Consider the following 55,857-nt stretch of genomic DNA (forward strand, 5'->3'; position numbering starts at 1 on the left):
AGCGGACCGGCCGACCGTGCCTCTCACAGCAGTGCACCCTTCCCCTCCGCACTCGCGGCACGGCACGCCGCCGAGTGCGCCATCACCGCACTCACGGCCGGGAGATGTGACCTGTGAGCAGCCTCATCTGACCTGGGCACTCATCACGCTGATGACCCGCAGGTCACTCGACGGGGCCCCGCACCAACTGGTCGAAGGATCCCTGACTCCATCCCGGCACTGGCCCCTCGGGCGCCTGCCCGGCCTCCACGCTGAGCTTCACCCTAGATGTGGTGTCTCTTGTGTCCTGAACACGAAAGGATGGAATTGACGGTACGGCCGGACGCATTCGACCCCCACCTGGACGTCGAGTTCCAGGCCGAGCCCGGCCGGTGTGCAGGCCGCCCACAGCACCCTGATCGAGCTGACCAAGGCGGTGGCGCTGCGTCGGTTCGACGACGTGGAACCCCGGCTGGCCCCCGCGCTCGCCCAGGCCGCGAAGAACCTCGCGGACAGCCGACTTGCCGAGCCCCAGCTATCTCCGGCAATGCTGGCGCGCGAGCTCAACGTCTCCCTACGCACCCTGCATCGGGCATTCGCCGAAACGGGAGAGTCGGTGACTGCCTACATCCGCGACCGCCGGCTGGAAGAGGCCCGGCTCGCTCTCACCGCGCGGTCCGGCCGTTTGAGCGTCTCCGAACTGGCCGCTCACTGGCAGTTCGCGGACAGCAGCCACTTCATCCGAGCCTTCAAGAAGCGCTACGGCCAGACGCCCACCGAGTACGCCCGCTCGACTCAGCCTTCTACGAAGCTCAGCCACGGGGCCTTCGCCCCGGCCGCATGAATTCATGATGAAGGCTGAGACTGGTGACGGAGCGGTGCACGAGCTGCTCGACCTGCGCCCGGGCGGCTTCCCGTGGATACGCGTGGGCGGCAGGCCGCTGACCGGCTGGACGGTGCTGGACATCGACGCCTCCTTCGTGCCGGTCCACTCCGACAAGGAGGGGGCCGAACCGCACCGCAAGGGCTACGACGTGCACCCGCTGCTGAGGTTCTGGACAACACCGACGAGCACCTGGTGTGCCGGCTCCGCCCGGGCTCGGCCGACGCGAACACCGCGAGCGACCACTTCGACGTCAGCACGGAGGCGATCCGGCAGCTGCCCACCCGCCGCAGGCGCAGGATCCTCTGCCGCGCCGACGGCGCCTGCTCCACAAAGGAGTGGCTCGCCTGGATCACCAGCGGCGGCGGCAGCAAGGCCAACACCTGGGAGTACTCGGTCGGCTGGACTCGCGACGAGGACTTCTGGAGGGCGCTGGCCAAGGTCCCCGAGGCGGCGTGGACACCGGCCCTGGATGCGAAGGGCAAGCCCCGCGCGGACGCCGCCCTGGGCGAGATCACCGACCTGCTCGACCTGACCGGCTGGCCGCCGGGCCTGCGGGTGATCGTGCGCCGCGAGCCCGTCCACCCCAAGTAAGCACGGGAGTTGAAGCCCTTCGAGATCAAACGGGGGTACCGCTACCAGGCGATCGCTACCAACACGGTCGGCCGCCAGTTGCAGTGGCTGGACGCCCGGCACCGCGTTCACGCCCACGTCGAGTCCGGCATCAGAAGATCGAAAGCGCTCACCCTCACCCGGCTGCCCTCGTTCAAGTTCGCCTTCAACCAGACATGGTGCACCCTGCTCGCCCTGGCGATGGACCTGCACGCCTGGCTTCGGCTCCTCGCCCTGGACGGCAAGCACGCGAGGGCCGAACCCACTACCATCCGAGACGAACTCCTCGATGTCCCCGCGAAGTTGACCGAACACGCCCGACGCCGCGAACTCAAACTCGACTCCGACTGGCCGGCCAGCCACCGGGTCGTCACCGCCTGGGACCGCGTCCGGGGGTGCCGGTGCAGGGCGACCTCGATCGGTCTCTTCTTCCCGGTCACCTTCACCACGAGGTGCGCTACGACAGCCGGTGCGCAGCCAGGAAGTCGCCCGCTGCTCGGATGGCCGCGTCCGCTTCGGGGAGCAGGCCGCGGAAGTTCTGGAAGACGTGCTGCATGCGGGTGCTGACGTGGAGTTCGACGGGCACGTGAGCGGTTGCTGCCCGGCTCGCCAGCCGCAGCGCGTCGGTCAGGAGGAGTTCGCTGCTGCCTGCCTGGATGTGCAGGGGCGCCAGTCCGCTCAGGTCGGCGTTGAGGGTGTCGACTGCCGTCGGTAGGGCGTTGGGTGAGCCGAGATAGTCGCGGCTGCGGATCCGGAGGCTCTCGGCGGTAAGAACGAGGTCCTGGTTTTCGTTCGGCGGCCGGTCGTTGGAGGTGTGGTCGAGCCAGGGCGACAGGACGACGGCTGCGGCGGGCTGGGGCAGGTGCTGCTCCTTGAGTGCCAGCAGGGTGCTGAGCACGAGACCTCCTCCCGCCGACTCGCCGACCATGCAGATGGTGGCGTAGCGGCGATCGCCACGCAGAGTGCGATAGACCTGAATGACGTCGTTGAGCGCGGCCGGGTAGGGGTGCTCGGGAGCGAGGCGGTAGTCGACGGATACGACGGTGGCCTGGGCGGGGCGGGCGATGGCGCAGACCAGGGCGGCGGAGTCGCTTGCTGAGCCGAAGGTGTAGGCGCCTCCGTGCAGGTAGAGCAGCACTGTGTCGCCGGAGGCGTTGGCCGGTGTGTGGGTGACTACTGGCACGCCCCCGATCGTGGTCTTGTCGGTGCTGACCTCTTGGGGCGCGGGCAGGCCCTGCATCATTTGCCGGTAGATCTCGCGCTGTTCCGGTATGACGCCCCCGAGGTCGAGGGGGGACTGGCGCAGCATGTCCTCGACGAACTGCCGTGGAGAGGCGACGCCGTTTGTTTCATTGCTCATGGTGGGTGACTGTGCCTGCGGGGCCGGGTTGCCGACAACGTTTCTTGCGGAGACCGCAACTACTTGCTTCGGAGCACGTAGGCGGGTTGCCGAAACAGCATGCGAGGTGGCTCCTGGACCACGGACAGGGCGAGACTGGCCTGTCATCGACGAGAGCCTGGGAAGCAGTTGCGGTGGACGACCGCCTGGTTGCCTTGCTGCAGGGAGTCGGTCCGCGGCTGCGTGCGGTGCGCCGGTTGAGTCGGTTGACGCCGGCGCAGGTCGCCGAGCGCACGGGGTTGTCGGTGAGCACGCTGTCGCGGTTGGCGTCCGGCAAGCGCCGACCGTCTCTCGAGGTGTTGATTCCCTTGTCCGCAGCGTACCGGCTTCCCCTGGACGATCTTGTCGGTGCGCCGCCGGTCGGAGATCCCCGCATTCATCTCCGGCCGTTTCGCCGGGACGGCGCCGTCTATGTGCCGCTGACGCGCAACACGGGTGATGTGCTGGCGTTCAAGCTGGTGTTGCCCGGCCGGGGGCGGGCTGCGGGAGGTCGAGCAGCGCAGCCATCGGGGGTATGAGCGGCTGTTCGTGCTGCGAGGGCGCGCGCTGTTGAAGCTTGACGATGAGGTCGCAGCCCTTGGCTCCGGTGAGGCCGTCGAGTTCGATACGCGTATGCCTCATAGCCTTGTGAGCGGCACGGGCGAAGTTGTCGAGGTGCTGGGCTTGTTCAGCCGGACGGTGGGTCGCTCCGTACCGGGGCGTCTTGAGCATGCGAGCAGGCCCTGGTGGCGCCGCCCGGTGCGACGCCACCAGGGCCTGCTGTTGAGTCAGGATGCGCGGTGCAGGGCCAGGACGTTGTCGGTGACGGTGGCCTGCTGTCCTTCGGGTCCGGTGGGGGTGCGTTGGGGGGCGTGGCAGCGCTCGGCCGTCCAGGAATCGTCCAGTTTCAGTGAAGCCCGTACCTCGTCCGGGCGGGGCAAGTGCACGTCCTTGCCGGCTTGCCAGGACCAGGGGGCGATGGAGGCGTGTTCCACGATGATCAGCAGTCCGCCGGGGGCGACGGCCGCCGCCGCGCGGGCGCAGTACCTTTCCGTGGTCGATGTCGAGGGGTGTGCGGAAGTCGTCCAGGCGGGCGTAGTGGTTCTCCCAGAAGGCTGCGGAGTCACTGCCGATACTCATTGAGGGGCTTTCTTTCGGCGGTGGGTGGGGCATGGTCAGCCGACGTGGACAGGGGTGTCGTGGGGACATCGCTGGCGCTGTGCTTCTTGATCAGCAGGATGACCGCGGCGAGCGCGAGAGTGAACGCGACAGTGCTGGCGATGAACGCCACGCGGTAGCCGTGCACGTAGCCGTCCAGGCGGACTGCCCGGGTGACGGGCCCGGCGTGATCGGTGAGGAAGCCGGTGAGGGCGGAGACGTAGAGGGTGTTGAGCAGTGCGGGACCGATGGCGCCGCCGACCTGCTGGGTGGTACTGATCACGGCGCTGGCCACCCCTGTATCGGAGGTGTTGATGCCCGCCAGTGCGATGTTTGGCAGGGCGACGAAGAAGACACCCAGACCAAGGCCGGTAAGGATCATCGCGGGCAGGACGACGGGCAGGTAGCCGCCGGTGGCCTTGACCATCACCAGCCACAGCGTGCCGATGAGAGCGACTGTGATGCCAGACGCCATCAGCCGCTTGGGGCCGATCTTGGGCACCAGGGGAGCGCCGAACGTGGCGGCGGCGATGATGCCGGCGCTGAAGGGGAGGAAGGCCAGTCCGGCGTGGAGCGGCTGGTAGCCGAGGTTGACCTGCAAGTAGTAGGTCAAGAACAGCATGAGCCCGAACATGCCGGCTCCGATGAGCAGGGAGGCAAGGAACGCGCCGCCGCGGTCGCGGTCCAGCACGACGCGCAGGGGTAGCAGCGGGTGGCTGGTACGGGTTTCTACGGCGACGAACGAGATGAGCAGGATCAGTCCAGCGGCCAGCAGGATCCAGGTCAGTGCGCTGGACCATCCCTCTTCGGCGGCGTGGGTGAAGCCCCAGACCAGAGCGACCAGACCGGTGGTGACCAGGACGGCCCCGGGGATGTCGTAGCGGCGTTCGCCTTCTGCGCGGCTTTCCCGGACGGTCGGGATCGCGGCCAGGGCGGCGGCCAGGGCGATGGGGGCGTTGACGAACAGGCACCAGCGCCAGTTGGTGTACTCGGTCAGCACCCCGCCGGCGATCAGGCCGACAGCGCCGCCCGCACCCTGCAGCGCTCCGTAGACGCCGAACGCCTTGGCCCGCTCGCGGCCGTCTGTGAAGGTGACCGCGATCAACGACAGGGCGGCCGGTGCGAGGAGTGCGGCGAAGGCGCCCTGGAGTGCGCGGCCCGCGAACAGCGTCGCGCCGTTGGGCGCGACACCGGCCACCATGGAGGCGACGGCGAAGCCGACCAAGCCGGTCATGAAGGTGCGCTTGCGGCCCACGAAGTCGACAACGCGCCCGCCCAGCAACAGCAGACCGCCGAACGCCAGTGCGTAGGCAGTGACCGCCCACTGCCGGTTTGCGTCGCTGATGTCCAGGTCGGCCTGGGCTTTCGGGAGGGCGATGTTGATGATGGAGGCATCGAGCACCACCATCAGGGTCGCCACCGAGATCACGGTCAGCGCCAGCCAGCGCCGCGGGTCGAGCGCAGGGCTTCGGCCCGTCGTATCGGTCGATGCGGTCATCACTGTCCAATCAAGGCCCTGAACTGGGCTGGGGTTGTTGTAGTCAGGGGCCGCTCTGCGTGCGGGCCCGCGTTCATGACGATGCACGCGATCCTGCTGCAGTTGCAAAGCTGGATGCTGTTTTGGCAACCTGGATTCATGGACGAGCAGAGGCGACACGATGTGCTGTCAGCAGTGGGACCCCGGCTGCGGGAGCTGCGCCGCCGCAGATCCCTGACTCTGGCCGACCTGGCGGAACAGACCGGGGTCAACGAGAGCACGCTCTCGCGCCTGGAGAGCGGGTCGCGTAAGCCGACCCTGGAACTGCTGCTCCCGCTTGCCGAGCTCTACGATGTCCCCTTGGACCAGCTCGTCGGCGCACCGCGCAACGGCGACCCGCGCATCCACCTGCGCCCGGTGAACCGCAACGGCATGACGTACATCCCGCTGAGCCATCCCGGCGGCGTCCAGGCGCACAAGCTGCTGATCCCGCCGAAATCGGGACGCGAGCCGGAGCTGCGCACCCATGAGGGCTTCGAGTGGTTGTATGTGCTGGCCGGGCGGCTACGCCTGATCCTGGGCGATCAGACCTCGGTCCTCAAGGCCGGAGAAGCCGCCGAGTTCGACACGCATGTGCCGCACTGGCTCGGCCCGGACGACGACCAGACCGTGGAACTGCTCGTGCTGTTCGGGCACCAGGGAGAGCGGGCCCACCTCAAGGCCCGCACCACCTGACCCCTCCCGGCGGTAGCACGATCTGCTGGCGGGCGCTTCAGGCTTCCGGACCCGCGTCGAGACCGTGCACGCGCGCGCCGAGGACCCGGCGGGAGACTTCCGCCTCCATCGCCCCGCTGAACGGCCCGGCATCGACCGTCCGGGCGGCGGCGGCCACCTTCGCATCCGTCATCAGCAGGTCCATGTGCATCGCGGCCGCCGCCGTAACACCCGCTGCCGCAGCCGCTGGCACACCGGCGAACACATCCGCGACATTGCCCGCGGCCCACACCCCTTCGACGCCGGTGAACCCCGAGGGATCGACCCGGACCTGCTCACCCGTACCCGAGAGATGCTCGAGGACGCTCAGCCCCAGCCCATCGAGGAAGGCGGCACGCGCCACGAACCGGGGCGCGACCACCAGGTTGCGCACTGGGACAAGATTGCCGGGGGCGAGCCGGACGCCTGCCAGCCGGTCTTCGTCGTCGATGTGCAGGCCCGTCACCTCGCCGTCCGCCACGGCCACTCCGAGGCCGGCCAGCTGCTCCCACTGCTCATCGCTCAGCTCGGTGCCGGTGTGGCGAAAGAGAGTGACATCATGGGACATCTGGCGGAACAACAGAGCCTGGTGGAAGCTGCCCAGCACGCCGATAGCGGTGTCGCGCACCTCCCAGCCGTGGCAGTAGACGCAGTGCAGGACATCGTGTCCCCACCGCTCGGCCAGGCCGGGCACGTCGGGCAGTTCGTCGGTCAGGCCGGTGGTCACCAGCACACGCCGCGCCCGCACCTGTTCACCGTCGTCCGTGACCACGCTGAAGCCGTCACCGTCCCGGCGGGCATCAGCAACCCGCGCGTCCGCAACGCGGACGCCATAGGCCAAGACCTCCTCCCGCCCCAGGCGCAGCAACTCCAACGGTGAGATGCCCTCGCGGCCCAGGATGCCGTGCGCGCCGACACGGACGGCGGGGGCGTTACGCGGCTCGCCTGCGTCGATCACGAGTACCGAGCGGCGCACCCGGCCAAGGCTCAGCGCCGCGGACAGCCCCGCAGGGCCACCGCCGATGATCACGACATCCCAGGGCTGCATATTCGACTGCGCCAGATTCGTTGTATTCATGGCCCTAATGTGCGCCAGTAGTCTGATCGACGGCAAAGCGTCATGCCGTTTCGGCAAGGGACCGGCCGGTATGCTCCGTCCCGAACCGATCGGCACGTCGCAGCAGGCGGCCCTCGTGTCGGCCCTGCCTGAGCCGAGGCCGCCAACACGTACGTGCGCCCCCATGATTCAGTGCGTGTTTCTCATCCCATGGTTCGTAACGGGCCTGCTGGGAGGCTCGTCCGGGTGCCCTGGCGGTGCCGGTTGGGTTGAGAACCGTCACACCGCGCCCAGCAGGTGAACGCCAGACCGGTGACGGCCCGCACCGGGGGTTATCCCCCGTTCTGATCTTGGGGTGCGCCGGATCGCGTCCCCGTTGGGGCGAAACTAGCGTTCGGCCATGACCTCGACTCTACGAAGGCACCTCGCCATGGCAATCGGTGTCGCTACGCTGCTCGCCGCAGAGGCGGGCACGGCTGTCGCCCAGTCTGCCGGCCCGTCCGCCGTGGAGCAGTTACGCCAGGATGCCGCAAGAATCCACGCCCTCGGTGTCAGCGGTGTGCAGGCTCGCGTCATTGGGCCTGACGGTCGGCAGTCGGTTGCCACCAGCGGCACCGTCGACCTGACCACCGGCCGCCCGGTCTCTTCCGGCGGTTACTTCCGCATGGCCAGCACGTCCAAGACGCTGGTCGCCACCGTGGTCCTCCAACTGGAGGCCGAGGGCCGGCTGTCCCTGGACGACACCGTCGACCAATGGCTGCCCGGAGTGGTGCAAGGCAACGGCAATGACGGCAGCAAGATCTCCATCCGCCACCTGCTCCAGCACACCAGCGGCATCCGCGACGACCTGCCCGGATACACCACGCGGAAGGAGTACTACCAGCAGCGCCACAACGTCTACGAACCCAAGCAGCTGGTCGGCCTCGCCATGGCTCACAAGCCGGAGGACTTCGAGCCCGGCGAGGGCTGGGCGTACTCCAACACCGGCTATGTCCTGCTCGACATGATCATCCAGAAGGCCACCGGTCGACCCGCCCACCGAGAGATCGAAGACCGCATCCTGCGCCCGCTCGGCCTCGACCAGACCCGGTGGATGGGCACCTCGTCCACCCTGCCCCGGCCCCACGCCCAGGCCTACCAACTCTTCGGCCCCGGTTCCCGGGTGGACGTCACCGACCAGATACCGGTGGACTACGAAAACCTTTCGTGGGTCACGACCACGCGGGACGAGAACCGCTTCCTCCGCGCGCTGCTCGACGGCCGCCTGCTACCGGCACAGCAACTGGCCAAGATGAAGCAGACCGTCGAGGTGAGCGCAAAGGTCCAAGAGCTGTGGCCCGACGGCCGATATGGACTCGGCCTGGTCGAACGCCCCCTGAACTGCGGAGGAACCTACTGGAGCCACGAGGGAGGGGACGGCGGCTACATCACCCTCAACGGCGCCACCGACGACGGCAGGCGAAGCGCCGTGGTCTCCATGTCCGAAGCCCGCGGCGACACCCTGGAACACATAATGGAACAGGAGAACGCGGCCAGCGCCCTGATCGACCACGCACTGTGTGCCGGGGGCCCCAGAACCCGGTGAGCGGACGCGTCGTCGCGGTGAGCTCGGCGCGACGTTCGCTGGTGCCGCAGATGGACGTTGCGCACCACCTCGCCCCAGGCCCCTCTTGGGCTCGCCTCGGCGATACCCCTAGGGACGTAGGCGGTCAGACCCCGGCAGACGCCGGTTTCCTCGGCCAGCTGGGGGTGGCGCCTTTGCGCGCCAGGCGCCTGGTCATGAGGGTGATGGCAGCCCAGGTGATCAAAGTTTCGGAGTGCTGGACGAGCCGTTCAAGCGGGCCCTGTCCTGTCACAGCCCCAAGTGCCGTGCCCCGGCCCGCGGTTGGTGGTGGACACCATGACCGACGAGAGCGAGAAGGTCGGAAGCGTCAGCCAGTCCCGTTACGAGCAGATCGTGGCCGAGCTGCGGGATGTGGTCGAGCAGCAGACGCGCGGGCAGTTCACGATCGGTGACCGGGCTCTGGAGATTGAGCCGATGCGGCAGCGGGGTGGTCCGGTCGGGGAGACGGAGTGGACGGTCGAGGAGTCGCTGGCCCGTCTGGCCGACGACATCGGGCTGAGCGTCGCCACGGTGAAGACCACGAGGTGGGTGGCGTCCCGCTGGCCGAAGGAACACCGGCAGCCCAAGATCGCGTCCTACACCGTCCACCGGTCGCTGGCGAACATCGAGGACGACGCGGAGCGGTTCGCGGCGGTTCTGGTGCTGCCGGAGGGGAAGCCCCGGTGGACGACGGACGACGCGAACCGGCGGGTGGGGCAGCAGGTCGAAACGCCGGTGACGCCGCAGGAGAAGGCCACCGCGATCCACTCGCTGGCCCAGGACGAGGAGGTCGCCGCGGCGGTGACCACCGACTTCCTCAAGCGTCCGCAGGTGGCGGCCAAAGTGTCGGCGGAGGACAAGGTCCGGGTGGTGGAGGAGTTCACCCGCGACGAGACGGTCGCAACAACCGCCGCGACCACCCTGTTGCGCCGTCCGGACGTCGCGTTTGCGTGGTTCGCCACCACGCCCCGCAGCAGCAGATGCGGCTGCGGACCGGCCATCGCTTATCTTTCGACTGCTCGCGCGGACGGCTCCAAAGCCCCATCCGGCCAGTCGCATGGTCGGGGCCTGGGGCCCGACCGTGGCCCCGACCACGAGGTCGTTCTTGGACTGTGACCGTGGTCGGGGTCTCGTGGTCGGGGGTTGGGTCGGGGAATGAAGGTCCGGTGGCCGCGATGCTCACCTTCGACGACGAGGACGAGGTGATCCGCCGGGCCAACGACACCTCGTGGGGGCTCGTCGGCTGGGTCTTCGCCGAGTGCCTGGGCCGCGCCCTGCGGGTCAGCGAGCACCTGGAGGTCGGCATGGTCGGATTCGACGAGTTCCTGGAGTATCCGTACCTCGCCGTGCCCGTGCGGTGAGGGCGGTGTCCCTGCCCGGCACTCGCCCCGGCGCGCCTCAGCGCATGTGGCGTGCGGTGATCTCCGCCGCGGTGTCGGTCACGAGCTTTCCCAGCTCGGGCAGCCGACCGGGCTCGAAGCGGGAGTCGGGCAGGGACACGGCAACGGCGGCCAGCGGTACGCCGTCCCCGTCCAGCACGGGTGCCGCGATGGCGCAGACACCTTGAAGGTACTGGTTGTGGTTGACGGCGTAACCACGCTCTGCGACGCGGCGGAGCTCCGCCTGCAGCTGCACGGGGTCGGTGATAGTCGTCTCGCCGTACCCCTCGAGCGTGCCCGCGGCGACCTCGTCGACCTCGGCCTTCGGCAGGTGGGCGAGGACGGCGTGCCCGGCGGCGGTGGCGTGTAGCGGTGAGGTGTTACCGATGGCGTGGAAGGTGCGTACGGCGTGGTCGCAGTCGACGCGGTCGACGACGACCATGCCCTGGAGGGCGTCCGGCACCGACAGATGGATGGTCTCGTTCAGAGCGTCCCGCAGGCGGATCATGGGCTCGCGTGCGGCGGCGAACAGGCTGGAGCCCTGGAGGGCGGCGGGCCGTACGGCCAAGACACGGGCGCCGATCTCCCAGCGCGTGGTGTCCTTGCGGTTCGCCCGCAGCCAGCCCGCCTCGGCCAGCGTGACGAGGGTGCGTTGCACGGTGGACTTCGGGAGCCCGAAGATCTTCGTCAACTCCCCGACCGTCACGGGCTGATGCTGGGCGACCGCCTCCAGGACCCGCAGCGACCTGGTGACGCTCTTCATCTCCATCCGGTGCCCCTCAGTTCAGTGATTGCGTTCTCACCTCTTGACTCCCCCTCGGAGCCACAGGCATCATCGTGCCGTATTCTAGCACGATGCTCCACAATATGGCATGACTCCGGGATCTCGAGACCCCCGGCGATCGGGCCGACCCCTGGAGAAGCCACGGGGGTTCGAGACCCCGCGGCGATGGACAGCGGTAGTGTCCTGACCACGCCTACCGTGCCGCGTGGTGCAGCCGCCCTGCGCCCGCCCCTCCCCCGGCCGGGTGCAGGGCGGTGGCTGCGCCGGAGCATGGAGCGAGGGCCGGCTCGCACACATCGGCGTGCGAGCCGGCCCTCGTCGGCAGGGGGCTGGATACCCCCTTCGTGATCAGACGCCCAGGCGCCGCTGCGTGATCTCTGCGGCTGTGTCGGCGACGAGCCGGCCCCATTTGGGTATGCGTTCGGCCTGGTACCGGGCCTCGGGCATGGAGATGGCCACGGCGGCCAGCGGTGTGCCGTCCTCGTCGAGGACGGGCGCGGCGACGGCGCAGACGCCCGGCCGGTACTGGTTGCGATTGACCGCGTATCCGTCGGCGCGGACCCGGTCCAGCTCGGCGCGCAGCTCGTCGGAGTCGACGGTGGTTGTGTCGCTGAAACGCTCCAGTCCCCCCGCGATGAGTTCCTCCACGTCCCGCCTCGGCATATGAGCGAGGACGGCGCGCCCGACGGCGGTGGCGTGCAGGGGTGAGGTGTCACCGATGGCGTGGAAGGTGCGTACGGCGTGGTCGCAGTCGACGCGGTCGACGACGACCATGCACTGGAGGGCGTCCGGCACCGACAGATGGATGGTCTCGTTCACCGCGTCCCGTAGGCGGATCATGGGCTCGCGTGCGGCGGCGAACAGGCTGGAGCCCTGGAGGGCGGCGGGCCGTACGGCCAAGACGCGGGCGCCGATCTCCCAGCGCGTGGTGTCCTTGCGGTTCGCGCGCAGCCAGCCCGCCTCGGCCAGCGTGACGAGGGTGCGTTGCACGGTGGACTTCGGGAGCCCGAACATCTTCGTCAACTCCCCGACCGTCACGGGCTGATGCTGGGCGACCGCCTCCAGGACGCGCAGCGACCTGATGACGCTCTTCATTTCCATCCCGGTTTCCCCCTTCGGGACACCCTCTTGACTCCCCTGCGAGGCACTGCCATTCTCTGTGCCAGATTATAGCACGATGTTCCTCATTGTGGCATGACTCGAGGGTCGCGAAGAAGTGGGCCGGACGGCGAGACGTGACGGTTGCGAGCCGCAGGGTCTCCGAAGAGTTTGGCCCCCGCCCAAGCCGTCTCGGATCGAAGGGTCTCACCCAGGGGCCCAGCATGCGCCCCGGCGATACGAAAGGAAAGCCCTGTGTCGGCTGCCGGGAAGCGCGTCGCATCGTCGGCGCGGGAACATGGGCAGCCAGGCCGCCTGGCGGCCCGCCGCATCTGCTGTCGTCGGCTATGACCGGTTCGCACTGAGCACCCCGCAAGGCCACATGGCCTGTGCTATCCGGAGTTCGCCGTCGCTGTCCGCTGGAATCCGGCCACGGTCACACCACCCGACACCCTCCTCACCTCCGGCACGGGCATACGCGACGGGGCGGACACCCGCCACCAGGCGTCCCGTCCCGGCCCCTCACTCCTGTTCCCCGGCCGCTCCCCTTCTCACGGCGGCACACCCGCGACCAGCGTGCCGTGAGGGCATGCGACCTCGACTCATTCGCGAAGGAGACGGTCCACCGTGGACGCCGTCGACGAGAAGATCATCGCCGAGCTGACCCGCAACGCCCGCATCTCGCACTCCGAGTTGGCCGGCAAGGTGCTGCTGTCCCGCAACGCGGTACGCCAGCGCATCGAACGGCTGGAGCGCCAGGGCCACATCGCCGGCTACACCATCGTCCGCGCCGGCGACGACACCGGCAATGTCGTCTCGGCGCTCGTACTCGTCTACCGCCAGGACCGCATGCGCGGCGGCGACGTCCTGGCCGCGCTCAAACGCGTCCCCGAGGTCGTCATCTGCGAGATCCTCAGCGGCGACTTCGACATCGTGGTGCGCTTGGAGGCGGCCTCGCTGGAACGCATACGGGGAATCTGGGAAGACATCGCCAAGATGCCCGGCGTACGAGACACGGTCACCGCGCTCACCCTGTCCAGCGTCGCCAACCGCCCGCGAGCAAGGCCGAGTTCAACGGCACCGGCATGAGTCGCGCCATCGCCTCCTCTCTGTCCAGCAGCCCGCCCCTGGACCACGGGGTCCACCAACGTCCGCCCCGGCGCGAAGGCCTGTTCCGCGATCCGGGCGGCGGCCGCGCAGCCGATGTGCGAAGCCAGGTTCAGTCATCCCACCAGCAGGTGTCCGATCAGCGACTCGAAGGCGCTGAGCTGGAGTTGCCCGTGCTCCTCGGCCACCGTGATCAACCCGTGGCCGTGGCCGTGGCCGGCGCCTGCACCGGGGGCGGGACGGACGGCCATCGGAATGCCCGTCGACCTGGAAGTTCTCCGGAGCCCCGGTGGTGCGGATCGGCCAGTAGGTATCGGCCGGCACAGTGAGTTCGCCCAGGGGGTCGCGCTCGGTACGAAATACGGTCATTGGACCACTTCACTGATGTGGTTGACGCAGACGACCTTGGGCTGGGTCATCTCCTCGAAGGCCAAGCGCACGCCCTCGCGGCCCATGCTCCCCTAGGCTGGTCTGGGACAACGAGGTCATCGACGGCCGCGGCCGCCCGACATCCGAGTTCGCCGTGATCGGCCACCAGGTCACCGTGCTGACCGACAGCGAGCAGGTCGTCGTGCTCACCTCCGGCGACGAGATCGTCGCCCAGCATGCCCGCTGCTGGCCCGGCCCCAGACCCTGACCGATCTCGAGCACGCCGAAGCCAGGCAGGCGATGCGCCAGGAAGTGCGCAGGGTTGGGCTTGAGTTCCGTAGGTGATGAGGCGATCTGTTCCCCTTGTCGCGACGGCGCTCCTGCTCCTCATGCTCGCAGTCTGGATCAGAATGCCGGCGCAGCTTGCTCCTGCCGCGGTCCCTGACTGCGTGCCTTGAGCAGCGCCTCCCGTAGGCGGTTGTGGGTCATGGCCAGGCAGGCGTGCATCGCGCCGCGTGCTACCGAGAGTCCCAGAACCTGGGAGACGGTCGTGATCCGGGGGACGGCCGACAAGGTTTGTTCGAGTCGCTTGCGTACCTCGGGGAGCACCTCGTCCACCAAGGGGTACAACCGGCCGACGAAGTAGACGGATTCGGGATCGAGTGTCACGGCGACGATGCTCACAGCGGTCGTGACCGCCGTCGTGAACGCCTTGAGTATCTCCGCACGGGCCCGATGGTCCTGAGGTGCCATCCACAGGTCCTCGACGCGTTCGATGTCCAGTCCGTGTTCACGAGCGAGCTTCACAAGCCCTGCAGTGCTCAGCAGCCCGTTGAGTGTGCGGTCGTTGATGCCCGAGGAGAGGGAACCGATATCGCCGAACGCAGGAGTACGTCCCCGAGCCAGTTCCCGGTCCCTGCAGGTGGCGAAATTCAAGGTGCTGCTGACGCTGAGCAGGGCAGCGTCATGGATGCTCGGGTCGTCCGTGAGCACCTGGAGCAAGGACGCGTTCGCGTCACTGTCGAAGGACACTGGAGCACCGACGAGCTGTTCGACGGTTCGGTGGAGGTCTCCGCCGGAGAAGATTTTCATCGGATCAGCGGGCCGAAAGACCTCGGCGCCGTCGCGGACATGGGCGGGCAGTGCCGCGACGACCTGGCGCAGTGGCCCTCGTGCGGAGGCGCTGGTCTGCGCGATCAGATCGACCAGCCACTGGCCGGCAGCGGGGACGTCGTGGTGCTCGGCCGTCGGAACGATCACGTGTCCGATCTCACGGCCGCGTAGGTCGGTCACCAGCACGCCGGTGGTCACGGCGCCGAAGCCGACCCCCACGACGTGTCCAGCCGACTCGGGCACATCGAGGTACGTCGACGGACGGCCCCGCCCGACGACGGCGTCGACGCCCCCGTCCACGACGAACCCGTCAGAGCGCAGTTCCTCGACGGCCCGCGACACTGTCGCCTTGCTCAACCCCGTGAGCTCAATGAGCTTGTTCCGGGTCAACGGCGCATGGGAGAGAACCACGTCAAGGACACGTGCCTTGTTGTAGTCGCGGGGTGTGGGATTGATGCTGCTCACCTCATGACCTTAGCGAGACCATACGCAGCCCGAACCAGTGGTCTCTACCGGACTCGCCGACTGTCCGTGGGCGTCGGCGAAGACGCTGATCCTTTACTCGCCTGCGCTTCTGTTGAAATCCGCCTGCTCCTCTCAGGGGAGAACCTCGTGGCCGTCTTCTGCTGGAGGCGGGTTCGCAGCGCTCGGCTCTGTGTTCTCCATCCTGTGTCGGCCTGGGTCAGCAGCCGAGGAGTTTCGGCAGGCCCGACAGGTCGGGCAGCTCGTCGTAGGGCTGGTAGTCGGCGCTGCCGGGGCGGCCGTAGCGGTTGATCCACACCCGGCGCTTCAGGCCGAGGTCGCGGGTGGGGATGTGGTCGTACTCCCAGCCCTGCGCGGTGTGGATGACCTGCGAGGGCTCGACGCCCATGGTCTTGAAGGCGTGCTCGAAGGTCTGACGGTCCGGCTTGTAGGCGCCGGCCTGCTGGGCGGTGATGACGTAGTCGAAGTCGACGCCGATGTTCTCCACGTTCCGCGCGATCAGGTTGTCGTCGCTGTTGGAGATGATGGCGATCTCGTACCTGGTCTTCAGGGCGCGCAGCGCGTCCGGGACCTCCGGGAAGGGGCCGAAGGTGGGAACGGCCTCCACGAGGGCGTCGCCGTCGGACTCGCGGTACTCCAGGCCGTGCAGGCGCATGGCGTTGCGCAGGCTGGAGTGCAGGATCTCGTGGTAGGGGCGGTAGGCCTCCAGGACGGCCTGGAAGCGCATGACGCGGAAGTCGTCGAGGAACTCGTCGACGTCCAGGTTGTCCAGGTTCAGCCGGTCCTCGAGGACCTTGAGGGTCGTGGGGCCGAGCTCGAAGTTGATCAAGGTTGCATAGGCGTCGAAGGTGACGATCTCTCGCATGGTGTTCAGCCTCGATTCAGAGTGATGGTGAGAAGGGCGGGGTTCAGGCAATGCGGTCGCCCGGGTGACGATCTCGTCGAGTGCGGCCAAGTCGGCCGTGTCGGAAGCCGACGAGTGTCGCCTCAGTGGCGCCACTCAAGGCGTGTCATGGCGGATACTCAGCAAGCGGGCCACGACCTCCTCCAGGGCGACGGCCATGGCCCGCTCCACGTTGACCCAGTCGTCTCTGGCATGCTCGAGCAGGTAGTCGCGACGCTCCGGCACTCGGTCCGCGCGCCAATGGGTGACCAGCGCGCGAAGTGTGAGGCGTGCCAGCGCGGCGACAGGCAGGAGCGGGAGTTCGGTGTCCTTGATCGGCCGGGCCCGCTCGTATCCCGCGACGAAGCTGCATGCCTCACGCCAGGGATCCCGCGGTGTCCGGCCGAGAAGGTTCGCGAGAGACACGGCAGGATCGAAGATCAAAGCACTGCGCATGCTGTCGCCGAAGTCGATCACTGCGGTGACGAAGCTGTCTGTCCGCGGATCCACCAGGACGTTGTAGGGGCTGTAGTCACCATGGATCACTTGGGTCTCAAGATCACCCAGCCTCGGAACGATGGCCTCGCGGAAGAGACGGAACACTTCTTGTGCCAGCCGACGGTGCGCGGCGCTGGGTGTGTACTCGATGAGCTCCCGCAGCTGGTCGAAGTGTCGAAGGTCCCACACAAGGCGCCGCTCGTCAGCGGGATGCCTGAATGACCGCAGAGCCAGATCCACTCGCCCGAGCATCTGCCCGACCCGGGCGAGCTGGTGGGGATCGGGGTTCGTCCGTGCCAGGACGGCACCTTCGACGAAGTCGAAGACGCGGAGGACTCGCACCCCACCGTCTTTCGTCTCGATCGGTACGTTGTCGCCGCCTTCGGTGGTCTCCTTGACCCGCTGGACGGGGAGATGAGGAGCTCCGGTTTCGAGGTGGCGCATCACGGCCGTCTGCAGAGCTACGACAGCTACCGCCTCGTCAGGCGGGGAAACCTTGACGAGATGGTCGGCCGTGCCGGTCCGCAGCCGGAACGTGTCGTCCTTCTCGGTTGCCAGCCGCTCGAGATGTCCGCTCAGCCGGTAGTGCCGGGCAAGGAGGGTGTCCACCACGTTCGTCTCGATGGGCTCGTGGGAAGATGCCAGGCCGCTCTCCTCAAACAACTGCTGGGCGATACGTGCGGGGGGCGAGGTGTTCACCGTTCAGTCCCTTCGGCTTTCGGCCTGCTACAGGCGCATCTCGGCGATCTCCGCGAAGGTCTCGAGGAATCGCGTCACGTCGTCCGAGTCGAAGGCCAGCGGCGGTCGGATCTTGAGCACATTGACTGCTTCCCCGGTGCCGCTGATGAGGACGCGACGCTCGCGCATGTCGTTGATGACGTGGTCGGCGCGGACACGATCTGGCTCCAGCGACTCCCGGTCCTTCACGAGTTCGACGCCCACGTACAGACCACTGCCGCGGACCTCCGCGACGTAGGGAGACTCGCGAGTGATCTCCTCAAGGCCGGCTCGAAGCGCCCTGCCGTTGTCGAGAACTCGCTGCTGCATATCCTCCGCTTCGAAGACGTCCAGAACCGCGGCACCGGCGGCAACCGCGATCGAACTGCCCGCAAAGGTGTTGAAGTAACGGACATTCTGTCCGAACTCGTCGCACACCTCGGGCCTGAACACCACGCCGGAGATCGGCATGCCGTTCCCCATGGGCTTGCCCATCGTGACGATGTCCGGAAGCACCCCGTGGCGGCTGAACCCCCACATCGACTCTCCGAGCCGGGCGAATCCCGACTGGACCTCGTCGGCGATGTACACGCCGCCCGCTGCGTGCACCTCCTCGACCATGTCCCGCAGGTAACCAACGGGATCGGTGAAGATACCGTCGCTGGAGTGCGCGCAGTCGGTGATCAGCGCCGCAAGCCTGTAGCCGTGGCGCTCAAGGTCGTTGATCGCGCCGCGCACCTGACTTCGCATGTAGTCGGGAAGCGACGAACCCGGCGGGACGAGTCGCGGATCAGGAGCATCGATGAGACGCACATTCGGCCCGAGCGGTGAGCCCGCGCCGAGCGTCGGCGAGAAGCTCGCAACCTCGCGAGTAAGACCGTGGTAAGCCCAGCGAGTCACCACGATTCCCTCGCCGCCCGTGTGGAAGCGAGCCACGCGTATGGCCAGGTCGTTCGCCTCCGACCCGCTGCACGCAAAGCTGACCCTCGAGAGCGCTTCGGGCATGGTGGCGAGAAGGCGTTCGGCGTAGTCGACGAGTGATTCCTGCACATAGCGCGTGTTCGTGTTGACCGCCGCCATCTGGCGGGACACGGCCTCGACAACGTGCGGGTGCGCGTGACCGACGCACGGCACATTGTTGTAGGCGTCAAGGTAGTCGTTGCCACCCCGGTCGAACAGGTGAGCGCCTCGGCCGGAGACGAACTCGACCGGCTCCCGGTAGTTCAGCGCATAACCAGGACCCAGCACGTTGTTTCGCCGCTTGACCGTCGACCGCAATCGCTCAGGCAGGCCACCGAGCGCTGCGGGGTCGAACCTGTTGGGGTAGTTGGCCAGCGCTCGATTCGGCGTGGAAGTCATCAGTGGACCCCCTCCTTCGTGGCTTGCATCTCGTTCCGGCCGCTTCGGTCGCAGATGCTAGTTTGTTTCAGTTCCAGCCTGAAACTTATCCCTCTCGCGCGGGAGCGGCAACCCTTGTGACGGCGGAGACTGCCCGCTGCGGGTGGCCAGGAGTGCGACCAGGTTGAGGGGGTCGTTGAACGGAGTGATGGCGGCGATGATGCCCAGCGGCTCGCGGGTGAACCAGCCCTGCCGCTTCTCCGAGCCCTCATGGGAGTCGAAGGGGATGACCTCGCCGGCGTTGCGCCGTGCCTCGGCCGCTGACAGGGACAGGGTGTTGACCGCGCGGCCGACTTCCTTGCGGGCCTGGGTGATGGTCTTGCCGGCCTCGCTGACGATCAGCTGAGCGAAGGACTCGGCGCGCCGCTCGATCAGGCGGGCGGCGCGTTCCAGGACCGCGGCCCTGGCGGCGCGGGACAGCGCGGCCGCGGTGCGGCGCCCGCACCTGGCCTGCTGCAGGATGCTGCCGACGGCGCCTGCGTCGACGGTGGGCACCGAGGCGATGACCTCGCCGGTGTAGGGGTTGTGCACGGGCGTCGTGTCGGTGCCGAGTTCGATGCTCTGGGGCACGACGGTGTCAGACACGCCGAGGAGGTCGGTGTGGAAGGCGACCGCGTTGACCGGGCCGGAGATCCCGGCGAGCGGGTGCTGGGCGGGCAGGGCGAGGGGGGCGACGCGGGCGTCGACGCTGCCGTCCTCGTGGCGGGTGGCGGAGCCGACCAGCTTCCAGCGCAGCCCCTTGGAGGCGGCGTCCTGCACCTCTTGGGGGGTGATCGCGGAGATGCCCTCGCAGAAGACGTCCTCGCGACGCAGGTCGGCGCCGAGGACCTCGTTGGCCAGGATCATGACCTTGAGCTGGACGTCGTGGCCCTCGATGTCGGCGGTGGGGTCGGCTTCGGCGTACCCGAGCTCCTGGGCTTCCGCAATGGCCGCCGAAAGCTCGATGCCTTCTTCGAGTCGGCCGAGGATGTAGTTCGAGGTGCCGTTCATGATGCCCTGGACGCCTGTGATCTCCAGGCCGCCGAACATGCGCTGGGCGGTGCGCAGGATGGGGGTGCCGCTGAGTACCGAGCCCTCGAACTCGAAGCTGACACCATGCTCGGCAGCGAGCTGCTTCAGTGCGCGGCCGGCGAGTGCGACGGGTCCCTTGTTGGTGGTGCACACCTGCTTGCCCGATTCCAGGGCCCAACGCACATGGGAGAGGGCGGGCTCGCCGTCGGTGGGGTTGGTGAACGTCGCCTCCACGATGATATCGGCCGGGACCTCGCGGACCACCCACTCGTTGCGCGGATCTGCGCTGCCGCCGGCAAGGGCCTCGAAGCTCAGCTCCCCGGGCTCGGCGGCCAGCAGCGGCGCCAGATCGATGCCGTCGGTGTCCACCAGGGAACCGGCCCGCAGATCGGTGATCGCCACCACCCGCAGGGCGAAGCCCAGCTCCTTGGCCAGGCGCTCCCCGCTCTGGGATATGAGCTCGGCAAGCGCGCGATTGACACCGCCGAATCCGATGAGGGCGAGATCGTATCGGCCCATGAGATCGCTCCTTCGCAGTCCGCCGCCTTCACGGGGCGGCTGCTCAGAGCCTTGCTGTCCGGCATGTCACGCGCTCCCTGCCGCAACGACCACATGGCATGCCGATCTGCGCCGGTCTCATGACGATTCGCTTCCTCCCGGATCCGGCGACACGCACCTGCCCCTGTGGGTCAGCCCGCACGACAGGCACCACCGCTGCACGACGACCTTCAGATGTGCCGGGTCGATGTCCACCGGTCGATGCCTGCCCCGCCCGGCGGGCGAGTGGTGACTCTGCGTCGTGACTGTCTGCCCTGGGCGGGGATGCGCTTGCGGGGCAGGGTGCCTGCCCGCCCCGGCTCCCCTCAGCCCAGGTGGTGGGCGGTGATCTCCGACGCGGTGTCCGTCACCAGGCGTCCCCAACTCGGCCAGCCCGGCGGGATCGAAGCGGGGGTCGGGCATCGAGACGGCTACGCAGACCGGAGTAATCCGTTGCCATCCAGGACAGGTGCCGCGATGCGCTGCGCCCGGCGTTGACCGCCTCCAGGGCGCGCGGCGACCTGGTAACGCTCTGCGTTTCCAACCGGTTTCCTCCCGTTGATCCTCGGAATTTCTGTCCGGCACCCCCTTGACTCCCCTCCGAGCCACTGCCATTCTCTGTGCCATATTCCAGCACGTCGTTCTACATTGTGGAACGGCTCGGGGCCACAGAACTGAGCCGGTACTCGGAGTGCGACGGTTGCGAGCCGGGGGCTTCCAAAAGGTCCTGGCCCCGTCCAAACCGCCTCGAATCGACAGCTCGCGTCGGGGGGCCAGCATGCGCCCCGGCGATACGAAAGGAAAGTCCTGTGTCAGCTGCCAGGAAGCGCGTCGCCGTAGTCGGCGTGGGAACGATGGGCAGCCAGGCCGCCTGGCGGCTGGCGGCCCGCGGCGCCGAGGTCGTCGGCTACGACCGCTACGCCCCGGGCCACGACCGCAGTGCCGCCGGCGGTGAGTCCCGGATCTTCCGCAGCGCGCACTTCGAGGATTCGCGGTACGTCCCGCTCCTGAAGCACGCCGACTCCCTGTGGGAGCAGCTCCAGCAGGAGACCGGCCGGGAACTGCGCCGCCTGACCGGGTGCCTGCTCATGGGGCCGACTGAGCAGCAGCAGATGGCCACCGTCCTTCGGTCCATCGCCGAGCACGGCCTCGACCACGAGGTCCTGGACGCCGAGTCGCTGGCCAAGCGCTTCCCGCAGTACCGGCTCGAGGACGGCGACGTGGCAGTGCTCGACCGCCGCGCCGGTCTCATCCGCCCTGAGCTGACCGTCCAGACCGCCGCCCGGCGCGCGGAGCAGCTGGGCGCCGTGATCCACCGCTACACGCCGATACGGGAGATCACACCGGTGAGCGGCGGGGTGGAAGTCCGCACCGACGCCGGCAGCGAGCGATTCGACGCTGCCGTGGTCACCCCGGGCCCCTGGATCAACGACCTGCTGCCCGGCCTGCCGTGGGAGGTGCAGATCCGCCGCGTGGTCAGCGCCTGGTTCGTGCCCACCACCGACGCCTGGTTCGGCGAGGAGCGTCCCGCCTTCATCCGCACCTCCCCCACCCACTGCTACGGCCTGCCCTCCCCGGACGGCGTCTCCGTCAAGCTCGGCCTCTCCCAGGCCCTGCACAAGCCCGCCGGCGACCCGAACCAGCTGGACCGGACGGTGCAGCCGGAGGAGTTGGAGATCTACGCCGACCTGATCGGCCGCTACATTCCGGACCTCAGCCCCGACCCGACCCGCCTGGCCGTCTACATGGAGGGCTACACCGACAGCACCCGGCCATTGGTCGGCCCGCTGCCCGGCACCGAGAACGTCATCCTGCTCGCCGGCTTCTCCGGCCACGGCTTCAAGCTCTCCCCAGCCTTCGGCGACATCGCCGCCGACCTCGCGCTGGACGGCTCCTCGCCCCAGCCCATCGACTTCGTCTCCACCCTGGACCGCACCGCGGCCTGACCCCGCCCCGACCACCCTTCACATCCGGCAAGGAGAACCACATGGCCACGAGGAAACGGGTCGCCGTCGTCGGTACCGGCACGGTGGGCAGCCAGGCCGCCTGGCGGCTCGCGGCCCGGGGCGCCGAAGTCGTCGCCTACGACCGGTTCGCCCCCGGCCACGACCGCAGCGCCGCGGGCGGTGAGACCCGGGTCTTCCGCAGCGTGCAGACCGACGACAGCCGCTATGTGCCGCTCGTCCGGCACGCCGACGCCCTCTGGAAGCAGCTGCAGGCGGAGACCGGCCGGGAACTGCGCCGCCTGACGGGAGCCCTGGTCATGGGGCCGGCCGACCACCCCGAGATGCGTACGGTCATGGACGTCATCGCCGAGCACGGCCTCGACCACGAGGTGCTCGACACCGAGGCGATGGCCAAGCGCTTCCCGCAGTTCCACGTCGACGACGCAGACCTGGTGGTCCTCGACCGCCACGCGGGCTTCGTCCGCCCCGAGCTGACGGTCCAGACCGCGGCCCGTCGCGCCGAAGAGCTGGGCGCCCGGATCCGCCGCTACACCCCGGTGCGGGAGGTCACTCCCGTCGCCGGGGGAGGCGTGGAGATCCGCACCGACACCGACACGGAGCGCTTCGACGCCGCAGTCGTCACCCCCGGCCCGTGGGTGGGCGACCTGCTGCCCGGCCTCCCGTGGGAGGTGAGCGTCCACCGCGCGATCAGCGCATGGTTCCTGCCCCACGAGGACCACCCGGCGGACGCGGAGCGGCCCGCCTTCATCCGCCGGGGCGACCTCCCCTTCTACGGCATCCCGTCTCCGGACGGCCAGGCCGTCAAGCTCGGCCTGTCCCAGGCCCATCACAAGCCTGTGGACGACCCGAACCTGCTGAACCGGACCGTCGCACCGGAGGAGCTGGAGACCTTCACGGAGGTGGTGCGGCGCCACCTGCCCGGCCTCAATCCCGATCCGGTGCGCCTGTCCGTCTTCATGGAGGGCTACACCGACAGCACCCGGCCGCTGGTCGGCCCCCTGCCGGGCTGCGACGACATCGTCTTGCTGGCCGGCTTCTCCGGCCAGGGCTTCAAGCTCTCGCCCGCCATGGGCGACATCGCCGCGGACCTCGCCCTTAAGGGCCACACCTCCCAGCCGATCGACTTCATCACCACAAACGGCCGCACCGCGGCCTGAGCTGAACGAGGCAAGACATGACCCTGACCATTGGCCCGCTGAGCGCTGAGCCCGGCCAGAAGACCCGCGGGAGCCTGCCCGCCGACCTGGGCAGCACGACGGTGGACGTCCCCCTGATCCTCGTCAACGGGTCCCGTCCCGGCCCGAGGGTCGTGATCACCGGTGGCGTCCACGGCGGCGAGTTCATCCCCGTCGACGCCACCACCCGCCTGGCCGGGCTGCTGGAAGCGGACGAGATCGCCGGCCAGCTGGTGATCTGCCCCGTGGCCAATCCGCCGGCCGTCTACGGCGGACGGCTCAACATCTCCCCGCTGGACGGCGTCAACATCAACCGCGTCTTCCCCGGCGACAAGGACGGTGGCCCCACCGACCGGATGGCGGCCTGGCTGTTCGAGCACCTGATCACCGGCTCCGACGCCTACGTGGACCTGCACAGCGGCGGCATCGACCAGCACCTGCTCGACTTCGTCGGCTACCGCCTGACCGGCGACGACGAGCTCGACGCGAAGAACAAGGCGATGGCTCACGCGGTCGGATACGAGCGGGTCATCTTCGGCACCAGCCCGGACGGCGGCAACAGCCACGCCGCGGCGAACCGGCAGGGTGTCCCCGCGATCCTCATCGAGACCGGGCAGCTCGGCGACCGCGACTCCTCCACCGTGCGCAGGCTGCTCGACGGCCTGTACCGGCTTCTGCACCACCTCGGCGTCCTCGAGGCCCCGCAGGACCTCGCACCGGTGACCGTGCAGCCGCACGACTGGATCTGGACAGGCGAGGCCGAGTCTACGGTCGCAGGCCTGTGGTATCCGGACGCGATCACCGGCGAGGAAGTGACCGAGGGACAGACCATCGGCCGCATCATCGACCCGGTCGACGGCACCGAGCACAAGGTCGCCGCCGTCTCCACCGGAACGATCATCTACAACATGAACGGGCTCTCCGTCCGCCCCGGCACGCACCTCGCCGCCATCGCCACCCCCCACCACTGACGAGCCGCATGCCCGCCCACTGAAACGCCCCCCTGCCCCACCGAGCCGGCCCCCACTGTGCATTGCACTACTTCCAGGAGATTTGTCATGAGTAATCCCATGATCAGTGGTAGCGCTTCTGCGCGGAGCGGGCGGCCTGGCGGCCCTCGCCGCCGTGCCCTCGATCGACGCCTGCGGCACCGGCACCAGCCGCACCTCGTCCAGTGGAAGCAAGGGCGGCGGCACCTACGGCGAGGCCCTCCAGAATGCGATCCACACGCCGTCCACCCAGGAAACCGGCATCAACGTCAAGGTGAGCAACACCGAGGGCACCCAGATGCCGCCCCAGATCAAGCAAAGCCCACCTCAGTTCGACCTCATCACCAACTCGATGAAGGAACTCGTCAAGCACGCGGACCAGGACGGCCCGGAGAAGCTGGACCGCATCCGGTGACCCCCGATGCCCGCACGCCCAGTCTGATGTGTTCCCGATTGCCCAAGCCAGTTCGAAACAGCCACCCATCCGGGACCTGAGCGGCTCTCAGCGCGCTTTCCCTTTCGATAAGGAGCACAACCATGCGAGTCAGTAGATATTTGAGCGTTCCGATCGTCACGACTGCCTTGGCTCTCGCGCTCGGCGCGTGCGGGGCGGGCGGGGCCGCGCAGAGCGTGGGGTCGAAGAGTACGGCGCAGGGCGCAGGTTCGGGCTCGTCGGCCGAGCACACCGATGACATCTCGGTGGGTGTGAAGCCGGACGCGGCGGCGGTGAAGCTGTTGCCCGCGGCGGTGAAGGCCAGGGGCACGATAGCGGTGGCCATGGACCTGACCAGCCCGCCCACCTCGTTCATGGCGTCGGACAACAAGACCGCGATCGGGTTCAACCCGGACTTCTCCCGGCTGATCGCCGCCAAGCTCGGCCTGAAGCTGCAGATCAACAACATCAAGTTCGACACCATCATCACCGGCCTGCAGGCCGACCGGTACGACTTCACCGCCTCCACCATGGGTGCCACCACGGAGCGGCTGCAGGTGCTCGACATGGTCGACTACTTCAAGGCCGGCACCGGGGTGTCCGTCCCCTACGGCAACCCGCAGAACCTGAGCACCCACACGCTGTGCGGGCACCGTGTCTCTGTCCAGTCGGGCAGTACCGCGGAGCTGCAGTGGCTGCCCCTGCTGTCCAAGCAGGACTGTACGAGCAAGGGCAAGCCGGCCATCAAGGCGGTGACGCTGCCCAGCGTGAACGACGCGCTGACCCAGCTGGTGTCCAAGCGGATCGACGCGGTGATGTACGACTTCACCGGGCTGCAGTGGGCGGCCAGCCAGCAGCCCAGGACGTTCGAGGTCCTCAAGCCCCTGGTGGCGACCAAGACCGTGACCGTCGCGCTGAAGAAGAACTCTGCGCTGACTCCCGCGGTGAAGGCCGCCATCCAGTCCATCATCGACAGCCCCCAGTACGCCCAGGCGCTGGGCCGCTGGGGTTTTGAGGGCCTCGGGATCAAGACCGCGGCCATGGCCGTCCCGCAGGACTGACATGCCCACGGATCTGATCGGTACGAAGACCAGGAGCCGACCGGTGCCACCACTGCTGGCCGAGGAAAAGAAGCGGATCACGCCGAAACGTCCGCGCGACTACGTGGCCTGGCTTGTCGCGATCGCGATCGTCACCGGCCTGGTGTGGACCGCGGTGACGAACGAGAACTATCGCTGGCCGGTGGTGTTCAGCTACTTCACCACCCAGACCATCCTCAACGGCCTGCTGGTCACGCTCCTTCTCACGGTGGCCAGCATGGCGCTGGCCACCGTGCTCGGGCTGCTGCTGGCCGTGATGCGCATGTCGCACCAGCGACCCATCTCCGGGCTCGCCCAGCTCTACATCACCTTCTTCCGCGGCACCCCGGTGCTCGTGCAGTTGATCTTCTGGTTCAACATCGCGGCCTTGTACCCGCACCTGTCGGTCGGTATCCCGTTCACCGACATCTCCACACCGGTGAACGTGAACGCGATCATGACCCCGATGACCGCGGCCATCGTGGGCCTGACGCTGAACCAGGCCGCCTACATGTCCGAGATCATCCGCGGCGGGTTCGCCTCGGTCAGCCGCGGACAGCACGAGGCCGCGGAGTCACTGGGCATGTCGGGGTTCACCAAGCTCCGGCACGTGATCATCCCGCAGACCATGCCCGCGATCATCCCGGCCACCGGCAACCAGGTGATCGGCATGCTCAAGGAGACCTCCCTGGTGAGCGTGCTCGGCGTCGCCGACCTGCTGCAAAGCGCACAGGCCATCTACGCCCGCACCTACCAGACCATCCCCCTGCTGATCGTGGCCAGCCTCTGGTACCTGATCATGACGCTGGCGCTGAGCGTGCCGCAGTCCATGATCGAGCGCCGGTTCTCCCGCTCGACCCGGACACGGCTGACCCCAGCCGCCGCGGCCGAGCCCGGGGCCGGCCAGCCCGTTCCCACCACGAGGGAGTCCCTGCTGTGAACGCCGACGGAACGATCGTCGCACGCAAGCTGTGCAAGAGCTTCGGACGTCACCAAGTCCTGCGTGACATCGACCTGAGCGTCGCGGCCGGAGAGATCTCCTGCATCATCGGGCCCAGCGGATCCGGCAAATCCACACTGCTGCGCTGTATCAACGGCCTGGAGACCGCCGACCGCGGCGTCCTCAAGGTCAACGGAGAGGACTTCGGCTACGTCGAGAAGGACCACGCCTACCACGCCGTCCGCCCCAAACGACTGGCCGAGCAGCGCGCCCGCATCGGCATGGTCTTCCAGCAGTTCAACCTGTTCCCCAACATGACCGCCGAAAGCAACATCATGTCCGGACCGGTACTGGTGCAGAAGAAAAACCGCGCAGCCAGCCTCGAGCAGGCACGAGAACTGCTGGCCAAGGTCGGCCTCGACGGATGCGGCCACAAGTACCCCGCCCAACTGTCCGGCGGGCAGCAGCAACGCGTGGCCATCGCCCGCGCCCTCGCCATGGAACCCACCATCATGCTGTTCGACGAACCCACCAGCGCCCTGGACCCCGAACGCGTCGGCGAAGTACTCGCCGTCATGCGCGACCTCGCCGGCAACGGCATGACCATGCTGGTCGTCACCCACGAAATGGCCTTCGCCCGCGAAGTCGCCGACGAAGTGCTGTTCATGGACGACGGCATCGCAGTCGAACGCGGCGGCGCCCGCGAACTACTGGCCAACCCACGCGAGAAACGAACCCAGGCATTCCTCGAAAAAGTGCTCTAGACAGCGGCACACGCCTACGGCAACGGAACCGACAACATGCCCGGCCCAGCTTTTGCTCAGGCCAAGACCCCCCCTTCCAAGGCTTCACCACCGACCACCCCGACGGCCGGCCGGCTCACGCACGTCAGACTCACCCGCCACCGGCCCGGCAACCTCGAACAGAGCGGATCGGCCAGAACAACACGCTGGTCAAGCTCCTGACCCCGCTGCTGGTCCAGATCGCGCCGCCGCTGATCGGCGACCGCGCCGTACTCGGACATCGCAGGCGTCCTCGCCGAGGCGTCGGCGGCCCGCATCTGATCCCCTTTTGGAAAGGATCCCCATGTATTCCATCGGTTCGTTGACCGTCGCCCCGGGCGAGCGCGCCCAGGGCCTGATCCCGGTCGGCACCAGCAGCTACGGCGTGGAGCTCGGCATTCCGCTGATCGTCGTCAACGGCGCCCAGGACGGCCCGGTCCTGTGTGTGGACGCGGGCGTGCACGGCGACGAGTACGACGGCCAGGAGGCCATCCGACGCGTCCTCGCCGAGCTCGACACGGCCACCCTGCGCGGCACCGTCGTCGGCATCCCCTGCATGAACACCCCTGCCTTCGAGGCGGCCGCCCGCGCGAGCGGCATCGACCACCTCAACCTCAACCGCATCTTCCCGGGCGACGCGGAGGGCTCGTACTCGCAGCGCCTGGCCGCCACCTTCGTCGAGCAGGTCGTCCCGGCCGTCGACGCCGTGGTCGACCTGCACACCGGCGGCGCCTACGGCGAGATCGCCCCGCTGGTCATCCTCCAAGGCGGCTACGAGGACCTGGCGACGGACCTGGCGCTGGCCGCCGGACACGAGCTGGTCTGGAAGGGCGGCAAGTGGGGCGGCACGGTCCGCCACCCCGTCCTCGAAGCCGGCAAGCCCGCCATCACCATCGAGTGCGGCGGCGCCACCTACCGCGAGACCAACGTCGAGCACCACATGAACTCGATCCGCAACATCCTGCGCCGACTCGGAATCACCGACGGCGAGGCACAGCTGCGTGACACCTACACGACCGTCTCCGGCACCTTCGCCCGCTCCGCCGCCGGCGGCTTCTTCGTCGCCCGCGCCGAGCCGGGAGAGACCTGCAAGGAAGGCGACCTGATCGCCACCATCACCGACCACTACGGCAACACCCTGGAAGAGGTGTCGGCCCCGCAGGACGGCATCGTGCTCTGGGTCCGCCGGATCCGCACGGTCCGTCCCGGCGACGAGGTCGTCATCTTCGGCGAGGTGCTCGGGGAGATCCGGCCATGAGCGGCGAACTGCAGCTGACCGAGCTGCTGATCGACGGCAAGCAGGTCCCGGCCGCCGACGGCCGCACCTTCACCGTCCTCGACCCGTCGAACGGGACGGCCATCGCCCAGGTGGCGCTGGCCGGCAAGGCGGACGTGGATCAGGCAGTGGCCGCGGCGCGCGCGGCCTTCACCACTCCTGAGTGGGCCGGGATGCGTGCCGCCGACCGGGGCCGCATCCTGTACCGGATCGCCGGGGCCATCCGCTGCCAGGGCGACAGACTGGCCCGCTTGGAGAGCCAGGACGTCGGCAAGCCGCTCCGCCAGGCGAAGGCCGATGTCGAGGCGGCCGCCCGCTACTTCGAGTTCTACGCGGGCGTCGCCGACAAGCTCGGCGGTTCGACGATCCCGCTCGGCCCCGGCCTGATCGACTACACCGTCCGCGAGCCGATCGGCGTCTCCGGCCACATCATCCCCTTCAACTACCCGCTGCAGAACACCGCGAGAGGCTCCGCCCCGGCGCTGGCCGCGGGCTGCACGGTGGTCCTCAAGCCGTCACCCGAGGCGCCGCTCACCCCGCTGGAGATCGGCCGGATCGCCCTGGAGTGCGGTCTTCCGCCGGGCGTTCTCAACGTGGTCCCCGGTGACGGCGAGACCGGCGCGGCCCTGGCCGGCCACCCAGGCATCGACCAGGTCACCTTCACCGGTTCGGTGCCCACCGGTATCAAGGTCGCCCAGGCCGCCGCCGCCAACGTGGTGCCCTCTGTCACGGAACTGGGCGGCAAGTCACCGGTCGTCGTCTTCGCCGACGCCGACTTCGACCTGGCACTCGGCGCGGTCGCCGCCTCCGTGTTCGGCAACGCGGGGCAGACCTGCTCGGCCGGCACCCGGCTGCTGCTCCAGCGCGGCGCCGAAGAGTTCCTGGACAAGCTCGTCGCGCACGCCGCGTCCCTACGCGTAGGCCCGGGTCTCACCGATCCGGACGTCGGACCGCTGGTCGCCGCACGGCAGCGGGACCGGGTCCTCGGCTACCTGGAGCTGGCGCGGCAGGAGGGCGCCGTGGCACGGGCCGGCGGAGGCGCCCCCTCGGACCCTGAGCTGGCCGACGGCTACTACGTCGAGCCGACCGTCCTGACCGGGGTGGACAACCAGGCCCGTTGCGCCCGCGAGGAGATCTTCGGTCCCGTCGTCACGGTCATCGAGTTCGACGACGCGGACCAGGCGCTGGAGATCGCCAACGACAGCCCGTACGGCCTCGCCTCCTATGTGTGGACCCGCGACATCGACAAGGCGATGCGCATGGCCGAGGGCATCCGGGCCGGCCAGGTCTTCGTCAACGCCACCGGCGTCGGCACCGGCGTCGAGCTTCCCTTCGGCGGCTACAAGCACAGCGGCTGGGGCCGGGAGAAGGGTCTCGAAGGCCTGTCCAGCTACCTGCAGACCAAGAACGTCTGCATCGGGTTCGGCAACCGGTCATGAGATACCGCACGCTCGGAGCGCGCGGCCCGGCCGTCTCGGTCGTCGGCGTGGGCGGCAACAACTTCGGCAGTCGTCTCGACGAGGACGGAACGAAGGCCGTCGTCCACGCCGCCCTCGACGCCGGGATCACCCTGTTCGACACTGCCGACATGTACGGCGGGTCCGGTGAGCGGGGTGGCTCGCGCGGCGACGGCGAACGCCTGCTGGGGGCAGCCCTCAAGTGCCACCGCGACGACATCGTGCTCGCCACCAAGTTCGGCATGGAGATGAGCCGGGACGCCGACCTGTACGGTCCGCGCGGATCCCGCGCCTACATCCGGTACGCGGCGGAGGCATCGCTGCGCCGACTCGGCACTGACCGGATCGACCTGTACCAGTACCACGGACCGGACGGCATCACGCCACTGCAGGACACACTCGCCGCCCTGCGCGAACTCGTCGACCAGGGCAAGATCCGGTACATCGGCTGCTCCAATCTCCCGGCCGAGCACCTCACCGACGCCTTCGTCTCCACCCAGGCCCCCTACCACCTGCTCGACCGCAGTGTGGAGCAAGACCTGATCCCGGCCTGTCTGCGCCACGGCGTCGGCCTGCTGCCCTACTATCCCCTGGCCAACGGCCTGCTCAGCGGCAAGTACCGGCACGGCGAGCAGCCCCCGCCCGGCAGCCGTCTGTCCTGGCGGCAGGGCTGGCTCACCGACGAGGCCCTCGACAAGACCGAGGCGCTCACCGCATTCGGCGCGAAACGCGGCCTGACCCTCCTCCAGGTCGCCGTGGGCGGACTGGCCGCGCTCCCGGCGGTCGGCTCTGTCCTCTGCGGCGCCATGAACCCCGAACAGGTCACCGCCAACGCGGCGGCAGCCGACTGGATCCCCGGCGCGGCCGACCTGGCCGCCCTGGACGCGATCGTCGCCCCCGGCGAACGCGTCGTCTGAAGTCCCCACCCCTCTCTGGAAACCGCGAGACTGAGGCTGAACACCATGCGAGAGATCGTCACCTTCGACGCCTATGCAACCCTGATCAACTTCGAGCTCGGCCCCACGACCCTCAAGGTCCTCGAGGACCGGCTGAACCTGGACAACCTGGACGTCGACGAGTTCCTCGACGACTTCCGCGTCATGCGCTTCCAGGCCGTCCTGGAGGCCTACCGCCCCTACCACGAGATCCTGCACTCCAGCCTGCGCAACGCCATGCGCCTGCACGGCCTGGAGTACCGCGAGTCCGACGGCGACGCCCTCGTGGAGGCCGTCCCCACCTTCGGCCCCTTCCCGGAGGTCCCGGACGCGCTGCGCGCCCTGAAGACCAGGTACGAGATCGCCATCATCTCCAACAGCGACGACAACCTGATCGCGCGGAACGTGGAGAACATCGGCGTCGACTTCGACTACGTCATCACCGCCCAGCAGGCCGGCGCCTACAAGCCGGACCGTCAGACCTTCGAGCACGCCTTCAAGACCATGGGCGTCGAGCCCTCGCAGGTCATCCACACCGCGCAGGGCTGGGAGTACGACCACATCCCCACCCGCGACCTCGGCCTGAAGCGCCGGGTGTGGATCAACCGCTACGGCCGCCCCGGCAGCGCCGACTACCAGCCCTACGACGAGCTGCCCGACCTGTCGGGCCTGCCGAAACTCCTCGGCTGCTGACCGACGGCGCACCGGCGACACAGGACTGAGAGCACAGAGGACGCACGCCATGAAGCAGATCCCCTACTGGCTGGACACAGCCCCCGCCCTGCCCGACCGTTCCGGAAAGGACCTGCCCGACGAGGCGGACGTGGTGGTCATCGGCGGCGGCCTCACCGGCCTGTCCACCGCCTACCACACCGCCCGCAAGGGAGCCCGGACCGTCCTGGTCGAGAAGGACAAGGTGGGCTCGGGCGCCTCCGGGCGCAACGGCAGCATGTGTACCCAGGGCATCACCATCAACCCCGCCGAGGCCCGCAAGCGCTACGGGCAGGAGCGCGCCCGCGAGCTGTACGACGCCTTCCGCGAGGCCGTCGACGTCGTCGAGGACCTCACGCAGAAGGAACAGATCGACTGCGACTTCAACCGCTCCGGCCGCCTCGGCCTGGTCTGCAAGCCCCAGCACTTCGATGGCCTGCGCGCCAAACAGCACGACCTGGCCGAGAACTTCGGCCACGAGACGGTCGTCCTGAGCAGGAGCGAACTGCGGGCCGAGCTCGGCTCCGACTACTACCACGGCGCTCTGCTCGACCCGCTCAGCGCGGGCCTGCACGTCGGCAAGTTCGTCGGCGGCCTGGCGGACGCCGCCGAACGTGCCGGCGCCGAGATCCACGAACGCAACGCCGCCACCGGCCTCACCCGCCTCCCAGGCGGCGGCTTCCTGGTCGAGACGCTGCACGGCACCATCCGCGCCAAGCAGGTCATGGCGGCGACGGACGCCTACACCGACAAGTCGATGCCGTGGTTCCGCAAGCGGCTGATCAACGTCGGCAGCTTCATCATCGTCACCGAGCCGCTGGGCGAGGCACGCGCCAAGGAGCTCATCCCGAACGGCCGCCTGCTGGTCGCCCACAAGAACGTCGGCCACTACGTCCGCCTCACCCCGGACAACCGCCTGGCGTTCGGCGGCCGGGCCCGCTTCGCCCCCTCCAACCCGGCCTCCGACGCCAAGAGCGGTGACATCCTCAAGCGGGAGATGACCGAGATCTTCCCGCAGCTCGCGGGGGTGCGGATCGACTACGTGTGGGGCGGCATGGTCGGCATGTCCTGGGACCGCATCCCGCACGCGGGCGAGGTCGACGGCCTGTACTACTCCATGGGTTACTGCGGCCACGGTGTCCAGATGGCCACCTACATGGGCCGTGCGGTCGCCGAGATGATGGACGGCAACCCCGAGGCCAACCCGATGCGCGGCTTCGGCTTCCCGAAGGTGCCCGTCCCCTTCTACAACGGCACGGCCTGGTTCCTGCCGTTCGGCGGCGCCTACTACAAGGCGAAGGATCGCCTGTTCTGAGCAGGTACCGACACCGGTGACACCACGGGGGCCTTTCGCACAGCGGTGCGGGAGGCCCCCGCGACGCCCCCTGAAAGAAGGCCGTACACCCATGACCGCCGTCACCCGCAGTGAGCACGATCTTCTTGGTGACCGGGATGTTCCCGTCGGGGCGTACTGGGGTGTTCACACCCTGCGCGCGACCGAGAACTTCCCGATCACCGGCACCCCGATCTCCGCCTACCCGCACCTGATCGACGCCCTCGCCGCCGTCAAGGAGGCCGCCGCCCTCGCGAACGAGGAACTTGGGCTGCTGGAGGCGAAGAAGGCCGACGCGATCGTCGCCGCGTGCCGGGAGATCCGCTCCGGCGAACTGCACGGCCAGTTTGTCGTCGACGTGATCCAGGGCGGCGCCGGCACCTCGACGAACATGAACGCCAACGAGGTGATCGCGAACCGGGCGTTGGAGCTGCTGGGCCACGCCAAGGGCGAGTACCGATATCTGCACCCCAACGAGGACGTCAACCTCGGTCAGTCGACGAACGACGTCTACCCGACCGCCGTCAAGATCGCGACGGTGCTCGCGGTGTGCGGGCTGCTCAAGGCGATGGCTGTCCTTCAGGACGCCTTCGCCCGCAAGGCTGTCGAGTTCCGTGACGTGCTGAAGATGGGCCGTACGCAGTTGCAGGACGCGGTGCCGATGACGCTGGGGCAGGAGTTTTCCGCGTACGCCGTCATGATCGAGGAGGACCGGTCCCGTCTTGCCGAGGCTGTCGAGTTGATCCATGAGATCAATCTGGGTGCCACGGCGATCGGCACCGGGCTCAACGCCCCTGCGGGCTATGCGGAGTCGGCCCGCCGTCATCTCTCCGAGATCACCGGTCTCCAGCTGGTCACCGCCGCCAACCTGGTCGAAGCCACCCAGGACTGCGGGGCGTTCGTGCAGATGTCCGGCGTCCTCAAAAGGATCGCCGTCAAGCTCTCCAAGAGCTGCAACGACTTGCGCCTGCTGTCCTCGGGGCCGCGCGCGGGCCTCGGCGAGATCAACCTGCCGCCGGTGCAGGCCGGTTCGAGCATCATGCCGGGCAAGGTCAATCCGGTGATCCCCGAGGTCGTCAACCAGGTCGCCTTCGAGGTGATCGGCAACGACGTCACCATCACCATGGCCGCCGAGGCCGGACAGCTCCAGCTCAACGCCTTCGAGCCGATCATCCTGCACTCCCTGTCGGAGAGCATCACGCACCTGCGCAACGCCTGCCTGATCCTGGCCGAGCGCTGCGTTGACGGCATCACCGCCAACGCCGAGGCGCTGCGAAAGTCGGTGGAGAACTCCATCGGTCTGGTCACCGCCCTCAACCCGCACATCGGGTACACGGCGGCCACCGACATCGCCAAGGAAGCCCTCGCCACCGGCCGCGGTGTGGCCGAACTGGTCCTGGAGAAGGGCCTGTTGCCCGCCGAGACCCTCACTGACCTGCTCCGCCCGGAGGTTGTGGCCGGAAGTGGTCAGGTACTGGCCTGACGCCACCGGCACCGGCCCGGATCCGGCCCGCCCCGGGCATCGCCGTGCCCGCACAACGATAGGAACGGGTGCCCCCTTTCTCGAGGCAAGGACCGCCCGCGACCGACGAGGACGCATATGAGACTGCAGGACGTCAACGCCGTGATCACCGGAGCGTCGAGCGGGATCTGTCAGGCGGTCGCCTCCCAAGGCGTCCGGCCCACTCGCGGAGATGACCTACGACGACGCACGCGACGTGCTCCACAGCAACCTACTGAGCGCGTTCCCGGTCATGAAGCACCTGATGCCGCTGGCCCCCGAGTCGGGAGGGTCGACGGTGTGCGTCAGGTCGATCTCTGACGCCCTGCGCGCGGACGCCTGAGGCGACCGCGCACGACAGACACGACAGAAAGGCCCTCCCTCTCATGGACAAGGTCCGCGCGAACGCCGCCGAGGGGTCGCCGACATCCCCGACGGCGCGTCTGTGGCCGACCCCTCCAGCACTGTGACGATCTCGTGACCCGCGCGGCACAGTGCGGACCGAGCCAGGCAGCAGGAAGAGGGCCGGTGCGTCATCGCAGGTGGCACCAGGTCAGAGCAGGTCAGAAGCACCAGAAAGCTGTCCGGCTCCAGTAGGGGCGCCGGCAGGTCAGAGGCCCTCGAACAGCCGACGCAAGCCTCACCTACCGCTGGTCGTGACAAGGGTGGCGCGGCGCCAGGCGTCCTCGACGAAGGTGAGAGAGGGCCGGACGTAGGCCATGGTCGCGGCGATATGCCGGAACGCCCCGCCCGGACCAACCCGGACGGGGCCTTCGTCATGTGGTGAGTCGGGACCCCGGTTCGGCGCCGCGCCTGCCCCGGCCGCCGAGGGTCATGCCGATGGCGCCGTCGGGGCATGGATCCGGCACCTCAACGGGGGGCCGGGGCCGGGGCCACCGCACCTTGTGCGCGCAGCACGGCGATGTCGTCCTCGGTGACGCCGAGTTCGCTGAGCAGGGCATCGGTGTGCTGACCGAGTGCGGGGATCCCACCCATCGGTGGCTCGTAGCCGGCGATGACCGGAGGGGGAAGCAGAGCGGGCACCTGACCGTGAGGTGTGTCGATCCGGCGCCACCGGTCGCGGGCCCTCAGATGCGGATGGGCTATGACCTCGCTCGGTGTGTTGAACCGGGCATTCCCGATCCCTGCGGCATCCGCGTCGCTCTGCACCTGCGTCAGGTCATGGCGCGCGCACCAGTCGGCGATCTCCGCGTCCAGGAACTCACGGTGCCCGGCCCGGCCGGAGGTGGTACGAAAGCGTTCGTCGTCGGCCAGGTCGGGCCGGCCGAGAACGTCACGCGCGAATCGCTGCCATTCGCGGTCGTTCGTCGTGCCCAGGACGACTGTCTGGCCATCCGCTGTGCGGTAGGCACCGTACGGCGCGACCGCGGGCGAGCCCATGCCGACCGGCTGCTGGTCCACACCCGTGTGCAGCGTGTAGGTGAGCGGATACCCCATCAGCTCCGTCATCGTGTCGAACAGACTCACCGCGACCGCGGTGAGGCCGCGGCCATGGCCACGCTCCCTGCCGCAGAGCAGCGCCAGAACCGACAACGCGGCATACAGGCCCGTGCACACGTCGGCCATCGGCGGACCGGCCTTGGCCGGCGCACCGGGAAGGCCCGTCGTCGCGCATGCGCCCGACTCCGCCTGGGCCAGCAGATCGTAAGCACGCTTGTGGGACAGCGGGCCTCCCGGCCCGTAACCGTCGATCTCCACGGCGATGAGTTCCGGGTGGCTGACGGCCAGGTCGGCGGGCGCGATACCGAGCCTCGCCGTGGCACCGGGAGCAAGGTTGGAGACCATCACATCGGCGCGGTCGAGCAACCGGTGCAGTACCGCCATCCCGGACGGATCCTTCAGGTTCAGCGTGATGGACTCCTTGCCCCGGTTGACCCACACGAAGTGCGCCGCCATGCCGCCCACCACGTCGTCGTAATGCCGGGCGAAGTCACCGCCTTCCGGGTTCTCCACCTTGATCACCCGGGCCCCGAAGTCACCGAGGGTGCGGGTGCAGAGGGGAGCCGCCACCGCCTGTTCCAGGGACACCACCGTGATGCCCGCCAGTGGCCCGGCCGACTTGGCCGCGTCACCAGCGGTTGGTCCCGGGTCGGAGCATTCCGCCCGCTCGGTGTCTGCCACGTTCATCCGATCACCCTTCAGGGTCCGGGGAGGAAAGCCGGGCCTCGCCATAGGTTTCTCCTCGACCTTGTCGTACCTGCTGTGCCGGGCGTGTCGGTGCTGTGGCCCGCGCCGCCCACCGCATGCCCGCCCCGTCGTGGCAGGTCCGGTGAACCGCGCAGCGCGGCCGGCCAAGAACGCGCTGCTGCCCTCGGCGAAGTCCGCGCCGGCCGGCAGTTGCGGCTGTGCCCGTACCTCCTGGGCGAGTACGGCGTCGAGTTCCGCGGGCCGGAACGCCAGGATCCGCTTGCTCTGCTCGATGGAGAACGGAGCTCCTTCGGCGAGCCGCCCGGCCCAGCCGTACCGCTTCCTGCCGTGCGGATCCGGGCACGCAGAGGACGTCGGCCAGACCGCGAGCGCCCGCACTCATCCGAGTCCAGCACGTCGGCGAACCGCAGCGGGCGCTTCGCCGTGCCCGGCCCGACCCGCGCCGGCAGCGACCAGAGCGGTCCGGCGTCCGGGATCAGCCCGATCCTGGCGAAGGCGCAGCCGAACCGGGCGTCACGGGCCGCCACCACGTGGCCGCAAGCCGCCGCGAGCGACATGCCGAGCCCGAAGGCGACACCCTCGACCGCCACGAGCACCGGCTCGGGGCCCCGGACGATCGCCCCTACGATGCCCGCGACCACCTCCGTCCGCGCGGCGGACTCCTCCGGAACCGGTGTCATGGAGCGGATGTCGCCGCCCGCGCAGGAGCTGCCTCTCGCGCCGGTCGGCACCACTGCCCAGAACCGCTCGTCGCGCGACGCGTCCCGCAGTGCGGTGAGGAGTTCCTGGCCGCCGGTCGGGTCGAGGGCGTTGTGGCGACCGGGCTGATGGGGCGTCAGCACCTCTACCGGCCCGTCGTCCTCCACGAGCACGGCCACGCCTGGAATCCGCTCGCTCATGGCGGTCCCCGCTGCCGGCCCACGACCGCATCGCGACGGCCGGTCGCCTTCCCCGTACGGCCCGGTGGTCTCACGCGCCTCACTCATGGAGCCGCCCGCGCCGCCCGTCACGCGTGCTCCCGCAGCAACTGCCTGCCCACGATGAGCTTCTGGATCTCGCTCGTCCCCTCGTAGATGCGGAAGAGTCGCACGTCCCGGTAGAAGCGCTCGACGGGAACGTGGCGCATGTATCCCGTGCCCCCGTGTATCTGGACGGCACGGTCGGCCACCCGGCCCACCATCTCGCTGCAGAACAGTTTCGTGGAGGACGGCGCCAGCCTGCGGTCCTCGCCCGAGTCGTACGCGCGGGCCGCCTCCAGCACCATGGCGCGGGCCGCGTACATCTCGGCGTGCGACTCGGCGAGCATGGCCTGGACGAGCTGGAACTCGCCGATGGGACGTCCGCCCTGCCGGGTGACCGAGGCGTGCGCGACGCTTTCGTCCAGGATGCGCCCGGCCAGCCCCACACACATCGCCGCGACGCTCAGACGTCCCCTCGCCAGCGACCGCATGGCGGTGCGGAACCCCTCTTCCTCGCGTTCTCCGACGAGGGCACTCGCCGGAAGGCGTACGTCGTCGAAGAAGACCTCCGCGCTCAAGGCCCCCGACTGGCCCATCTTGTGGTCCCTCGGTCCCACGGTGACGCCGGGGCTGTCCGCGTCGACGGCGAAGACGGAGATCCCCTCGGCGCCCGTGCTCTGCGGCCCGGTGCGGGCGAACACCATGAAGACACCGGCGAGCGGGGCATTGGTGATGAACCGCTTGCTGCCGTTCAGGATGTAGCCGCCCCCGTCGCGTACGGCACGGGTCCTGATACCGCTGGGGTCCGAGCCCGCCTCCGCCTCCGTGAGCGTGAACGCCGCGATCAACTCCCCGGCGGCCATCCGCGGCAGATAGCGCCGCTTCTGCTCCTCGGTGCCGGTACTCGCCAGGAGCTGGCCGGCGACCCCGTTGTTGATGCTGAACATCGAACGGAACGCGGGCGTGGTGTAGCCGATCTCCAGGGAGAGGCGTACGTCCTCCGTCATGGAGAAGCCCAGCCCGCCGTACTCCTGGGGCAGCGCGTAGCCGAACAGGCCCATGGCCGCGGCCTTCTCACGGAGATCCGCCGGGATCTCGTCCTTCTCCTCGATCTCGTTCTCGCGCGGGACGACCTTCTCGCGCACGAAGGCCCGCACGGCCGCCAGAACGGCGTCGAACTCGTCTGGTTCCATTGGCTTTTCGCACTCCTCGATTGTGGGCGCCTTGTCGATGCGGGCCCCAGGGCTCGGGCTGCTTGGGCCGCTTGGCCGCTCCGGGCTCCGGGCTCCGGCGGCTCGGGCTAACCGGCTGCTCCGGCTCAGCGGGGAAGGAGTTCCAGGACGGTGGCGTTCGCCATGCCGCCGCCCTCGCACATCGACTGCAGGCCGTAGCGGGTGCCGGTGGCTCGCATGTGGTGGAGCAGCGTCGTGGTCAGCCGGGCGCCGGAGGCTCCCAGGGGATGGCCCAGCGCGATGGCGCCGCCGTCGGGATTGAGCCGGTCCGGATCGGCGCCGGTCTCGGCCAGCCAGGCGCAGGTCACACTCGCGAACGCCTCGTTGATCTCGAAGGCTCCGATGTCCTCGATGCCCAGACCGGCGCGCTTGAGGACCTTCTCGGTGGCCGGGATGGGGCCGGTCAGCATCGTCACGGGGTCGACTCCGACAACGGCGAAGGAGTGGAAGCGGGCGATCGGGCGCAGACCGAGTTCACGCGCCTTCTCGCCGCTCATGACCAGCAGCGCCGACGCACCGTCCGATATCTGCGAGGAGTTGCCGGCCGTGACCACGCCGTCCTCGGTGAACGCGGGCTTCAGACCCGCCATCGTGGCGGGCGTGCCGCCGCGCCGTACTCCCTCGTCCGTGTCGACGGTGCGTATGGAACCGTTCTCGTCCGTCACGTCCACCGGCACGATCTGGGACTTGAACCGCCCCTCGTCGATCGCGGCCGCCGCGTTGGCGTGCGACCGGAGGCTGTGCGCGTCGAGTTGCTCCCGGCTCAGCCGCCAGCGCCGCGCGATCTCCTCCGCGCCCAGCCCCTGGTTGAACCGTGAGACGCCGTACCGTGCCCGTACGGCCGGGCCGAAGGGTTCGCCGGGGCCCCGCTCGCGGCCGGAGCCCAGCGGAACGCGGCTCATCGACTCCACGCCGCCCGCGACCACGACGTCGTACTGGCCGCTCATCACTCCGGCGGCCGCGAACTGCGCCGCCTGCTGCGAGGATCCGCACTGCCGGTCGATGGTGACGCCCGGCACCTCCTCCGGCCATCCGGCGGCCAGGACGGCGTAGCGGCCGACGCAGCCGCCCTGCTCTCCGATCTGTGAGACGCAGCCCCACAGCACGTCCTCGACCAACGCCGGGTCCAGGCCGTTGCGTTCGGCAAGGGCCCGCAGCACCACGGCGGACAGGTCTACCGGGTGAATACCGCTGAGCGAGCCGTTCCGCTTGCCCATGGGGGTACGGACGGCGTCCACGATGACCGCGTCACGCATGTCAGACCTGCCTTTCCGCGCTGTCCGGCGCGCCGGATTCCTGTGTGCCCGAGGGGGGTTCGCCCGGGTCCCGAGTCGTCCGGGCCAGGCGGCGGAGCTCGGTTTTCAGCACCTTTCCGGCCGCGGACAGGGGAAGTTCGTCGACGAAACGGACCTCTCTGATCCGCTTGTACGGCGTCACGCGCTCCGCGACGTACTCCATCAGCTCCTCGGCCATCGCGCCCGGCTCGGCGGCGGGGACCACGAAGGCGACGGGGACCTCGCCGACGGCAGGCACCGCCTTCCCGACGACCGACGCCTGGAGCACTGCCGGGTGTCCGCCGAGGATGTCCTCCAGCTCGCGCGGGTACACGTTGTAGCCCTTGTAGATGAGCATGTCCTTCGACCTGCCGGACACGTACAGGAAGCCGTCCGCGTCGAGGTGGCCGGTGTCGCCGGTGCACAGCCAGCCGTCGACGAACTGCGCGGCGGTCTCGTCCGGGCGGCCGAGGTATCCCGAGGCCACCTGAGGGCCGCGCACCCAGATCTCGCCGCGCTCGCCCCGCGGCACCTTCCGGCCGGGATCCAACGGGTCCCTGATCTCCAGCTCGGTGTCGAACAGGGGAAGTCCCTGGCTGCCCGGCTTGCGCAGCCCGGCCTTCGCGATCGGGCCGCTGGACACGGTTGCCGTCGCCTCCGTCAGGCCGTAACCCTCGATGACGGCGGCGTTGGGGAAGACCTCTGTCAGCTGCTCCAACGAGTGCGTGTCTATGGGGGCGCCACCCGACACCACGGCCTTGACCGAGCTGAGGTCCCGCGTGCGGATGCCCGGTGTCGCCAGCAGGGCGTGATAGAGCGCCGGGGCGCCCGGGATGTACGCGATCCGGTGCCGTTCCACCTGCTCCAGGTACGACTCCGCATGGAAGCGGCCGCTCAGGATGGTGGTGGCGCCGCACAGGAGGAAGAAGTTGAGGCTGATCAGGCCAAGGGCGTGGAACAAGGGCGAGATGCACAGCGTGGCGTAGGTACCCGGTGCCAGGGCGTAGTCGCCGGAGGTCTCCAAGGGGTTCAGCACCACACCGCCTTCGCTGTCGAGCCCGGGGAGCGCCCCGGAGCGCCAGCAGGCGACCTGGATGGTGTTGGCGACGATGTTGCGGTGCAGTATGCGCACTCCCTTGGGTGCTCCGGTGGTTCCGCCGGTGTACCCGTACTGGGCGACGGAGTCGGTGGGGACCAGCACCTCTGGCGGGTGGGTGCTATGGCCCGCGACGAGGTCCGCCAGGGCGGTGCCCACCTTCCCGAACAGCTTTGCGCGGTCGTCCGGCCTCTCGGCCGGGGCCGATGCGCTGGGCGGCACGATGACGACCAGCCGGACCGGCAGCCCGTCGATCGCCTCGGCCAGCACCGGTGCCGGCTCCGGATGGGTCACCACAGCCACCGCGGAGCAGTCGGCGAGCTGGGCGCGCAGGGCCCTGGCCGGCTGGGCGGGGTTGGCCGGGCAGACTGTCGCGCCGGCGAGTGTGATGCCGTAGTAGGCGACGGCGAACCACAGGGTGTTCGGCAGGTGCAGGGCGACCACGTCACCCTGCCGTATGCCGCGCGCCCTGAGGCCGCGTGCGAACGCGGCAGCCTGTTCGTACAGACCGGTGAAGGTGAGAACCTGGTCACCGTCGCGTATGGCCGCCCGGTCGCGGTAGCGGCGGGCCGAGCCGGCGAGCACCGCGCCGAGCGGGACATCGGGGTAGTCGAGGCGGCGAGGCAGTCCCGCGGGCCAATAGTCGGTCATGTGCCGCTCCCTTCACGCGTCGGCCGGCGGCCTGTCATGCAGGGCTTTCGCGCCGTACGGCGGCTCATCGCACGACCTCCGCGTCGAAAAGCTTCTTGATCTGCTCGGGGTCCCGGCCCGTCTCGGCGAGGACCTGCGCTGTGTGCTCGCCCGGAAGGGGGGCCGGCCGGACGTGCCGGCGAGGGGTGGAGGAGCCGAACCGGGGAGCCGGGGCGGGCTGGAGGACTCCCGTGGCGTCGGTGAGGAAGGTGCCGCGTGCGGCGTTGTGAGGATGGCGCGGTGCCTCCACCAGCGACAGCACGGGGGTGACACACGCGTCGGCGTCGGCGAACACGGCGGCCCAGTCGTCGCGGGTCCGGGCGGCGAAGACCTCCGCCAGGCGCCGCCGCATGACCGGCCAGCGGGAACGGTCCCACTGCTCGGCGAAGTCGGCGTCCGCGACCAGGCCGAGCCGTTCCAGGAGGGTGGCGAAGAAGGGCGCCTCGATCGCGCCGACCGCGACGTACTCGCCGTCGCGGCAGCGGTAGACGCCGTAGAACGGGGCTGTGCCGTCCAGGTAGTTGACGCCCCTGCTGTCGGTCCACCGCCCCTGGTGCAGACGGCCGTAGATCATGGCCAGCAGCTGAGCCGACCCGTCCACCATGGCGGCGTCCACGACCTGGCCCTTCCCGGTGGCGCGTGCCTGCACGACCGCGCACAGCACACCGAAGGCGAGCAGCGCGCCACCGCCGCCGAAGTCGCCGAGCAGGTTCAGCGGCGGGACCGGCGGACCGTCGGCCTCTCCGATGGCCCCCAGGGCCCCCGACAGGGCGATGTAGTTGATGTCGTGCCCGGCCCGCGGCGCGAGCGGCCCGTCCTGCCCGAATCCCGTCATCCGTCCGTAGACCAGGCGCGGGTTGCGGTCCTGGCACGGGCCGGGGCCCACGCCGAGCCGTTCGGCCACCCCCGGCCGGAAGCCCTCCAGAAGGACATCGGCATCCGCCACCAGGTCGAGGACGGCGCCGACGCCTTCCGGGTGCTTGAGGTCGATGGCGGCCGAGCGCCGGCCCCGGTGCAGGACGGGATCGGGTTTGCCGGCCACGTCCGACGGGCGCTCGACACGGATCACGTCCGCACCGGCGTCGGCGAGGAGCATCGCACAGAACGGCCCCGGCCCTATGCCTCCCAGCTCGATGACCCGCACTCCGGTGAGCGGCCCCGGGGCCGCATCGGGTACGGCGCCGTTCGCACGTTTGGGGTCTTGTTCTTCGTTCACCGGCCGCTCACCGGCCTCGCCAGACGGGAGCACGCTTCTCGGTGAAGGCCGAGGCGCCTTCCCGAGCGTCTTCCGAGTTGAACACCAGCTCGGTGATCGGCTTCTGACGGCCGAACAGCTCGTCGCGTGGCCAGCCGGGAGACTCCACGAGGATACGTTTGCTGACCCGTACGGCGAGCGGACCGTTGGCGGCGATGGCGGAGGCCAGCAGCCTCGCCTCCTTCAGCGCGCCGCCGGGCGGAGTGAGCCGGTTGACCAGTCCGAAGTGGTGAGCCCGTGCCGCGGTGAGGGGGTCGCCGGTGAGAGCGAGTTCCATCGCGATCTGGTACGGGACCCGGCCCGGCAGCCGCAGCAGTCCCCCGGCCACCGCCACCAGACCGCGCTTGACCTCGGGCAGCCCGAACTTGGCGTCCTCGGCGGCGACGACCAGATCACTCGCGAGGGCGATCTCGCATCCGCCCGCAACGGCGTAGCCCTCGACGGCGGCGATCAGCGGCTTGCGCGGCGGGGTCTCGGTGAGGCCGGCGAAACCGCGCCCCTGCACGTGGGGGCGCTCGCCCCGCAGGAACGCCTTGAGGTCCATGCCCGCGCAGAAGGTGCCGCCCGCGCCGGTGATGATGCCGACCGCGAGGTCGTCACGCTCGTCCAACTCGTCCAGCGCGGACGCGATCGCCTCCGCGACGGCTCGGGTGACCGCGTTGCGGGACTCGGGCCGGTTGATGGTGATGACGGCGATGCCGTCGCCGTACTCGACCAGTACTTCGTCTGCCACGGCAGCTCCTTTACGGTGGCCAAGCGAGGGTCGCGGTTGGGGAGTAACGGTTGAGCGCCGGCCTTCAGCGCGGGGCCAGGCGGATCGCGCCGTCGAGGCGGATGGTCTCTCCGTTGAGCATCGGGTTGTCGATGATGTGCAGGGCAAGTTGTGCGTACTCGTCCGCCGCGCCGAGGCGCGGGGGGTGCGGCACCGCGGCAGCGAGCGCGTCGAGCTTCTCCTTCGGCCTCCTGCCGAGCATCGGCGTGTCGAACAGGCCGGGCGCGATGGTGACGACCCGGATGCTCTTGCTCGCCAGATCCCGGGCCGCACACACGGTGAGGCCGGCCACTCCGGCTTTCGACGCCGCGTACGGGGCCTGTCCGATCTGCCCCTCGAATGCCGCGACCGACGCCGTCATGACAACCACTCCGCGGTCGCCGTCGAGTGGTTCGTTGCGGGCCATGCGGGCGGCGGCGAGCCGGAGCACGTTGAAGGTGCCGATCAGGTTGACGTCGACCACGGCGCGGAAATGGTCGAGGTCACCGGCGGTGCCGTCCTTGTCGACCACGCGGAGCGGACCGCCGCGGCCCGCGCAGTGGACGACAGCGCGCAGGGCTCCTGTCCGCTCGGCGGTGTCGAGGACGGCGGTCATGTCCTCGGTGCTCGTCACGTCGGCGGGGACGAAGACGGCCTCGGGGCCGAGGTCGCGGACGGCGCGGTCGCCGTCCGAGGAGGGCAGGTCCGCGACGGTGACGCGGGCGCCGGCCTTGAGAAGCCGCCGTGCCGTCGCCAGGCCGAGCCCCGACGCGCCGCCGGTCACCACTGCGGATATTCCGCTGGTCTGCATGGACACTCCAGTCGGTCGAGTCGGTGTCGGATCTGCCGCCGCCGGCACCGCGAAGGCTCGGCGACTGCCGTCGTGCGCCGGGCCACGGCCGTTGCGGTCGGGACCGCAGCCGATGGAGAGAAAATGGAAGGTAACTTGTCGAACGATCGTTAAGTTAGGCCGCCGCCTGACCCACTGTCAATGACCGCGACGAAAAGTGGGGGCGGCCTACCTGGCCGGCGCCTCGCCGTGCCCGACCATGGCGAACGCCAGCCGCACGTACCGGTCGCACAGCTCCGCGGTCCCGAGGTCGCCGGACGGGTCGTACCACTGGGCGACGGCGTTGCACATCGCCATGATCGCCCGGCGGGCGTCGTCCGGGTGCGGGGTCCGGAAGACTCCGGCGGCCATGCCGTCGTCCATGGCCTTCTGGAAGAGTCCCGATACGGCGTGCCGTCTTTCGATGATGGGGTTGCGGTACTCGGGTTCGAGGTAACGGAGTTCCTGGAGGGTCAGCAGACTTTCGACCTGCCGCCGTACCCGGTAGTCGACCGTCACTCTGACCAGGGCGGCCAGCCGCGCGGCGGGGTCGTCACCGGCTTGGGCCAGTTCCTTCTCGCAGTGACGGAAATAGTCGTTCAGCGAGTCCTCGATCAGGGCGTGGAAGAGCTCCGCCTTGCCGGAGTAGTAGTAATAGAGGGCGGACAGACTCATGTCGGCCCGCTTGGCGATGTCCCGGATGGAGGCGCCGAAGTAGCCGCGCTCCGCGAAGACGTCTCGTGCGGCGTCCATGATGGCGTCCCGGCCGTTTCCCCGGGGGCCGGAGGTGCCGTTGTCCGTCGCCTTGCCGCTCTTGCCCGCCGCTTTACCGCTCTTGCCCGCCGCTTTACCGCTCGTCGTATCCATGGCCCCAGCCTCCCAGAACGAACGAACGATCGACAGCCGCCCCCTGCCATGCGGAGCCGAGGGCCGGCGCACCGCCACCGCCGGCCCGCCGGGCACAGTCCCCCGTGTCATCCGGCCGACGGAACTTTGTACTCCTTCGCCAGGTCGGATGCGAAGAAGTCACCGAGTGGTTCGACTCCGGCGAAGACACCCTTGTCCACACCCAGCACCTGGGCCTCGCGCGAACTGGGCTCAGCGGGATCGGAGAAGTCCTGAGGCGGGAGCAGGCCGGGCAGCTTGAAGTCGGTGACAGCACTACGGGCCTTGAGCACGCCCGGGCGGGTGAGGTCATCGCAGCTCTTGCCGAGGATCTCGGCGTACAGCTTGGTCATGGCGTAGGCATGGACGACTCCGCTGCTGGCCTCCGGTGCCTTGCCGTACTGGTCCTTCCAGGCAGCGGCCAGCTTGCGGGCGGAGGCGGTGTCCGCGCCGAGGGCGCCCAGCCCGGAGAGCCTCGTGTAGTGCTCGATGAGCGCGGGCGCCGCAGACGTCGTGAGCAGGCTGGTGGCGAAGGTCGACACCCCGCCCATGATCGGCACCTCCATGCCGGCCGCCTGCGCCACTGCCGCCACCGAAGCCGCCTGCTTGGGCGTCGAGTCGACCAGGATCGCCTTGACCTTAGCCGACTTGAGCGCGTTGACCTGGCTGGTGAAGTCGGTCGCGGTGGGGTCGATCTGCCGGCCGACGACCTTCAACCCCAGCTTCCCCGCGGCGAACTTGCTGCCCCGCAGGCTGTTCTCGCCGATCTCTCCCTGGAGGTAGATGTGCCCGACCAAATCGCCGCCGCGCAGTTCGCCCTTCCTCACGAGCCAGTCCAGGCCGTTGATCGTCTGGATGTCGTACGTGGCGCCCAGGACGATCAGGTGCTCGTCCCCGAGGAGGGTCGACGCGAACGTGGTCAGGCCGGCGAGTTCGTCCTTCGCCTCCATCTTGTCCCGCAACGCCGTGACGACCGGTGTGCCGAGGATGTTCAGATAGCCGAGGACCTGCGGATCCATCTCGTCGTACGCGGCGACGGCCTTCTGCGGGTCGTAGCCGTGGTCGCGGGTCACGAGTGCCAGCTTCCGGTCGCAGACACCGCCTGCCGCGTTGATCTCCTTCACGGCGACGTTGCTCGCGTCGAGGATCGTCTTGCCGGTGCCCGCGAACGGGCCCGACAGGTCCATCAGCACCCCGAGCTTGATGGTGGAGTCACTGACCCCGGGCGCGGCGGCGGTCCCGGCCGTTTCGGCCTTGGTGGAGCAGCCGGCAACCGCCAGCGTGAAGGCCAGGGCCGTGGCCGCCAGGCCGACTGTGCGCGATTTGTGCATCGGTGTGTCTCCTCGCTGGGAAGCGGATGAGGTGGCTGACAGCACACGTCCGGCAAGGTGGGGGGCGGGTCTGGAGGTCTGAGGCGACGGACGCTTGCGGATCGGGGGTTCAGGGGGTGGCGGCCGCGGCCGGGCGACGGCTTCGTAGCGGTCGAACGGCGCCGGCCAGCGCCGCCAGACCGCCCGGCTGGACGATCACGGCCACGATGACGACCGCGCCGTACACGAACTGTGCCGCTGTCGACGCGTCCAGTCCCTGCCCGCCGGCTCCGGTGACGAACGGCAGGGAATCCGCGTACCGGGAGAACAGCAGGGGCAGCGTCACGACGAAGACCGCACCGGCGATCGCCCCACCCACGGATCCGAGGCCGCCCAGGATGACCATCACCAGATAGTTGACCGACAGGTTGAGGCTGAAGTAGTCGGGGACGGTGCGCTGGAAGGCCAGTGCCGTGAGTACACCGGCGGCGCCGGCATACATCGACGACAGTACGAAGACGGCTGCCTTGGTGCGTCGTACGTCGACGCCCATGGCGTTCGCGCCGATCTCGCTGTCCCTCATGAGCCTCAGCGCCCTGCCGGGCCGGCCGCGCAGGACGTTGCGGCCGAGCAGCGCCGCCCCGACGGTGACGACGAGGAACAGGTACCACTGGCTCTCGGCGGCACCGAACGGAACGCCCAGGACGGTGACGTCCGCCCGGTCGGAGAAGGAGAACCCGCCGATCGACATCGGCACGACGGTCCGGCCCTCGAAGCCGCCGGTCACCGGCTTCATGTTCTGCAGCAGATGGTGGCCGAGGAACACCAGGCCCAGGGAGGCGATGCCCAGGTAGATGCCGCGCAGGCGGCTGGAGACCGGGCTGAACAGCAGGCCGCAGACGCCCGCCAGCAGGACGGCCAGGACCGCGGCGAGAAGCGGGGGGAGGCCGAGACCGGACACCCCGCCGCCGCCTTCTCCGGCCAGGAAGGCATAGCCGTATGTGCCGACGGCGACGAAGAAGGCGTGTCCCAGGGACAACTGTCCCGCCGCGCCGAGCAGGATGGTGAGGCCGATCGCGCCGACCGCGGCCGCCATCGCGAACAGGCCCATGTTCAGCCAGAACGCGGAGACATACAGGGGCAGTGCCAGGAGGACCACCAGGGCGGCGGTCAGCGCGCACAGGGCCGGCACACGCCCTCCCCCAGGAAGCCGGGACGTCTCAGGCACGGCTGACCTCCTTCGCGCCGAACAGGCCCGAGGGCCGCCACAGCAGAATGCAGATCATGATCACGTAGGCCACGACGTCCCCGAGCCCTCGCCCGAGGAAGGAGAGCGCGTCCTGGTACTCGGCGACGGTCACCTCGGCGACGCCGATGACCAGACCGCCCACGATCGCCCCTCCGAGCGAGTCGAGGCCACCGATGATCGCGGCGGGCAGCGCCTTGACGGCCGCGGTCCCGGTACTCACGGCCACGCCGGGGCTGGGGAACGACGCGAGACCGACGCCGGCCGCGACGGCGAGGATGCCGGCCGCGATCCAGGCACCTGCCGAGACCCGCTTCAGCCGGACACCGGCGAGCGCCGCGCCCTCCCGGTCCTCGATCGAGGCGCGCATGGCCAGGCCCCAGCCGGTGTGGCGGAGGACCGCGGCGAGAGTGGCGATCAGCAGCGGCACGGTGACGATCGTGATGATCACGGACAAGGGCAGTACCACTGAGCCGAAGTGGACCACGTGTCCGTCCCAGGGAGCGCCGAGTGGCAGCACGCTCTCCCCGATGCGCCAGCTCAGTTCCGCGGTGAGCACCACGTTGACCCCGATGGTGAGGATCGCCAGCGCGTCATGCTTGCGGCCGTCGACCCGGGACAGCAGCAGTCGCTCCACCACCAGCCCCAGCGTCCCGGCCGCGACCAGGCCGAGCGCCACGGCGGCCGCGAAGCCGATGTGCGGGCTGGTCTGCGCCACCACCCACACGCCGAAGAGCACGAACGAGGCGTGCGCGAAGTTCACCGTGCGGGTCGCCTTGAAGACGGTGACGAAGCCCAGGGCGATCAGGGCGTACAACAACCCCAAAGACATACCGTTCAGCAGGATTTCGACTCCGCGGGTCATCACGACAACCTCTCCGCCACCTGGTCGTTTCCGGATTCCATGGGCGCGCCCAGATAGGCGCTGATCACTTCCGGATGCTGCCTTACGTGTTCCGGCGTGCCGTCCGCGACGACCTTGCCGAAGTCGAGGACGGTGATGCGGTCGGCGATCGACATGACCACTCCCATGTCGTGCTCGACGAACACCACGGTCAGTCCGAGCGCGTCACGTGCCGCGGAGACCAGGCGGGCGAGTTCCGCGCTCTCGGCGGTGTTCATCCCGGCGACCGGTTCGTCGAGGATGAGCACCCGCGGCTCCAGGCACAGGGCCCGGGCGAACTCCAGGCGCTTGAGGTCCCCGTAGGCGAGGCTCGCCGCCGGGCGGTGAAGAACACCGGACAAGCCGGCGAACTCCGCTATGTCGCGCACCCGCGCTTCGTGGACACGCTGTTCACCGCGGCCCAGTCCCAGTGCGGTCGCGGCGATGCCGGACCGGGTCAGCCGATGCCGGCCGACCATGAGGTTGTCGAGTGTGGACTCGACCGGCGACACGACGATGTTCTGGAAGGTGCGGGCGACTCCCCTGCGTGCCACCCGGTCCGGACGCAGGCCCGTCACCTCCTGACCGTCCACCATGATGCGGCCCGAGGCGACACGGTAGATCCCCGACAGCGCATTGAGCAGCGTCGTCTTCCCGGCACCGTTGGGACCGATGACGGCATGGATCGTGCCGGGCCGCACGGTGAATGACACACCGTCAAGCGCGCGCAGACCGCTGAACACCACGCTCACGTCCTCGACACGCAGTTCCGGTGCCGTTTGCGTTTGAGTCGTCGTCATCCGGACCACCTGCTCAGCGTCGGCACTTCTCCGGTTCCGGGCCCGGGCCGCGGTGCGGATCCTCCGGCGCCCTGGCCGGCGTCCGCGTCCGCGCCCAGGTAGAGGCGGCGCACATCGTCGCTCTGCGCCAGTTCGTCCGTCGGTCCGCTCAGCACGACCCGGCCGAGGTCGAGCACACAGGCCGAGTCGGCGACCGACAGCGCCATCGCCGCGTTCTGCTCCACCAGCAGGACGGGGACCCCTTCCCGGCTGATCTCGCGGATGGTCTCGCCCACGAGATGCACCAGCCGCGGCGCGAGGCCGAGTGACGGCTCGTCGAGAAGCAGGAGTCTCGGCTGCGCCATCAACGCCCGGGCGATGGCGAGCATTTGCTGCTCGCCGCCGGACAGCGTCCCGCCACGGGCGCGTCGCCGCTCGGCGAGCCGCGGGAAGAGTTCGTACATCCGACGGCGTGTGCGCTCACGGACCGCCGACGACCGCACGGTGAGCGCACCGACGTTCAGGTTTTCCTCCACCGTCAGACCGGCGAAGATGTGCCGTCCTTCCGGTACCTGCACGAGCCCGTGCGCCACGGTACGGGCGGTGTCCGCGCCGGTGATCCGTTCGCCACGGAACCGGACGGAGCCTTCGGTGACCCCGCCGCCGTACAGGCCGAGCGTGCCGGAGACGGCGCGCATGAGCGTCGTCTTGCCGGCGCCGTTGCTGCCGAGGAGCGCGACGACGCCGCTGCCGCCGACGTCCAGGGACACTCCCCGCAGAACGGGTGCGCGAGCGCCGTACCGGACGACGAGTCCATCGATTTCGAGCACTTCGGCCCTCCCTTGCCGCCCTGAAGCGACGCCACGCGTCATTCATCGATCGTTCGTTAAGGCCAGCGCGAACGTAGGGTGAGCCACGTCACTCGGTCAAGGTCCCTGCACATGATCCCTTGTAGCGGCACTGAGTGAAGGGTTACGAGATCGCACGGTTCCGCCTGGACAGCGGGACCGGTACGCTGTTAAACGATCGTTCGATAAATCTGAATGGGTCGGAAGACGAGGGGCCTTCGCATGCGTATCGGCATGACACTGGATTACAGCGGCGACTTCATCGGATCGGTCGGTGCCGCAAAGGATTTCGAGGCGGCAGGGGTCGAGATCGCCTTCGTGCCGGAGGCCTACTCCTTCGACGCCGTCAGCCGGTTGGGCTACCTCGCGGCTCGCACCGAACGCCTGGAGATCGCCTCCGGAATCCTCCCGATCTTCACCCGTACGCCGTCGCTGCTGGCGATGACCGCCGCTGGTCTTGACGAGGTCTCCGGCGGCCGGTTCACGCTGGGCCTCGGAGCGTCGGGACCACAGGTGATCGAGGGCTTCCACGGGGTGCCGTACGACGCGCCACTCAGCCGCACTCGCGAGGTGGTGGAGATCTGCCGTCAGGTGTGGCGGGGCGAACGGGTGGTGCACCCGGGCCCGAAGTACCCGCTTCCGCTTCCCGCCGAGCGGGGCACCGGGCTCGGCAAGCCCCTGAAACTCGTCAACAAGCTGGTCCGCTCCCGCATCCCCATCACCCTGGCGGCGATCGGACCGAAGAACGTCGAGCTGACGGCCGAACTCGCCGAAGGCTGGCTGCCCGTGTTCTTCCATCCCGGAAAAGCCGCGGAGGTGTGGGGAGCGGCACTGACCGCGGGGCTGGCCCGGCGCGATGCGGCACTGGGCACGCTCGACATCACGGTGACGGCGCCTTTGGCCATCGGCGACGACGTGGAATACCTGCTGGACCGAGCTCGGCCACAACTGGCCCTCTACATCGGGGGGATGGGCGCGAGGAACAAGAACTTCTACGCCCGGCTCGCCGGCCGTTACGGCTACGAACGGGAGGCGGCGCACATCCAGGACCTGTACCTGGCAGGAAAGAAGCGGGAGGCCGAAGCCGCCGTTCCCGAAGGACTGTTGAGGGCCATATCCCTCGTGGGGACGAAGGAACAGATCGCCGGGCAGCTCGATGCCTTCGCAGCCGCTGGTGTGACGACCCTGTGCGTGAAGCCGCTGGCCGACACGCACGGGGAACGCCTCCACGCCGTCGAGCGACTGCGCGACATGCTGAGCTGACGCCACGCGCGTGGCACCATGCGGGCGGGGGGCGGTGTCACGTTGTTGGGTGTGTGACTGCCTGACGGCGCGTGGGGGCAGGGGGGCTTGGAAGCCGAGCCTGTGCTCAGGCCCGGCTGGTGAGGCGGCGACGCGGGTGATCTGCTTCCAGATGGCGAAGCGGATGGTCATCTCGGCTCGGTAGTCGTGGGCGGGCATCAGATGGTGGCGGGGCCGGAAGTGGGGCGAGATACCGCTGAACGCGGACAGGAACCGCTGGGCCCCGCCCACGGAGCGGAAGCCCTTCATCGCCCGTTCACGCCGCCCGTAGGTCGTTGACCCGCAGATTGTGGCGGGCCACTGTCACGAGCGTGGCGAGGACGCGTTCCGCGGTGGACCCGGCAGGCTCACTCCGAGGCGGAAGACGGTGGTGTCGTGCACCGGCGGCGAGGTCCACTTGCCGTCGTCGGGGACCCTCAGGGGCCGGCGGTGCCCGGCCGGCGTCCGGGACGGATGCGACCGCTTGCCAGACAGACATCCGCGATCGGCCGTACGAGGGGTGCGGGGGTACCGGAAGAGTGACTGGCCCTCATCTCTGGGGCGTGTCGGTGGCCGGCGCTGCTATGTGTGTGCTCGTGATGACGACTCGAACGCGTAGGGTCCTGGGGGCAGTCACCGCCCTCGGTCCGCTGCTGATCACCGCTCCTACCGCTGACGCTGCCTGCGGCTGCGCAGCAGGGCAGGCGGCCGGCATCGACTGCGCCGACGGTTACGTCTGCATCCACCCCGAGATCAACTTCGGTGGCCAGCCCTGGGTGAACCGAGCCGCCGACGGCAGCATCAAGGACCTGCCCTCCGCCATCCGCGACCGCGGCAGCTCCGTCCGCAACAATTCCGGCCGCACCGCTCCCGTCTACGAAAAACGCAACTACTCCGGCCGCTCGCTGGGTCTGAGTCACCAAAAGCGGTGGCTCCATCCACGACCTGCGCGGCTACAACCTCAACGACACCGCCCGCTCCATGAAGATCAACCACAACGACTGCGGATGACACCGCACCAGAGATGCCCGGCCAGGCAGCGAGCCGTGCTCGAGGCCGTCCGGGCATGCGGGAACCGCCCGAAGTGTGCCCGGGCGGCTTCCGCGCCGGTGCGCACGAGAGCGCGGCGCATCGTCGCACGGCACGCACCGGGCGCGGAGCCGCCATCGCCGACACCACACCGGATGCCGCGCCTCGTAGGACATGCAGGCTTCCAGCAGCCACCGACAGCGCGGGCTTGCCCGGGTCAGCTTCGAAAAGCAGGAGAAGCAGCCGCCAGCGTTGTGCGGTGCCGGTCTTCCTCCGGATCCTGCCGCCGCGACTCGTGCTCCTGGCACTCACCCTCGGCTGTCCGGCCTGCCATGCCGCTTCGGTCGCCCGGTGCTTGCGGTCGAGACACAGGTGCGGGTGGCTGTCACGCGGGCTGCCCGCGGCGTGACCACTACACGAGAACCGCCCGGGAAACCGGGACAAGATCACCATATGGAATGGGGTTGCGGTGCGTCGTTCTGTTGTCGCCGGCTTGATCGGCTTTGCCACGCTGGCAGCGGCGGTCCTGTCTCCTGCCGCGGTTTCCGCGGCTCCTGCCAAGGCTGCCGCCCCGGCAGACTTCTACCAGGCGCCGTCGCCACTGCCGACCGGTGAACCCGGCACGATCATCCGAACACAGCCCGCGACGGTTGTCGCGACCGCGGTGACGGCAACTGCCACCACGGTGATGTACCACTCCCGCAACGCCCAGAACGCCGACATCGCGGTCACCGGCACGGTGTTCACACCGACGCTGCCGTGGCTCGGTGCCGGTTCCCGGCCGTGGGTGGATCTAGCGGTCGGCACCCAGGGTCTGGGACAACAGTGCGCGCCGTCCAAACAGTTCGTCGCCGGCACCGAACAGGAACTCGAACCGGTCGAGGCGCTGCTGGCGAAGGGCTGGGGTGTCGTTGTCAGCGACTACGAGGGCTACACCACCGGTTCCACCCCCACCTATGTTGCCGGAGTCTCCGAGGCGCACACCGTCCTGGACATGGCCCGCGCGGCTGCCTCGATCCCCGGGACGGGCGTCTCGGCGGCAACTCCCTGGGCCACGATGGGCTACTCGCAGGGCGGCGGCGCGTCGGGCTGGGCGGCGTCGCTGGCCCCTTCCTACGCTGCGGACCTCAAGCTGATCACCGATGTGTCCGGCGGTGTGCCGGCCAACGTCCGGAACGTGGCCGAATCCCTGGACGGCAGTGCCACTGGCGAGGGCCTGCAGCTCTACGCGCTGATCGGCCTCCAGCAGGCCTACCCCGGCCAGTTCCTCCTGGATGACTCCCTCAGCGCTGCAGGCAGGGCCACCGAGGCGTCATTGAAAACCCAATGCGTCGTGCAGACCCTCGCCGGCTATCCCTTCAAGAAGTTCAACGACTACTCGACGGGCGCGACAATTCAGCAGTTCGACGCACAACCCGCTGTCGCCTCCGTCTACGCGCAGAACAACCTGATCACCCGGCCGGCACCGACGGTACCCGTCCTCCAGTACCACGGCGCCCTGGACGAAATCATTCCTATCGGCCAAGCCCGTGCCCTGAACCAAGCCTGGTGCACCGCCGGTGTCCGCACGGTCTTCACCGTCGTACCCGGAGACCACATCGCCGGCGAAACCACCGGCCTGCCCGCTGCGGTCAGCTGGCTGACCGACCGGTTCGCCGGGCGGCCCGCGCCGACCACCTGCTGATAGTGCCCACCGTTCCCGCTTTTGGACCATCCAGGTGAGCAAGGGCGACGTCGCCGGACCGGAGCCGCCGGACGCGCGGGGACCCGCGCGATAACAGCCGGGCTGCGGGAGGCGATTGACGACGTCCGCCAATCGGTCGCCGTCCTTGCCTCCCGGGTCCACGACGCCCACACGGCCCGGGTCTGGACTGCACTCCCGGTGACCGTCTCCACCGAGTACCAAGGCGTGACCGTGCTGATGGCAGCCCATACGGGGCCACCGAGTCCACACTCCACACATCCTGCGTCACCCTGCGCGCGGCGGTGCGCGGCACCTCACCCGTGCCCAGGCCGCGGGCGGAGCGCGGAGCGACGTCGGCGGCACCGATCTGTTCGCGCTGATCGCGGCACTCGTGTGGCTCGGCGAACGATCCGCGGTGGCCCACGCGTCGAGCACCTCTGGGAGTCGCAGCCATGCCGAAAAGGAACGCCGCCCTCAGGCTCGTGGCTGCCATGCCACACGCTGACCAGCGGACTCGGCCGCGCGCTCGGCAAGTAAGGCTGCGGCGCCGAGTTCGCCGGACCGGCCGAGCATCGCGTCAACGAGTCGCGCCGGCCCCCGGAAGCACCCCTCGCGGTGTCAGGCGACCCGCCCGGCGCGCGCGTCCGCAGCCCGGGCGCGGGGCGCGGGTGAGGAGTCGGGTGCCGGCCGTGCGCAGGGTGGCGCAGGAGGTGTGGAGCGCGGGCCGGGGGTCCTCGATCGCCCTCATCACCGGCGTCACCGCTGAGCGGCAGGAACGGCAGGAACGGCAGGAGCGGCAGTT

At 69.1% G+C, this 55,857-nt stretch carries 54 protein-coding genes and 4 pseudogenes (1 of these 58 only partly in view); 29 read left to right on the plus strand and 29 right to left on the minus strand.

The annotated features are described in order from the left end of the window. The first annotated feature begins 373 nt into the window (after positions 1-373). The 3 genes from ACIBK3_RS44695 to ACIBK3_RS44705 all read left to right on the plus strand — a co-directional run bounded on the left by ACIBK3_RS44695 (position 374) and on the right by ACIBK3_RS44705 (position 2,041). Positions 374-823, plus strand: a complete 450-nt coding sequence (locus ACIBK3_RS44695; protein ID WP_399374263.1) for a helix-turn-helix domain-containing protein — start codon at positions 374-376, stop codon at positions 821-823. A gap of 234 nt (positions 824-1,057) precedes the next feature. Continuing rightward, complete coding sequence (locus tag ACIBK3_RS44700) at positions 1,058-1,456, plus strand: hypothetical protein (RefSeq protein ID WP_399374264.1); 399 nt, start codon at positions 1,058-1,060, stop codon at positions 1,454-1,456. Positions 1,457-1,465: 9 nt separating this feature from the next. After that, a complete protein-coding gene (locus ACIBK3_RS44705) occupies positions 1,466-2,041 on the plus strand; it encodes a transposase (protein ID WP_399374265.1) in 576 nt (191 codons plus the stop codon). Here the strand turns inward: ACIBK3_RS44705 and ACIBK3_RS44710 are convergent. Continuing rightward, positions 1,932-2,834, minus strand: a complete 903-nt coding sequence (locus ACIBK3_RS44710) for an alpha/beta hydrolase (protein ID WP_399374266.1) — start codon at positions 2,832-2,834, stop codon at positions 1,932-1,934. The two genes, ACIBK3_RS44705 and ACIBK3_RS44710, sit on opposite strands and share 110 nt — an antisense overlap. Positions 2,835-3,007: 173 nt before the next feature. Between ACIBK3_RS44710 and ACIBK3_RS44715 the strand changes: the two genes are divergently transcribed. Both ACIBK3_RS44715 and ACIBK3_RS44720 read left to right on the plus strand, forming a co-directional pair. After that, the gene (locus ACIBK3_RS44715; RefSeq protein ID WP_399374268.1) at positions 3,008-3,391 is read left to right on the plus strand and encodes a helix-turn-helix domain-containing protein; all 384 of its coding nucleotides are present in this window, start codon (positions 3,008-3,010) and stop codon (positions 3,389-3,391) included. Further along, a pseudogene (locus tag ACIBK3_RS44720) lies at positions 3,312-3,473 on the plus strand (hypothetical protein); the annotation flags it as partial. The gene ACIBK3_RS44715 and the pseudogene ACIBK3_RS44720, both read left to right, overlap by 80 nt. 167 nt (positions 3,474-3,640) lie before the next feature. Here ACIBK3_RS44720 and ACIBK3_RS44725 read toward each other — a convergent pair. Both ACIBK3_RS44725 and ACIBK3_RS44730 read right to left on the minus strand, forming a co-directional pair. Then, positions 3,641-3,979, minus strand: coding sequence for a hypothetical protein (locus tag ACIBK3_RS44725; RefSeq protein ID WP_399374345.1), 339 nt, complete (start codon positions 3,977-3,979; stop codon positions 3,641-3,643). Then, on the minus strand, positions 3,976-5,508 hold the full coding sequence (locus ACIBK3_RS44730; protein WP_399374336.1) for an MFS transporter: 1,533 nt from the start codon (positions 5,506-5,508) through the stop codon (positions 3,976-3,978). The genes ACIBK3_RS44725 and ACIBK3_RS44730 overlap by 4 nt, the downstream gene beginning before the upstream one ends. A gap of 138 nt (positions 5,509-5,646) precedes the next feature. Between ACIBK3_RS44730 and ACIBK3_RS44735 the strand changes: the two genes are divergently transcribed. Next, entirely contained in the window at positions 5,647-6,222 is a 576-nt protein-coding gene (locus tag ACIBK3_RS44735; RefSeq protein ID WP_399374270.1) for an XRE family transcriptional regulator, read from the plus strand. A 37-nt stretch (positions 6,223-6,259) separates the two neighbouring features. On the opposite strand, the gene ACIBK3_RS44740 is transcribed toward ACIBK3_RS44735, so the two are convergent. Continuing rightward, entirely contained in the window at positions 6,260-7,318 is a 1,059-nt protein-coding gene (locus ACIBK3_RS44740; RefSeq protein WP_399374272.1) for an NAD(P)/FAD-dependent oxidoreductase, read from the minus strand. A 409-nt stretch (positions 7,319-7,727) separates the two neighbouring features. On the opposite strand from ACIBK3_RS44740, the gene ACIBK3_RS44745 reads away from it, so the two are divergent. Then, complete coding sequence (locus tag ACIBK3_RS44745) at positions 7,728-8,882, plus strand: serine hydrolase domain-containing protein (protein WP_399374273.1); 1,155 nt, start codon at positions 7,728-7,730, stop codon at positions 8,880-8,882. A 142-nt stretch (positions 8,883-9,024) separates the two neighbouring features. Here ACIBK3_RS44745 and ACIBK3_RS44750 read toward each other — a convergent pair. Then, positions 9,025-9,132, minus strand: a pseudogene (locus ACIBK3_RS44750) (IS5/IS1182 family transposase); the annotation flags it as partial. A gap of 65 nt (positions 9,133-9,197) precedes the next feature. On the opposite strand from ACIBK3_RS44750, the gene ACIBK3_RS44755 reads away from it, so the two are divergent. After that, positions 9,198-10,016, plus strand: coding sequence for a DUF6192 family protein (locus tag ACIBK3_RS44755; RefSeq protein ID WP_399374274.1), 819 nt, complete (start codon positions 9,198-9,200; stop codon positions 10,014-10,016). Between the two features lie 44 nt (positions 10,017-10,060). Further along, positions 10,061-10,261: pseudogene (locus tag ACIBK3_RS44760) on the plus strand (aldehyde dehydrogenase family protein); the annotation flags it as partial. 37 nt (positions 10,262-10,298) lie between these two features. Here the strand turns inward: ACIBK3_RS44760 and ACIBK3_RS44765 are convergent. Both ACIBK3_RS44765 and ACIBK3_RS44770 read right to left on the minus strand, forming a co-directional pair. Further along, positions 10,299-11,042 (minus strand): IclR family transcriptional regulator, encoded by a 744-nt coding sequence (locus tag ACIBK3_RS44765; RefSeq protein WP_399374338.1) that lies wholly within the window; start codon positions 11,040-11,042, stop codon positions 10,299-10,301. A 369-nt stretch (positions 11,043-11,411) separates the two neighbouring features. Further along, positions 11,412-12,158 (minus strand): IclR family transcriptional regulator, encoded by a 747-nt coding sequence (locus ACIBK3_RS44770; RefSeq protein ID WP_399374339.1) that lies wholly within the window; start codon positions 12,156-12,158, stop codon positions 11,412-11,414. Positions 12,159-12,788: 630 nt separating this feature from the next. On the opposite strand from ACIBK3_RS44770, the gene ACIBK3_RS44775 reads away from it, so the two are divergent. After that, positions 12,789-13,250 (plus strand): Lrp/AsnC family transcriptional regulator, encoded by a 462-nt coding sequence (locus ACIBK3_RS44775; protein WP_399374275.1) that lies wholly within the window; start codon positions 12,789-12,791, stop codon positions 13,248-13,250. 134 nt (positions 13,251-13,384) lie between these two features. Here ACIBK3_RS44775 and ACIBK3_RS44780 read toward each other — a convergent pair whose 3' ends face one another. Next, the gene (locus ACIBK3_RS44780) at positions 13,385-13,519 is read right to left on the minus strand and encodes a hypothetical protein (protein WP_399374276.1); all 135 of its coding nucleotides are present in this window, start codon (positions 13,517-13,519) and stop codon (positions 13,385-13,387) included. Positions 13,520-13,791: 272 nt separating this feature from the next. Between ACIBK3_RS44780 and ACIBK3_RS44785 the strand changes: the two genes are divergently transcribed. Continuing rightward, entirely contained in the window at positions 13,792-13,905 is a 114-nt protein-coding gene (locus ACIBK3_RS44785) for a Mu transposase domain-containing protein (RefSeq protein ID WP_399374278.1), read from the plus strand. A 137-nt stretch (positions 13,906-14,042) separates the two neighbouring features. Here ACIBK3_RS44785 and ACIBK3_RS44790 read toward each other — a convergent pair whose 3' ends face one another. From ACIBK3_RS44790 to ACIBK3_RS44810, 5 genes are all read right to left on the minus strand, one after another. Continuing rightward, complete coding sequence (locus tag ACIBK3_RS44790; RefSeq protein ID WP_399374279.1) at positions 14,043-15,215, minus strand: ROK family protein; 1,173 nt, start codon at positions 15,213-15,215, stop codon at positions 14,043-14,045. 217 nt (positions 15,216-15,432) lie between these two features. Then, complete coding sequence (locus ACIBK3_RS44795) at positions 15,433-16,098, minus strand: haloacid dehalogenase type II (protein ID WP_399374281.1); 666 nt, start codon at positions 16,096-16,098, stop codon at positions 15,433-15,435. A gap of 135 nt (positions 16,099-16,233) precedes the next feature. Further along, on the minus strand, positions 16,234-17,226 hold the full coding sequence (locus tag ACIBK3_RS44800; RefSeq protein WP_399374283.1) for a phosphotransferase: 993 nt from the start codon (positions 17,224-17,226) through the stop codon (positions 16,234-16,236). A 114-nt stretch (positions 17,227-17,340) separates the two neighbouring features. Beyond that, entirely contained in the window at positions 17,341-18,690 is a 1,350-nt protein-coding gene (locus tag ACIBK3_RS44805; protein WP_399374285.1) for an aspartate aminotransferase family protein, read from the minus strand. 57 nt (positions 18,691-18,747) lie between these two features. Beyond that, on the minus strand, positions 18,748-20,259 hold the full coding sequence (locus ACIBK3_RS44810; protein ID WP_399374286.1) for a homoserine dehydrogenase: 1,512 nt from the start codon (positions 20,257-20,259) through the stop codon (positions 18,748-18,750). Positions 20,260-21,086: 827 nt separating this feature from the next. On the opposite strand from ACIBK3_RS44810, the gene solA (ACIBK3_RS44815) reads away from it, so the two are divergent. The 7 genes from solA (ACIBK3_RS44815) to ACIBK3_RS44845 all read left to right on the plus strand — a co-directional run bounded on the left by solA (ACIBK3_RS44815) (position 21,087) and on the right by ACIBK3_RS44845 (position 27,624). Further along, the gene (solA, locus tag ACIBK3_RS44815) at positions 21,087-22,223 is read left to right on the plus strand and encodes an N-methyl-L-tryptophan oxidase (RefSeq protein ID WP_399374287.1); all 1,137 of its coding nucleotides are present in this window, start codon (positions 21,087-21,089) and stop codon (positions 22,221-22,223) included. Positions 22,224-22,264: 41 nt separating this feature from the next. Then, a complete protein-coding gene (gene solA, locus ACIBK3_RS44820) occupies positions 22,265-23,401 on the plus strand; it encodes an N-methyl-L-tryptophan oxidase (RefSeq protein ID WP_399374288.1) in 1,137 nt (378 codons plus the stop codon). A gap of 17 nt (positions 23,402-23,418) precedes the next feature. After that, positions 23,419-24,390, plus strand: coding sequence for a succinylglutamate desuccinylase/aspartoacylase family protein (locus tag ACIBK3_RS44825; RefSeq protein ID WP_399374289.1), 972 nt, complete (start codon positions 23,419-23,421; stop codon positions 24,388-24,390). Between the two features lie 106 nt (positions 24,391-24,496). Next, positions 24,497-24,823: a hypothetical protein gene (locus tag ACIBK3_RS44830; protein ID WP_399374291.1), complete on the plus strand. Its 327-nt coding sequence runs from the start codon at positions 24,497-24,499 to the stop codon at positions 24,821-24,823. A gap of 122 nt (positions 24,824-24,945) precedes the next feature. Beyond that, complete coding sequence (locus ACIBK3_RS44835; protein ID WP_399374293.1) at positions 24,946-25,902, plus strand: ABC transporter substrate-binding protein; 957 nt, start codon at positions 24,946-24,948, stop codon at positions 25,900-25,902. Between the two features lies 1 nt (position 25,903). Then, entirely contained in the window at positions 25,904-26,860 is a 957-nt protein-coding gene (locus ACIBK3_RS44840; RefSeq protein ID WP_399374294.1) for an amino acid ABC transporter permease, read from the plus strand. Beyond that, positions 26,857-27,624, plus strand: coding sequence for an amino acid ABC transporter ATP-binding protein (locus ACIBK3_RS44845; RefSeq protein ID WP_399374296.1), 768 nt, complete (start codon positions 26,857-26,859; stop codon positions 27,622-27,624). Before ACIBK3_RS44840 ends, ACIBK3_RS44845 begins: the two co-directional genes overlap by 4 nt. A 56-nt stretch (positions 27,625-27,680) precedes the next feature. Here ACIBK3_RS44845 and ACIBK3_RS44850 read toward each other — a convergent pair whose 3' ends face one another. Further along, positions 27,681-27,884: a hypothetical protein gene (locus ACIBK3_RS44850; protein ID WP_399374297.1), complete on the minus strand. Its 204-nt coding sequence runs from the start codon at positions 27,882-27,884 to the stop codon at positions 27,681-27,683. A 62-nt stretch (positions 27,885-27,946) separates the two neighbouring features. Here ACIBK3_RS44850 and ACIBK3_RS44855 point away from each other — a divergent pair, with 62 nt between their 5' ends. From ACIBK3_RS44855 to ACIBK3_RS44885, 7 genes are all read left to right on the plus strand, one after another. After that, entirely contained in the window at positions 27,947-28,900 is a 954-nt protein-coding gene (locus ACIBK3_RS44855; protein ID WP_399374298.1) for a succinylglutamate desuccinylase/aspartoacylase family protein, read from the plus strand. Continuing rightward, the gene (locus ACIBK3_RS44860) at positions 28,897-30,357 is read left to right on the plus strand and encodes an aldehyde dehydrogenase family protein (RefSeq protein ID WP_399374299.1); all 1,461 of its coding nucleotides are present in this window, start codon (positions 28,897-28,899) and stop codon (positions 30,355-30,357) included. Before ACIBK3_RS44855 ends, ACIBK3_RS44860 begins: the two co-directional genes overlap by 4 nt. Next, positions 30,354-31,292 (plus strand): aldo/keto reductase, encoded by a 939-nt coding sequence (locus tag ACIBK3_RS44865; RefSeq protein ID WP_399374300.1) that lies wholly within the window; start codon positions 30,354-30,356, stop codon positions 31,290-31,292. The genes ACIBK3_RS44860 and ACIBK3_RS44865 overlap by 4 nt, the downstream gene beginning before the upstream one ends. A 45-nt stretch (positions 31,293-31,337) precedes the next feature. After that, a complete protein-coding gene (locus tag ACIBK3_RS44870; protein ID WP_399374281.1) occupies positions 31,338-32,003 on the plus strand; it encodes a haloacid dehalogenase type II in 666 nt (221 codons plus the stop codon). Between the two features lie 49 nt (positions 32,004-32,052). Further along, complete coding sequence (locus ACIBK3_RS44875; protein ID WP_399374301.1) at positions 32,053-33,336, plus strand: NAD(P)/FAD-dependent oxidoreductase; 1,284 nt, start codon at positions 32,053-32,055, stop codon at positions 33,334-33,336. Between the two features lie 91 nt (positions 33,337-33,427). Further along, positions 33,428-34,837: an aspartate ammonia-lyase gene (aspA, locus tag ACIBK3_RS44880; protein WP_399374302.1), complete on the plus strand. Its 1,410-nt coding sequence runs from the start codon at positions 33,428-33,430 to the stop codon at positions 34,835-34,837. Between the two features lie 211 nt (positions 34,838-35,048). Further along, the gene (locus ACIBK3_RS44885) at positions 35,049-35,198 is read left to right on the plus strand and encodes a hypothetical protein (RefSeq protein ID WP_399374303.1); all 150 of its coding nucleotides are present in this window, start codon (positions 35,049-35,051) and stop codon (positions 35,196-35,198) included. Positions 35,199-35,725: 527 nt separating this feature from the next. Here the strand turns inward: ACIBK3_RS44885 and ACIBK3_RS44890 are convergent. The 14 genes from ACIBK3_RS44890 to ACIBK3_RS44955 form a co-directional block, all read right to left on the minus strand. After that, positions 35,726-36,997 (minus strand): CaiB/BaiF CoA transferase family protein, encoded by a 1,272-nt coding sequence (locus ACIBK3_RS44890; RefSeq protein WP_399374341.1) that lies wholly within the window; start codon positions 36,995-36,997, stop codon positions 35,726-35,728. 17 nt (positions 36,998-37,014) lie between these two features. Further along, entirely contained in the window at positions 37,015-37,923 is a 909-nt protein-coding gene (locus tag ACIBK3_RS44895) for an enoyl-CoA hydratase/isomerase family protein (protein WP_399374304.1), read from the minus strand. Between the two features lie 107 nt (positions 37,924-38,030). After that, positions 38,031-39,176, minus strand: coding sequence for an acyl-CoA dehydrogenase family protein (locus ACIBK3_RS44900; RefSeq protein ID WP_399374305.1), 1,146 nt, complete (start codon positions 39,174-39,176; stop codon positions 38,031-38,033). Positions 39,177-39,301: 125 nt separating this feature from the next. After that, positions 39,302-40,471: a thiolase family protein gene (locus ACIBK3_RS44905; protein ID WP_399374307.1), complete on the minus strand. Its 1,170-nt coding sequence runs from the start codon at positions 40,469-40,471 to the stop codon at positions 39,302-39,304. Between the two features lies 1 nt (position 40,472). Then, positions 40,473-42,236, minus strand: coding sequence for a class I adenylate-forming enzyme family protein (locus tag ACIBK3_RS44910; RefSeq protein ID WP_399374309.1), 1,764 nt, complete (start codon positions 42,234-42,236; stop codon positions 40,473-40,475). A gap of 64 nt (positions 42,237-42,300) precedes the next feature. Further along, complete coding sequence (locus ACIBK3_RS44915) at positions 42,301-43,491, minus strand: CaiB/BaiF CoA transferase family protein (protein WP_399374311.1); 1,191 nt, start codon at positions 43,489-43,491, stop codon at positions 42,301-42,303. Positions 43,492-43,498: 7 nt separating this feature from the next. Then, entirely contained in the window at positions 43,499-44,263 is a 765-nt protein-coding gene (locus tag ACIBK3_RS44920; RefSeq protein ID WP_399374312.1) for a crotonase/enoyl-CoA hydratase family protein, read from the minus strand. 64 nt (positions 44,264-44,327) lie between these two features. Further along, complete coding sequence (locus tag ACIBK3_RS44925; protein ID WP_399374313.1) at positions 44,328-45,092, minus strand: SDR family NAD(P)-dependent oxidoreductase; 765 nt, start codon at positions 45,090-45,092, stop codon at positions 44,328-44,330. Between the two features lie 207 nt (positions 45,093-45,299). Beyond that, complete coding sequence (locus tag ACIBK3_RS44930; protein ID WP_399374314.1) at positions 45,300-45,977, minus strand: TetR/AcrR family transcriptional regulator; 678 nt, start codon at positions 45,975-45,977, stop codon at positions 45,300-45,302. Between the two features lie 107 nt (positions 45,978-46,084). Further along, positions 46,085-47,326, minus strand: a complete 1,242-nt coding sequence (locus ACIBK3_RS44935) for an ABC transporter substrate-binding protein (RefSeq protein ID WP_399374316.1) — start codon at positions 47,324-47,326, stop codon at positions 46,085-46,087. Between the two features lie 109 nt (positions 47,327-47,435). Then, positions 47,436-48,533 carry a branched-chain amino acid ABC transporter permease gene (locus ACIBK3_RS44940; protein ID WP_399374318.1) on the minus strand — a complete coding sequence of 366 codons (1,098 nt, stop codon included), beginning with the start codon at positions 48,531-48,533 and terminating at the stop codon, positions 47,436-47,438. Further along, a complete protein-coding gene (locus tag ACIBK3_RS44945) occupies positions 48,526-49,416 on the minus strand; it encodes a branched-chain amino acid ABC transporter permease (protein ID WP_399374320.1) in 891 nt (296 codons plus the stop codon). The genes ACIBK3_RS44940 and ACIBK3_RS44945 overlap by 8 nt, the downstream gene beginning before the upstream one ends. Beyond that, a complete protein-coding gene (locus ACIBK3_RS44950) occupies positions 49,416-50,234 on the minus strand; it encodes an ABC transporter ATP-binding protein (RefSeq protein ID WP_399374321.1) in 819 nt (272 codons plus the stop codon). The genes ACIBK3_RS44945 and ACIBK3_RS44950 overlap by 1 nt, the downstream gene beginning before the upstream one ends. Then, positions 50,231-51,085: an ABC transporter ATP-binding protein gene (locus ACIBK3_RS44955; RefSeq protein ID WP_399374322.1), complete on the minus strand. Its 855-nt coding sequence runs from the start codon at positions 51,083-51,085 to the stop codon at positions 50,231-50,233. Before ACIBK3_RS44955 ends, ACIBK3_RS44950 begins: the two co-directional genes overlap by 4 nt. A 198-nt stretch (positions 51,086-51,283) precedes the next feature. Here ACIBK3_RS44955 and ACIBK3_RS44960 point away from each other — a divergent pair, with 198 nt between their 5' ends. Then, positions 51,284-52,324: an LLM class F420-dependent oxidoreductase gene (locus ACIBK3_RS44960; protein WP_399374323.1), complete on the plus strand. Its 1,041-nt coding sequence runs from the start codon at positions 51,284-51,286 to the stop codon at positions 52,322-52,324. Positions 52,325-52,438: 114 nt separating this feature from the next. On the opposite strand, the pseudogene ACIBK3_RS44965 reads toward ACIBK3_RS44960, so the two are convergent. Beyond that, positions 52,439-52,627 (minus strand): annotated as a pseudogene (locus tag ACIBK3_RS44965) (IS6 family transposase); the annotation flags it as partial. A gap of 314 nt (positions 52,628-52,941) precedes the next feature. Between ACIBK3_RS44965 and ACIBK3_RS44970 the strand changes: the two are divergent. From ACIBK3_RS44970 to ACIBK3_RS44980, 3 genes are all read left to right on the plus strand, one after another. Beyond that, positions 52,942-53,868 (plus strand): peptidase inhibitor family I36 protein, encoded by a 927-nt coding sequence (locus tag ACIBK3_RS44970; RefSeq protein WP_399374342.1) that lies wholly within the window; start codon positions 52,942-52,944, stop codon positions 53,866-53,868. A gap of 167 nt (positions 53,869-54,035) precedes the next feature. After that, on the plus strand, positions 54,036-55,055 hold the full coding sequence (locus ACIBK3_RS44975) for a lipase family protein (protein WP_399374324.1): 1,020 nt from the start codon (positions 54,036-54,038) through the stop codon (positions 55,053-55,055). Between the two features lie 689 nt (positions 55,056-55,744). Further along, positions 55,745-55,857: the 5' portion of a hypothetical protein gene (locus ACIBK3_RS44980; protein WP_399374326.1), read on the plus strand. The gene runs 94 nt beyond the window's last position; the window shows 113 of its 207 coding nt (coding positions 1-113); the start codon lies at positions 55,745-55,747; the stop codon falls past the right edge of the window.

The organism is Streptomyces sp. NPDC050287 (assembly GCF_044459385.1).
Lineage (GTDB): Bacteria > Actinomycetota > Actinomycetes > Streptomycetales > Streptomycetaceae > Streptomyces.

Excerpts from the sequence above, each read along its gene's own strand:
- ACIBK3_RS44710 (WP_399374266.1), bottom strand. The coding sequence starts at position 2,834 with ATGAGCAATGAAACAAACGGCGTCGCCTCTCCACGGCAGTTCGTCGAG.
- ACIBK3_RS44730 (WP_399374336.1), bottom strand. The coding sequence starts at position 5,508 with ATGACCGCATCGACCGATACGACGGGCCGAAGCCCTGCGCTCGACCCG.
- ACIBK3_RS44735 (WP_399374270.1), top strand. The coding sequence starts at position 5,647 with ATGGACGAGCAGAGGCGACACGATGTGCTGTCAGCAGTGGGACCCCGG.
- ACIBK3_RS44740 (WP_399374272.1), bottom strand. The coding sequence starts at position 7,318 with ATGAATACAACGAATCTGGCGCAGTCGAATATGCAGCCCTGGGATGTC.
- ACIBK3_RS44745 (WP_399374273.1), top strand. The coding sequence starts at position 7,728 with ATGGCAATCGGTGTCGCTACGCTGCTCGCCGCAGAGGCGGGCACGGCT.
- ACIBK3_RS44755 (WP_399374274.1), top strand. The coding sequence starts at position 9,198 with ATGACCGACGAGAGCGAGAAGGTCGGAAGCGTCAGCCAGTCCCGTTAC.
- ACIBK3_RS44765 (WP_399374338.1), bottom strand. The coding sequence starts at position 11,042 with ATGAAGAGCGTCACCAGGTCGCTGCGGGTCCTGGAGGCGGTCGCCCAG.
- ACIBK3_RS44770 (WP_399374339.1), bottom strand. The coding sequence starts at position 12,158 with ATGAAGAGCGTCATCAGGTCGCTGCGCGTCCTGGAGGCGGTCGCCCAG.
- ACIBK3_RS44780 (WP_399374276.1), bottom strand. The coding sequence starts at position 13,519 with ATGGCCGTCCGTCCCGCCCCCGGTGCAGGCGCCGGCCACGGCCACGGC.
- ACIBK3_RS44795 (WP_399374281.1), bottom strand. The coding sequence starts at position 16,098 with ATGCGAGAGATCGTCACCTTCGACGCCTATGCAACCTTGATCAACTTC.
- ACIBK3_RS44805 (WP_399374285.1), bottom strand. The coding sequence starts at position 18,690 with ATGACTTCCACGCCGAATCGAGCGCTGGCCAACTACCCCAACAGGTTC.
- ACIBK3_RS44810 (WP_399374286.1), bottom strand. The coding sequence starts at position 20,259 with ATGGGCCGATACGATCTCGCCCTCATCGGATTCGGCGGTGTCAATCGC.
- solA (WP_399374288.1), top strand. The coding sequence starts at position 22,265 with ATGGCCACGAGGAAACGGGTCGCCGTCGTCGGTACCGGCACGGTGGGC.
- ACIBK3_RS44825 (WP_399374289.1), top strand. The coding sequence starts at position 23,419 with ATGACCCTGACCATTGGCCCGCTGAGCGCTGAGCCCGGCCAGAAGACC.
- ACIBK3_RS44835 (WP_399374293.1), top strand. The coding sequence starts at position 24,946 with ATGCGAGTCAGTAGATATTTGAGCGTTCCGATCGTCACGACTGCCTTG.
- ACIBK3_RS44840 (WP_399374294.1), top strand. The coding sequence starts at position 25,904 with ATGCCCACGGATCTGATCGGTACGAAGACCAGGAGCCGACCGGTGCCA.
- ACIBK3_RS44850 (WP_399374297.1), bottom strand. The coding sequence starts at position 27,884 with ATGTCCGAGTACGGCGCGGTCGCCGATCAGCGGCGGCGCGATCTGGAC.
- ACIBK3_RS44855 (WP_399374298.1), top strand. The coding sequence starts at position 27,947 with ATGTATTCCATCGGTTCGTTGACCGTCGCCCCGGGCGAGCGCGCCCAG.
- ACIBK3_RS44860 (WP_399374299.1), top strand. The coding sequence starts at position 28,897 with ATGAGCGGCGAACTGCAGCTGACCGAGCTGCTGATCGACGGCAAGCAG.
- ACIBK3_RS44865 (WP_399374300.1), top strand. The coding sequence starts at position 30,354 with ATGAGATACCGCACGCTCGGAGCGCGCGGCCCGGCCGTCTCGGTCGTC.
- ACIBK3_RS44870 (WP_399374281.1), top strand. The coding sequence starts at position 31,338 with ATGCGAGAGATCGTCACCTTCGACGCCTATGCAACCCTGATCAACTTC.
- ACIBK3_RS44875 (WP_399374301.1), top strand. The coding sequence starts at position 32,053 with ATGAAGCAGATCCCCTACTGGCTGGACACAGCCCCCGCCCTGCCCGAC.
- aspA (WP_399374302.1), top strand. The coding sequence starts at position 33,428 with ATGACCGCCGTCACCCGCAGTGAGCACGATCTTCTTGGTGACCGGGAT.
- ACIBK3_RS44885 (WP_399374303.1), top strand. The coding sequence starts at position 35,049 with ATGACCTACGACGACGCACGCGACGTGCTCCACAGCAACCTACTGAGC.
- ACIBK3_RS44895 (WP_399374304.1), bottom strand. The coding sequence starts at position 37,923 with ATGAGCGAGCGGATTCCAGGCGTGGCCGTGCTCGTGGAGGACGACGGG.
- ACIBK3_RS44900 (WP_399374305.1), bottom strand. The coding sequence starts at position 39,176 with ATGGAACCAGACGAGTTCGACGCCGTTCTGGCGGCCGTGCGGGCCTTC.
- ACIBK3_RS44905 (WP_399374307.1), bottom strand. The coding sequence starts at position 40,471 with ATGCGTGACGCGGTCATCGTGGACGCCGTCCGTACCCCCATGGGCAAG.
- ACIBK3_RS44910 (WP_399374309.1), bottom strand. The coding sequence starts at position 42,236 with ATGACCGACTATTGGCCCGCGGGACTGCCTCGCCGCCTCGACTACCCC.
- ACIBK3_RS44925 (WP_399374313.1), bottom strand. The coding sequence starts at position 45,092 with ATGCAGACCAGCGGAATATCCGCAGTGGTGACCGGCGGCGCGTCGGGG.
- ACIBK3_RS44930 (WP_399374314.1), bottom strand. The coding sequence starts at position 45,977 with ATGGATACGACGAGCGGTAAAGCGGCGGGCAAGAGCGGTAAAGCGGCG.
- ACIBK3_RS44935 (WP_399374316.1), bottom strand. The coding sequence starts at position 47,326 with ATGCACAAATCGCGCACAGTCGGCCTGGCGGCCACGGCCCTGGCCTTC.
- ACIBK3_RS44945 (WP_399374320.1), bottom strand. The coding sequence starts at position 49,416 with ATGACCCGCGGAGTCGAAATCCTGCTGAACGGTATGTCTTTGGGGTTG.
- ACIBK3_RS44950 (WP_399374321.1), bottom strand. The coding sequence starts at position 50,234 with ATGACGACGACTCAAACGCAAACGGCACCGGAACTGCGTGTCGAGGAC.
- ACIBK3_RS44955 (WP_399374322.1), bottom strand. The coding sequence starts at position 51,085 with ATGACGCGTGGCGTCGCTTCAGGGCGGCAAGGGAGGGCCGAAGTGCTC.
- ACIBK3_RS44960 (WP_399374323.1), top strand. The coding sequence starts at position 51,284 with ATGCGTATCGGCATGACACTGGATTACAGCGGCGACTTCATCGGATCG.
- ACIBK3_RS44970 (WP_399374342.1), top strand. The coding sequence starts at position 52,942 with ATGACGACTCGAACGCGTAGGGTCCTGGGGGCAGTCACCGCCCTCGGT.